Origin of the sequence: Pseudoflavonifractor sp. 524-17, assembly GCF_009935845.1 — a bacterium.
Classification (GTDB): domain Bacteria; phylum Bacillota; class Clostridia; order Oscillospirales; family Oscillospiraceae; genus Pseudoflavonifractor_A.
Map to the genome: position 1 here is coordinate 1 of NZ_QWEK01000004.1, position 55,878 is coordinate 55,878.

A 55,878-nucleotide genomic window follows, 5' to 3' on the forward strand; every position below is an offset into this window, starting at 1 on the left:
GGAGGAGATGGACGCCGCCATCCAGGCCGCCAGGGAGACACAGCGCCAGTTGGATGCCCATGCCGCCAACAGGGCAAACCCCCATGGCGTGACTGCGGAGCAGATTCCATGCGCTACAGGCGGTACAGTGGCGTCTGCGCTCCAGGCAGCGGCATCTCATAGGCATACCACCGCCGATATCTCAAACTTTCCGGGGGCGCTCCCCGCCAGCGATGTCTATCCTTGGGCAAAGGCGGCTGCGAAACCGTCCTATTCCTGGGAGGAAATCTATAACCGTCCCGCCACGCTCCCGGCCAGCGGCGGCAATGCGGACACCGTGGGCGGTTATGATATCAATGGGATTATCAATTCCGCGGTTTCCTTGGGATGCAGAATTGTTACTGGGAGTTACGTCGGGGATGGAGCTGTCTCCAAAACAGTTACCTTCGGCGTAGCTGCCAAGATTGTGGTGATAAGCGCGCCAAATCCGAAACTTGGCTCTACAGGGTCGTCCGGCGATTCAGACATGATGGTTTTTGTGAGAGGAATCTCGTCATTTTCGATTGGCGGAGAAATAAACAAAGATTACGGGGTCGGCGCTTCGGTATCCTGGTCGAGCACTGGGCTGACAATGACGTCATACGGCAGCAGCGCATACGCTTACCTAGAGATTTTAAATATTGCCGGCACAACCTATTACTGGGCCGCGCTTATTTAGACGGGGGGATTTGTCATGCTTATTGTTGAGATCAAAGCGCTGCCCAACGGTGCGCACAGCAACCAGACCATTGACTCGCTGCCGGAGATACCGGAAGGCTGGGCTGTCATCCCGGCCCATTTAGAGGATAGGGCGATAGGGTATCTCCCCTTCATCAACCTTGTTTTCCATGACGGTGAAATCGTTGATGTGGAGCAGGGAGAAGTGCCGGAGGCTGTCCGGGAGGCCCTTCCGCGTTATACCACCGAGCAGCTGATCCGGCAGGAAATAACGAACTTAGAGCTATCAGGCATTGAACAGGGACAGGCCATAACAGACCTGGAGCTGATGATTTTGGAGGGATATGCCAATGTTTGAGAAAATCAGAGAGCGATACCAAAGGGGCTACATAAGGGATGACCAGCTTGCAAGATATGTGAGCCTCGGAGTTATTACCCAAGCTCAGGCTGAGGAAATCAAGGGAACGGCACAGTAACCCAACGGGCGGAGGCCTGAATTAAATAGAAAGAAGGACAACAGCATGAAATTTCTGACCAAAAACCTGTGGACCATTTTTGAGGTAGCCCGGGAGGAGCGCACTGACGGCGACAGCTTTGTGGGCGACATGAGCGTGGCGGACGACCTGTTCCTGGCTGGGCTGGCTGGTAAAAAGGACTGTACCTACCGGTGCCTGGCCGGGCTGGACAAGCCCGCCCTGCTGGCGCAGTGGGAGGGGGAGGACAAGCCTGCCGCCAAGGCGGAGTACCGGGCCCTGGTCATTGGCGACCCGGACCACAGAGAGGCGGACCGGTACAAGGAGCTATGCGCGGCCTTTACCATGGGCGACCGGCGGGGCTTCGAGCTTGCGGTACAGAGCGGTCTGGCCGCGCTGGAGGACCCGAAGGCATAAGAAAAGCCGCCCCCGAGGCGGCGAAATTTGACAAAACGCGGCGTGTAATGGTATGATAGACAGGCCCCCGAAAGAGGGCAGGGCGCTGCACAGACGGCCGGCGGTTAGCACACCTTCCGAGAGGGGGTGAGGCCATGCGGATTACGTTACATATCGGGCGGTTTACCGTCACGATTATCGTAAAAAGCAGAAACCGCCACCCCGGCAGGTGACGGTTTCTCTTTGGCATAAACTGATTACCTAATGGGCTAACCGCTTGCCGCAGCGCCCTTTCTGTCTTTATTATACGTACGCGCCCCCGTTTTGTCAAGCTGACGGAACGGAGGTTTTTTATTTGCTGGAGATCAACAAAAGCCGCCTGTGCCACCCGGAGAACTACACCAGGGGGCGCAGGGAGCCCATTACATATTTGGTAATCCACTATGTAGGGGCGCTGGGCAGTGCGGAGGAAAACGCCCAGTACTACGGCAGCAGGGGCGGTATCGGGGCCAGCGCCCACTATTTTGTGGACCACAGCCCGGGGGCGTCTGTCTGGCAAAGTGTGCCGGAGGGCCACACCGCCTGGCACTGCGGGCGCAGCGACGGGAGATACAAGCACCCCAAATGCCGCAACGCCAACAGCATCGGCATTGAGATGTGCTGCCACAAAGACAAGTCTGGGGCGTGGTATTTTGACCCGGAGACCGTGGACCGCACGGTGGAACTGGCGCTGGATATCATGGAGCGGTATCACATCCCCATTCAGAACGTACTGCGGCACTATGACGTGACCGGTAAAGTCTGCCCCGCGCCCTTTGTGGAGGACGCCCGGGCGTGGCTGAGATTCAAGCAGAGATTGGAGGCAGGTCCGATGACGGAGGAAACGGTGAAAGCCATTGTGGACGAAGAGACAGCCAAGAGGGCCGCGACGGAGCGGAAGGCACCGGCAAGCGCTTGGGCGGCGGAGAGCTGGGCGAAGGCCAAGGAGAAGGGCGTCTTTGACGGCACCGCCCCCCAGGCCCCCCTGACCCGGGAGCAGGCCGCATGTGTGCTGGACCGGCTGGGGCTATTGAACTAGGAGGTGCTATATGAACTGGAAAGTGAGAGCTCATAACCCCCTGTGGTGGGCGCAGATGGTGCTGGCGGTGCTCACCCCTATTTTGGCCTACGCTGGGCTGACGGCGGCGGACCTGACCAGCTGGGGTGCCCTGTGGGGCCTGTTGTTGGGGGCGGTGCGCAATCCCTATGTGCTGGGGCTGGTGGCGGTAAGCGTCTGGAACGCCGTCAATGACCCCACCACAAAGGGCCTGCGGGACAGCGCCAACGCCATGACCTACGAGAAGCCCAGGGGGTGACAAGATGGAACCGGAGGAGCTGGCGGTGAAGCTGGCGGAGGTGGACGCCCGGAGCAAATCCAACACCCACCGCCTGGACGAGATGGGCAAAAAGGTGGATACCCTCCAGCGCCTGACCTCTGCCGTGGAGGTCATGGCCGCGGAGCAGAAGCACCAGAGCGGCACCATGGAGGAGATTAAAACCGACGTGACCAATCTGGGGCGGAAGGTGGACTCCATGGAGAAAAAGCCCGCCAAGCGGTGGGACGGCTTGGTGGAAAAGTTCCTGTACGGCGTGGCCGGCGTTTTGGCAACTGCCATGGGCGCCGGCTTGCTGTACCTCCTGCGGGTGACGCAGTAGCAGGCGGCGTAGACAGAGAAATACAGAAACAGGAAACAGCCCTTTTCGGGAGATATAATATTCTCCCGAAAAGGGCTGTTTTTTGTTTTTGGGCTGGTTTGACGCAGAGAGTCTGCCAGAAGACTTTTTTGTCTTGGGCGGGGCGCGGGACAACCAAACAGTTCCGCTCGGCGGTTCCTGGAATGGGCAAGGCGGCTGTCACGAGAATGGCGTCCTGTTGAGCTGGAACAAAAACCCCGAATGCCTGATGGATGTCCGGTAAGAAAGAAGTAGGGAGGCCGTGCGGGCCTCTCTGCTTCTTTCTGTCCATGTACAAGTCCTTGCGCCCATCCAGGCCCGATGGACAGTGAAACCCTAATCAAGCTGCTCTCCTTATGGCTGGAGTATAGTATAGGCTGCTTGCTGATTCTGTTAAAAAATAGGGAATTTCATGCACCCTCTTATGCACCCCAAAACTCGGTTTTAACGGCTATGCACCCCGGATGCACCCCAATTATTCTGGCCTTTTCTGGCTCCATTTTGTCAAACTTTGCGACATAGAAAAACCCCGGAACCCTTGCGGCTCCGGGGTTTGACTGCAATATCAACGCTTGGAGAACTGAGGCGCGCGGCGGGCGGCCTTGAGGCCATATTTCTTGCGCTCCTTCATGCGGGGATCCCGGGTGAGGAATCCGGCGCTCTTCAGGGCGGGGCGGTACTCGGGGTTCATCTCCAGCAGAGCGCGGGAGACGCCGTGACGGATGGCGCCGGCCTGGCCGGTGACGCCGCCGCCGGTGACGGTGGCCACAATATCCACCTTGCCCTGGGTATCAGTGGTGACCAGGGGCTGGCGGACCAGCAGCTTCAGGGTCTCCAGGCCGAAATACTCGTCAATGTCGCGGCCGTTGATGGTGATGGCGCCAGTGCCGTTGGGGAACAGATGCACCCGGGCCACGGAGGACTTGCGGCGGCCAGTGCCGTAGACATAAGGCTTCTTGCTCTTATACATTACTCAATTACCTCCTGCTTAGTTGAAGGCCCAGGGCTCGGGCTTCTGGGCGGCCTGCTTGTGCTCCGCGCCGCGGTAGATGTGCAGGCGGGTCAGAGAGTCCTTGGTCACGATGTTGCGGGGCATCATGCCGCGGATGGCCAGCTTCATGGCCAGCTCGGGCTTGTCCTGCATCAGCAGGCGGTACTTGGTCTCCTTCAGGCCGCCGGGATAGCCGGAGTGGGTGCGGTAGAACTTCTGCTCCAGCTTCTTGCCGGTGAGCACGGCCTGCCCGGCGTTGATAATGACCACGAAATCGCCGCAGTCGGCGTGGGGGGTGTACTCGGGCTTATGCTTGCCCCGCAGCAGAGTGGCGGCGGCGGCGGCGGTTTTGCCCAGGGGCTTACCGGCCGCGTCGAGGATATACCACTTGCGGACGATGTTTCCCTTGTTGGCCATAAAAGTGGACATGGTGAAACCTCCAATTTTGCTTTTCAAAGTCTATCTTTAATTTTGGCTTTACAGAACAGGCGCCCCGCGTGTAGAATAAAGTCTACGAGCGGAGCATGTTGCATTATATTACAGGGTTTCTCCAGTGTCAAGGGATTTTTCTCATATTTTTATTTATAAAGTAAAAACCTCTTGTTTTCTCCTGTTTACTCGCTCCAGCTCTAAAATGCTCATTTTCATTTTTTGATTTAATCCCGGGGGAAAGTTTCTGCTGCCCCCTGGGAAGGGGGCGCCATGAACAAAATTCTCTCCTATGTCCGCCGCTGTGTGGAGGACTACGATATGATCCAGCCCGGCGACCGGGTAGCGGTGGGGGTGTCCGGGGGAAAGGACTCTCTGATCCTTCTGGCCGCCCTGGCCCGGCTGCGGGAATTCTACCCCAAGCCCTTTACGGTGGAGGCCATCACTCTGGATCTGGGCCTGGAGGGGCTGGACTTTCAGCCTGTGGCCCGCTACTGCCAAACCATCGGCGTCCCCTATACCCTCATTCCCACAGAGATCGCCCACGTGATCTTCGACCTGCGCCGGGAGAAAAATCCCTGCTCCATGTGCGCCAAAATGCGCCGGGGCGCCCTGCACGCCGCCATGCTGGAGCGGGATCTGCGCAAGATCGCCCTGGGGCACCACTTTGACGACGCGGTGGAGACTTTCTTCCTCTCCCTGTTTTACGAGGGACGCCTGTCCTGCTTTCAGCCGGTCACTTGGCTGGACCGCACCGGCATCTCCCAGATCCGCCCTCTGCTCTACTGCTCCGAGGGGCACATCCGCACCGTGGCGGAGCGGGAGCGGCTCCCCGTGGTCCACAACCCCTGCCCCGCCGACGGCTATACCAAGCGGCAGGAGGTGAAGGAACTGGTGTACACCCTGGGCCAGCGCTACCCCAATCTGAAAAGCCGGGTCTTCGGGGCTATGCAGCGCCTCCCCCTTCCGGAGTGGGGCCCGGTGGAGCGCCGCCGTATGCCGCCTTTAGAATAGAAAAGTCCCGTTTATGTCCCTCATCTTATGTTATGGTACTGCTGTCAGACAATTCCCAATGGCGCGGGCTCCGGCCCGGCCTGCAAACCACCCACAGCAAGGAGGCTGGTTTTTTATGATCACCTTTGTCCACGGGGCGGATTTTCATCTGGACGCCCCCTTTACCGCCTTACCTGCCCGGCAGGCGGCCCAGCGCCGGGGGGAGCAGCGCCAGCTCCTGGTCCGGCTGTGCGGCCTGGCCCGGGAGCGCCGGGCGGATCTGCTGCTGCTGTCCGGCGACCTCTTTGACAGCGGCCAGGTCTACGGGGAGACGGTGGACGCCCTGGCCCAGTCCCTGGGAGATCTGGACGCCCAGGTCTTTATCGCCCCCGGCAACCACGACTTCTGGTCCCCCCGCTCCCCCTACACGGGGATTACCTGGCCTCAGAACGTACATATCTTTACCGAGCCCCATGTGGAAACCGTGGTGCTGCCGGAGCTGGGCTGCGCCGTCCACGGCTCCGCCTTCACCGGTCCTTTCCGGGACGACTGCCCCCTGGACCAGTTCCGGGCGGAGGAGGACGGGCTGGTCCACCTTATGGTCCTCCACGCAGACACCGCGCCCAACAGCCGCTACTGCCCCGTCACCCAGGCGGCCATCGCCGGCAGCGGCCTGGACTACCTGGCCCTGGGCCACGTCCACGCCTGCACCGGGCTGCAGCGGGCAGGGGACACCTTTTGGGCCTATCCCGGCTGTCCCGAAGGCCGGGGCTTTGACGAGCTGGGGGACAAGGGCGTTCTCCTGGGTACCGTGGACCGGGGCCGGGCGGAGGTGGAATTCGTCCCCCTGTGCGCCCGGCGCTACCTGATTCAGGAGGTGGACGTCACCGGCCGGGACCCGGAACAGGCGCTGGCCGCCGCCCTCCCTCCACAGGACAGCGGCGATCTGTGCCGCATCCTCCTCACCGGGGAGCGGGAGAGCGACGCCCTCAATCTGGCGCAGCTGGAGGCCATGGCCGCGCCGAAATTCTACGCCCTGTCCCTCCGGGACCGCACCCGCCTGCGCCGCTCCCTGTGGGAGCGGGCGGAGGAGGACACCCTCACCGGCCTCTTTCTGCGGGCCATGCGCCGCCGGCTGGAGGAGGCCTCGGACGACAGCCAAAAAGCCGCCCTGGAGCAGGCCGTCCGCTTCGGACTGGCCGCGCTGGAGCATCGGGAGGACCCCACATGATCATCAAAAAAATGACTGCCACCTTTGGCCGGCTCCAGAATGAGACCTTGGAGCTGGGGCCCGGCCTCACCGTCATCCAGGCCCCCAACGAGGGGGGGAAATCCACCTGGTCCGCCTTCATCCGGGCCATGCTCTACGGCATACCCACCAAGGAGCGGGACCGCCAGAACTTTATTGCGGAGAAAAACCGCTACCAGCCCTGGAGCGGCGCGCCGATGGAGGGAGCCATGGAGATCCGGTGGCAGGGCCAGGAGCTCCTTCTCCGCCGCAGTCAGAACCGCACCGTCCCCTTTGGAAAATGCGAGGTGGCAGACCCGCGCACCGGGGAGGCCGTCCCCGGCTTCACCGGGGAGAACGTGGGGGAGCTGCTCACCGGCGCCCCCCGGGAGGTCTTTGAGCGCTCCGCCTTTGTGGGCCAGGGCGCGGCTGCCGTGGACGGCGCTCCCGCCCTGGAAAAGCGGATCTCCGCGCTGGTCTCCTCCGGGGAGGAGGACGTGTCCTACTCCCAGGTGGAGCGCCGCCTCCGGGACTGGCTCAACCGGCGCAGGCACAACCGCACCGGCCTCATCCCCAAGCTGGAGAGCGCCCTGGACCAGCTCAACGGCACCCTGGCCCGGCAGAGCAGGGCCCACCGCTCCGCCCAGGAGGCGCAGCGGGCCCTGCGGGCGCTGGAGGAGGAGCATGCCCTTCTCACCCAGGAGCTGGCCGCCCACAAATTCGCCGCGGAACAGCAGCGCCGCGCCGCCTGGGAGCAGGCCCAGGGAGAGCTGGCTCAGGCCCGGGCCGAAGAGACCCGCCTCCAAGGCGAGCTGTGCCGGGACGGCGCTCCTCCCAGCCGGGAGGCCCTGCGCACTGTGCAGGAGGGGCTCAACGAGCTGCGGGCCCTGGACCGGGAGCACCGGACGGGGGAGGACAGCCTCTCCGCCGCCCAAGAGGGCCTTTCCGCCGCCCAGGCTGTCCTTGAGGACTCCATCTTCCGCGGCCTCTCCCCGGAGCAGGCCCGCGCCCAGGCTCAGACCGACGCCGACGCCGCCCAGGCGCAGCCCCCCGCCGCCGGGCCCAGTCCCGTCTTGGGGGTTGTTCTGCTGATTGCGGGGCTGCTGTGCGCCGCGGCCGGCGTCCTGGTTGACCCTCTGTTCTTCCTCCCCGGGGCGGCGGCCCTGGTTGGGGGCGGGGCGGCGTTTCTTATCAGCAGCCGGCGGCGCAGCGCCCTCCAGGATTTTCTGGACGGACAGCAGGAAATTCTGGACCGCTACGGGGTGGATTCCCCCAACGCCATCCTGTCTCTGGCCAAAGACTACGCCGGGGACTGGGTCCGCGCCCAGGAGGCGGAGCGCGCTCTGGTCCGCGCCCAGCAGGACCGCCAGCAGCGCAATCAGCGGCGGGAGCAGCTGGCGGGCTCCATCACCCGCTCCCTGGACGGCTTCGGCGCGGGTCTGAAGGACGTGATCACCCTCTCCGCCGCCATCTCCCGCGCCCTGCTCCTCCAGGAAAAGCTGGAGCAGGCCGTCATCCGCCGGGAGGGGGCGGAAAAGCTGGCCCAGCGCCTGCCTGCCCCCCAGGATTTGCCCCGCCCCGGCGATCTCACCCCCCGGTACGACGCCGCCTACACCGCCGCCCGGCTCACCGCCGTGGAGGGGGAGATGTCCCGGCTGCGCAGCGTACTGGCTACCGCCCAGGGGGAGCTGAACACCCTTGGAGACCCGGACGAGACCATAGAGCAGCAGGAACAGCTCCAGGAGGAGCTGGACCGCCGCCGGGGGGAGTACGATTCCCTCTCCCTGGCCCTGGAGGGGCTGGAGGAGGCCCGGCGGGATATGCAGTCCCGGTTCGCCCCCGCCCTCAACGACCGGGCCGGCGCTCTGATGGCCTCTCTCACCGGGGGAAAGTACGATAAGGTGCTCCTCACCCAGGAGTTTGACGCTTTGGCCAGCGAGGCGGACACCGTCCTCCCCCGCCGGGTGCTCACCCTGTCCCGGGGCGCCGCCGACCAGCTCTATCTGGCGGTGCGCCTGGCCATCTGCGAGCTGGCCCTCCCACTGGACGACCCCGCCCCCCTCATTCTGGACGACGCCCTGGCCAATTTTGACGACGCCCGCATGGCCCTGGCTCTGGACGCCCTCCAGGCCCTGGCCCAGACCAGGCAGGTCCTCCTCTTCACCTGCCACAGCCGGGAGGCGGACTACCTGGCGGACACCCCGGCGGTCAAAATCCACTTGGATTCGCAGCCGTAACGTGACATGATGTGAGAAAGAGGAGGTGCCCTCTATGGATGAGCAGACCACCGCCCACCCCAAAAATCTGACCCGGGGACAGGCTTTGCGGCTGGACCTCTACTTTTGGCTTCAGGCCCTCGCCATCGCCCTGGTGACGCTGATTGTCCTCTTTACCACGGTGGGCCGGGTCATCAGCGTGGACGGGAACTCCATGGTCCCCACCCTCCACCACATGGACCTGCTCCTCCTCCAGAGCGCAGGGTACACCCCCCGTCAGAACGACGTGGTGGTCCTCACCAAGCCATTCGGCGGGGTGGACGGCCCCATCGTCAAGCGGGTCATCGCTGTGGGCGGACAGACGGTGGACATCGACTACACCTCCGGCGCCGTCGCCGTGGACGGCCAGGTGCTGGACGAGTACTACCTCAACGAGCCCATGGAGCCTCCCAGCAATCCCTACGCCGCCGTCACCTCCCTCACCGTCCCCGAGGGGTGCATCTTCGTCATGGGGGACAACCGCAACCACTCCTCCGACAGCCGGGACGCCCGCCTGGGGGTGATTGACCAGCGCTGTGTCCTGGGCCGGGCGGTGCTCATCGTCCTCCCCCTCCGGGATTTCGGACCCATCCGCTAGGAAAAAACAAAAAATTTTTCCAAACCCCTTGACAATATATATATATATATATATGATATATTTTACGAAAACTTGTGCAGTATGACGGTTTTCTTACTTTCTGCCTGTGCAAGACTGTAAAAAGGAGTGTTTTGGAATGAAACAGCGTGTTCTCTCCCTGGCACTGGCGCTGGCCCTGTGCCTGTCCTTCGTCCCGGCCGCCTCCGCCGCGGCAGGGCTGGACAATTTCACCAAGTCCAACCCCTACACCCCCGGTCAGTTTACCGACGTCCCCGCCGACGCCTGGTTCGCCGGAGCGGTCCAGGCCGCCTACGAGTACGGCCTGATGCAGGGCCCCAGCGCCACCCTGTTCAACGTAACCGGCAACGTGACCATCGGCGAGACCATTGTCATCGCCAGCCGTCTCCACGCCGCCTATCAGGGGGAGGGCTTCGTCTTTGAGCCCGGCGACCCCTGGTACCAGCCCTATGTGGACTACGCCGCCGCCAACGGCATCGCCGGGGGCTATCCCGACTACTCCCCCGCCATCAGCCGGGCCGCCTTCGCCATGATCCTCACCAACGCCCTCCCCGAGGAGGCCCTGGCCCCCATCAACAGCGTGGAGGAGAACGCCATTCCCGACATCCCCTCCGACGCCAACTATCACGACGCGGTTTACCGCCTGTACCGGGCGGGGGTGATCTCCGGCACCAACGCCGCCGGTTTCTTTGCCCCCAACAACAAGATCACCCGCTCCGAGGTGGCTGTGATCCTGTCCGCCATGGTGGACCCCGCCCTGCGCAAGAGCTTTTCCATGAAGGCGGTGGTCAACCCCACAGGCCTGTCCATCAGCTCCGGCAGCGTTAATCTCACCACCGGGGACACCCAGCAGCTCACCGCCACGGCTTCCCCGGTGAATACCACCCTGCCCATCACCTGGAGCAGCGACAACACCGCCGTGGCCACGGTGTCCGCCAACGGCCTGGTCACCGGCGTCAGCGCCGGCACCGCCACGGTCACCGCCCAGTGCGGCAGCTTTACCGCCAAGGCTGCGGTCACCGTCACCCGCAAGCCGCCCCTGTCCATGGAGCCCACCGGCTTCTATTACAAGCGCAACAGCGTGAACGGCATCACCCTGTCTGTGGATATCCGCAATCACAGCGGCAAGACCGTCAACTACTACACCTTTAACCTGTCCTTCCTGGACCCCATCGGCAACCCCGCTGTGGACGAGATCACCTATAAGAGCACCAAGCGGGTGCGCTATGTGGGCCCCATCGCCCCCAACCGCAGCCTGCTGTGTTACACGCTGGTGGGCTATATCCCTGCCTGCGGCGGCATCCGCATCGACTCCATTGAGCTGGAGTACGCCGACGGCACCAAGGAGACCGTGCCCTACAACAAGACCACCACCCGGCAGATGCGCTGATCCCCTTCTTCCGCCCAAAGGCGGGAAACTTTTGATTGACAAGTACAGAAAAACCTTTTACAATAGGCCGTGCAAGGGAGCTTCCGCGAGGAGGCTGAGAGGAGGGGTCAGTCCCTCGACCTTACCTGATGTGGGTAATGCCAACGTAGGGACGCGGCACAAAGCGGCATATGCGCAGTCTCCCCGTTCCGGGGAGCGCCATTAGGATGTATGCTTGAAGCGGGAGGTCCCCATGGGGACCTCCTGTTTTGTTTTGCGCCCCGGAACACGAGAAAGGACGTGGACCGTGAAAAAAGTACTTACCATCGCAGGCAGCGACTCCAGCGGCGGGGCCGGGATTCAGGCCGACCTGAAGACCATGACCAGCCTGGGGGTGTACGGCATGAGCGCCGTCACCGCCCTCACCGCCCAGAATACCACCGGGGTGTACGGCGTGCTGGAGGCCGCGCCGGAGTTCGTCGCCCTCCAGCTGGACTGTATCTTTCAGGACATCCGCCCCGACGCGGTGAAAATCGGCATGGTGTCCAGCGGGGAGATTATCCGGGTCATCGCCGCCAAGCTGCGGGCGTTCGGCGCGGAGCACATTGTGGTAGACCCGGTCATGGTGGCCACCAGCGGCAGCAGCCTGATGCAGGACTCCGCCCTGGCCGCCCTGACGGGGGAGCTCTTCCCTCTGGCTGAGGTCATCACCCCCAACCTGCCGGAGGCCCAGCGGCTTTGCGGCTTCGCCATCGGGGGGGAGGCGGATATGCTCCGCGCCGCCGCCGCCATTGGGGAACAGGTCCCCGGCGGCGTGCTCCTCAAGGGGGGACACCTGACAGACACCGCCGACGACCTGCTCTGGCTGGAGGGCCAGGCCCACTGGTTCCGCGCCCGCCGGGTGGACAACCCCAACAACCACGGCTCCGGCTGTACCCTCTCCTCCGCCATCGCCTCCTTTTTAGCGCTGGGGTATCCCCTGCCTGAGGCGATGGACAAGGCCAAGACCTATATTACTGCCTGCATAGAGGCCCAGTTGGACTTAGGGGCGGGGAGCGGCCCGCTGAAGCACAACTACGCCATCGCGGAAGGAGGCGCCCTGTGATGAACGCCAGCATTGCCATTCAGGTCCTGCCCCACGTCCAGGAGCAGGAGGCGACCCGCCGCATTGTGGACGCGGCCATTTCCCATCTCCGGGGCTCCGGCCTGCGCTGTGTGGTGGGCCCCTTTGAGACCACCCTGGAAGGGGATCTGGACCAGCTCATGGACCTGGTGAAGGACTGCCAGCGCATCTGTATCCAGGCCGGCGCCCCCAGCGTGATGAGCTACGTAAAGATCAGCTACAGGCCCTCCGGTGTGTGGACCATTGACGACAAAACGGGAAAATACCGGGAAAAGGAGTGATTTTATGCTATCCGCCGCGCAGGGACGGGCCGCCGTCCGGGGTCTGTCCGTCCGCAAAATGGTGCTGACCGCCATGCTGGCCTGTCTGGGCTTTGTGCTGTCCACCTTTGTCTACTTTCCCTCCATGGCCCCCTTTCAGCACTTCTGCAATGTGATGGGGGCGGTGTTTCTGGGGCCTTACTACAATTTCACCGCCGCACTGCTCACCGGCCTGATGCGGATGCTCCACGGCCGCACCATCCAGGCGGTGGTGGGGGCGGTGTTCGGGGCCTTTCTGTCCGGGCTGGCGTATCAGAAGCTGCCGGAGAAGGCCCCCTTCTCCCTCCAGCTGGGCGGGGCCCTGGCCGGGGAGGTCTTCGGCACCGGCTTCCTCAGCGCCATGGCCGCCTATCCCCTGATGCGCCTGTTTTACAGCCTGCCCAGGCACTCCCCCTTCTACTATATCCCCTTCTACGCCCCCTCCTCCCTGCTGGGGGGCCTGATGGCCTGCGCCGTGCTGGTGATCCTCAGGCGCTCCGGCGCCCTGGACCGGATGCTGGTCCAGCTGAGCCGGTAAGGGGGGCGGAGCATGGACTTTGCCTCTTATCTCCAGGCCGTCCGGGATCGGGCGCCCCTGGTCCAGTGCATCACCAATTTTGTCACGGTCAACGACTGCGCCAACATCATCCTCGCCGCCGGCGGCTCCCCCACCATGGCCCACGATATCCGGGAGGCGGAGGAGGCGGTGGCCGGGGCGCAGGCCCTGGTGCTCAACCTGGGGGCCATTGAGGACGTCCCCGCCATGCGCCTGGCGGGAAAGCGGGCCAACGCCCTGGGCATCCCCGTAGTGCTGGACCCGGTGGCCGCCGGGGTCACCGCCCTGCGCCGGTCCGCCAGCGCCCTGCTGCTGGAGGAGATCCGTTTTTCCGTCATCCGGGGCAACGCCTCGGAGATCAAGGCCCTGGCCCAGGGGGGATCCGGGGGCAGCGGGGTGGACGCCGCCGCGGTGGACGCGGTGACAGAGGACGCCCTTCCCCAGGCCGCCGCCATGGCCAAGGAACTGGCCCGCCGGACAGGGGCGGTGATCGCCCTGTCCGGCCCCATAGACCTTATTACTGACGGATCCGCCGTGGTCCTGCTGCGCAACGGCTGTCCCACCATGGCCCGGATCACCGGCAGCGGCTGTATGCTCACCGCCCTGATGGGCGCTTTCTGCGCCGCCGCCCCGGGGAACCCCTTTGGGGCAGCGGTGTCCGCCGCCGCCGCCATGGGAGTTGCGGGAGAGCGGGCCGAGGCGCGCCGCCTGCAAAACGGCACAGGAAACGCCGCCTTCCGGTGCGATCTCATCGACAGTATTTTTAATCTCACCGGAGCACAGCTCACGCAGGAGGTACGCTATGAAATTTACCAGGGATGAACTGAGACGGGCTATGCTGCTCTACGCCGTCACCGACCGGTCCTGGCTGGGGGAGCGCGCCCTGGAACAGGACGCCCAGGCGGTGCTGCGAGGGGGCGCCACCTTTTTGCAGCTCCGGGAGAAGAACCTGGACCGGGATGCCTTCTTGGCGGAGGCAATCCAGCTGCGCGCCCTGGCACAGCGGTATCACGTGCCCTTCGTGGTCAACGACAGCATTGAGATCGCCCAGGCCTGTGGGGCGGACGGGGTCCATGTGGGCCAGTCCGATCTTGTGGGAAAGGATGTCCGCTCCCTCATCGGGCCGGACCGGATTCTGGGCATCTCCGCCAACACGGTGGACACCGCCCTGGCCGCCCAGGCGGCGGGGGCGGACTACATCGGGGTGGGCGCGGTCTTCGGCACCGCCACCAAGCGGGACGCCAAGTCCCTCTCCCTGCCCCAGCTGCGGGCCGTCTGCGCTGCGGTGGACATTCCGGTGGTGGCCATCGGCGGCATTACCGCCGGCAACCTGCCCTCTCTGACCGGCAGCGGGGTGGACGGAGTGGCGGTGGTCTCCGCCCTCTTCGCCCAGCCCGACCCGGAAGAGGCCGCCCGCACCCTGCGGGCCCTGGCCCAAAGGATGGTGTCCGGCCATGGATAAGCGCTACGCCATTTTCGACATGGACGGCACACTGGTGGACTCCATGGGCTGGTGGCACCGGCTGGGCCAGGACTACCTGGAGTCCAGAGGCGTCCGCCCCACCGCCGCCCAGCTCTCCCCACTGGGCCCCATGACCATGCTGGAGGGGGCCAGGTACTGCAAGGAGCTCTTCCGCCTCCCCGGCGACCCAGAGGACATGGCGGCGGAGATGCACGCCATGATGGACGATCACTACCGGCGGGACATCCCTCTGAAGCCAGGCGTCCTGGACTATCTGGCCAGTCTGAAAGACCGGGGGGCGCGCTGCTGCGTGGCCACCGCCACCGCCGCCCCCCTGGCCCGCGCCTGTCTGACCCGGCTGGGCGCGGCGGGATACTTTGACTTTCTCCTCAGCTGCGAGACCACCGGCACAGGCAAGACCCGCCCGGACATCTATCTGGAGGCGGCCCGCCGTTTTGGCGCGGCGCCGGGGGACATCGCCGTCTTTGAGGACGCCTATTACGCCGCCAAGACCGCCGCGGACGCCGGGTTTTACGTGGTGGGCGTCTTTGAGGAGGCCTACGCCCCGGACTGGGAGGCCCTCGCCGCCCTGGCCCGGGAGACTGTTTTCGATTGGAGGACCGCCCTATGACCACCTCTCAGCGCCTCTATCAGGCCGCCCGCCCGGTGTGGGAGGCCTGCTTCCGCCATCCCTTTGTCCAGGGCATCGGGGACGGCACCTTGCCGGTGGAGCGCTTCCGCCACTTTCTCCTCCAGGACTACCTCTACCTCTTTGACTACGCCCGGGTATTCGCCTATGGGGTGGTTAAGGCCCGGGATCCGGCGCTGATGCGCACTTTCTCCGCCAATGTGGACAGCATTCTGGGGGGCGAGATGGAGATCCACCAGGCCTATATGGCCCGCCTGGGCATCACGGAGGAGCAGGTCTTCTCTGTCCGGCCCGCCCTGTCCAACCTGTCCTACACCCACTATATGCTGGCCGCGGCGGCGGCCGGGGGGCCGGCGGAGATCATCGCCGCCATTCTCGCCTGCTCCTGGAGCTACGCGGAGATCGGGCAGCGGCTGGCCGCCCTTCCCGGCGCGGCGGAGCACTCCTTCTACGGCGAGTGGATCCGGGGCTACGTCGGCGCGGAATACCAGGACACAAACCGCGCCCTGGTGGCCCTCATGGACCAGCTGGCCCCCAATCCCGCCCCGGAGCAGTACGCCCGGCTGGAGGAGATTTTTGTCACGTGCAGCCGGTACGAGCTGGGCTTCTGGGAGATGGCCTGGACGCTGGAGACCTGATATGTTGGAATTTGACCATGTCTCCTATCAGTACCCGGGGGAGGATTTTGACATCATCGACCAGCTCTCCTTCCGGGCCGCCCCCGGCTCCTTTCACTGTATCCTCGGCGTCAGCGGCTGCGGCAAAAGCACCATTTTCCGCCTGATCAACGGCCAGCTCGTCCCAAAGAGCGGTGAGATCCGGGTGGGAGGCGCCCCCATCGGGGGGCAGAAGCGGTACTGCGGCTATATGCCCCAAAAGGACCTGCTCTTCCCCTGGCGCACGGTGTGGGAAAACGTGGCCCTGCCCCTGGAGATCGCCGGGTGCCTGTCCAAGGCCCAGCGGCGGGATCGGGCGGAGCAGGCGCTGCGGGACGTGGGTCTGGAGGGCTGCGCCGCCAAGCTGCCCCGGGAGCTGTCCGGCGGAATGCGCCAGCGGGCGGCCTTCGCCCGCACCATGCTGGCCGGGTGCGATCTCCTGCTGCTGGACGAGCCCTTCTCCGCCCTGGACTTTCTCACCCGCATCTCCATGCAGGAGTGGCTGCTGGACCAGTGGCAGCGCCATCACAAGACCATTTTGTTCATCACCCACGACGTGGAGGAGGCGGTTTTCCTCTCCTCCAGCGTGCTGGTGGCGGCCCGCACCCCCATCCGCCGGCTGGAGGAGGCCCACGTCCCCGCCCCCTTCCCCCGTACCCGGGCCTGCCTCGCCCGGCCGGACATGGCCGCCCTGAAAGAGCAGCTCATTGACACCCTGAGAAAGCAGGTGACGCCGTGAAGGCCGCTAAACGCAATCTCCCCGCCCTTGCCTTCCTGCTGGCCCTGGTGATGCTGTGGCAGCTGGGGGCCATGGAGCTGGGCGCCGCCTATATTCTCCCCACGCCCGCGCAGATTGCGGAAAAGCTGTGGCAGCTCCGGGTACCCCTGTTCACCGTCCACCTCCCCGCCACCCTGTCCGTCACCGCCGTCGGTCTGGGCATCTCTTTGGTCCTGGGCCTGCTGCTGGCGGTGTGCATGGACGCCAGCCCCCTGGTGCGCAAAGTGCTCTACCCCCTGGTAGTGGCCTCTCAGACCATTCCCACCACCGCCATTGCCCCCCTCTTTGTCCTGTGGTTCGGCTACGGGCTGTGGAGCAAGGTACTGGTCACCATTCTCATCACCTTTTTCCCCATCGCCATTACCGTGTACGACGGCTTCCGCTCCGCCAGCCAGGAGATGGCCGAGCTGCTGCAAAGCTACGGCGCTGGAGTGGGGGCAGTCTTTTGGAAGGTAAAGATCCCCTGCGCCCTGCCCTATTTCTTCTCCGCCCTGAAAATGGCCATTCCCATGAGCGTCATCGGCGCCGCCATTGGGGAGTGGCTGGGGGCCCAGCGGGGTCTGGGCTACTTCTCCCGCCGGATGATGACCCAGCTGGACGGGGCGGGGGTCTTTGCCCCCATCGTCCTCCTGTCCGCCGCGGCCATGCTCTGCGTGGCCCTGGTGAGCCTGCTGGAGCGGCGGGTGCTGCGCTGGCGGGACGGCGGCTGATTTCCCCCGAGGCAGACCAATCATTTCATCCCAAGGAGACCATTCCGTTATGAACCAGAAACTTGCCGTTTTGCTCTGCGCCCTTGTGCTGCTGTCCGGCTGTGCCGCCGGGGGCGGGGACGCCCAAGGCGATTTGGACACCATTGACGTGGTGCTGGACTGGTACCCCAACGCGGTCCACGCCTTTCTCTACCAGGCCGAGGCCAAGGGCTATTTCGCCCAGGAGGGGCTGAAGGTCAATATTCTCTTTCCCTCCAGCGCCAGCGACCCCCTCACCATGCCGGCGGCGGGGCGGGCGGACATCGGCTTTTACTACCAGGAGGACACCATCATCGCCAAGGCCAACGAGGACGTACCGGTCAAAGTGCTGGGGGCGGTGGTCCAGCGGCCCATCAGCATTGTGGCCGCCCTGAAATCCAAGGGCATCACTGTTCCGGCGGACCTAGTCGGGAAACGGATTGGCACCTCCGGCACCCGGTTTTCCGAGGTGGCGGTGGCCCAGCTGCTCCAGAGCGCCGGGGCCGGGCTGGAGGACGTGGCGCTCATCGACGTGGGCTTTGACCTGATGAGCGCCATGACCACCGGCAACGTGGACGCCACCTTCGGCTGCTTCCTCAACCACGAGATCCCCGCCCTGGAGGAGCAGGGCTTTGAAATGGACTATATGGAGCTTCCCGACTACGGCGTACCCAGCTACTACGCCCTGATGCTGGTCACCGGCGCGGATCAGCTGGAGAAAAACGGGGATAAGTACGCCCGCTTTCTCCGCGCCTGCCGGCGGGGGTTTGAGGAGATGAAAAACGACCCGGAGGGCAGCCTCCAGCTCATGCTGTCCAACCAGAGCGCGGAGCACTTCCCTCTCACCGAGTCGGTGGAGCGCCGGAGCTTTGACGTGCTCCTCCCTCTCATGGAGCAGGAGGGGGCTCCCTTCCTCTCCCAGGACGCCGCCGTGTGGCAGGAAAACATTGACTGGCTGTACGGCACTGGCATGATTGACCGAACCTTTGACCCGGCGGAGGTCATGGCGGATCTGCCGGAGGAAACGCCGTGAGCGGCCCCATGGACGGCCAGGCGCTGGCGGATTTGGCCCGGGCGGGCGCGGCCAGGCACCTGCCCCGAATGCTGCGTTTGCTCCGGTCTCTGTGCGCGGTGGACTGCGGCACAGGCAATGAGGCCGGTATTTACCAGGTGATCGATCTCCTCCGCCCCCTGCTGGATGAGCTGGGGGCCCGGACACAGCTCGTCCCCGCCCCAGGGCTGGGCGCCCACGTGACGGCCCGCCTTACCCCCGAGGGGAATGTGTCCCAGGGGAAACTTCTGCTCTGCGCCCATCTGGACACGGTCTTCGGCCCCGGTCTGGCCCAACGCCACCCCTTTCACATCGAGGGGGAGGGGGAGTGGGCCTGCGGCCTGGGGGCGGGGGACTGCAAGAGCGGCGTACTCATCGCCCTGTTCGGCGCGCTGATCTTAAAAGAGGCGGGGCTGCTGCCCCTCTGGGAATTGGTCTTTCTCTTTTCCTGCGACGAGGAGACCGGTTCCCAGTCCGGCCGGCTGCTCTACCAGCGGGAGGCCCCCGGGGCCCGCTGCGCCCTGGTCTTTGAGGGCGCTCGGGAGCGGCAGGGCCGTCCCTGCTTTGTGACAGCCCGCCGGGGCGTCCTTGTGGGCTCCATTCAGGTGCAGGGGCGGGAGGCCCACGCGGGGAAGGACTATCTGGAGGGCCGCAGCGCCGTGCTGGAGCTGGCTCACCAGATCATCCGCCTGTACTCCTTTAACGACTTGGACCGGGGCATCTACTTCAACGCCGCCCCCATCTCCGGCGGGCGGCCCAACGGCGTGGTGGCCGGGCAGGCCCAGGCGGAGTTCTGCGTGGCCGGGCTGGCCAGCTCCGCCGACTTCGCCCGGGCGGAGGAGCAGCTCAGCAGCCTGGAGCGGCAGATCACCGTAGAGGGCTGTACCGTCCAGGTCCGCCGGCGCACCCTCTTCCCCGCCCTGGAGCGCACCCCCGCCAGCGCCGCCCTCTATGGCCGGGCCGCGGACGCCGCCCGTCTGTTGGGCTGGGAAGCCATGGAGATCGACGATCCCAGCGCCACCGACGCCGCCTGGCTCTCCGCCGCCGGAGTGCCTGCGCTGGACGCCCTGTCCGCCCTGGCGGAGGACATCCACACCACCCATGAGCGCCTTAATCTCCCTTCTCTTCAAGGGCGCACCGCTCTGTGCGCCCTCCTCCTGGCCTCCTTTCGGTCCTGATATTCCCCCTTTGAGCCATAAAACCGCCTGACCGCGTTTGAGAAGCGGCCAGGCGGTTTGTTTCAGGCCGGACGGCTGTCCAGCCGCTTCAGCAGCCGGTCCGCAATCTCCCCCGCCATGGCGTGGACCCGGTCAAAGTCCACATAGGGGTTATACAGCGCCTCCAGATGGTCGTGCATCTCCTTGGCCTGGGCCATGGAGTCCACCGCCTCGTCAATGAGGGCGGCGGCGATCTTTCTGGCAAAGCGCAGGCGGCTTCTGCTGCACTGCATCTGCTCCTGACCGGCCATGGCGTCCAGCCGCAGCCGGCGGAAGGGGCGCTTGCCCCGGTAGGGCTGGGCCGGACTGCTGGACACAAACCCCAGGGACAGACTGGGGATGAGCAGGTGGCGCAGCCGGTCGGGGGCGAGAGGATCCGGACAGAGAATCACGTCGTACCCCGCCCCCATGGCCCCGGCGGCCAGGTGGAGCAGCAGGGTGTGGGCCAGGCCGTAGGTGTCGCACAGCTCATAAATCCGTTTGCACAAAGCGTCCGCCGTCTCAAAGTTGCACAGCGCACCCTGGCAGGAGATTGCGTCCAGAAACCGCTGCCTGGCCTGGCCCGGCTCGCCGCCGGTGCGCCTGCACTCCCGGGAGAGAATGCCCCGGGCCCGCTTGGCCAGCCGCTCCTCCACCGCCGGAGTGAGCAGCAGGGCGCGGCTGTCCTCCTCAATCTGGGCCGCGGCGGTGAGACAGCGGTATGCCCGGCTGTAGCAGCCCTTATAGCCCTTCATGCAGCTTAAAATTTCCTCCCGCGCCGCCTGGAGCCCGCCGCTGTCGTAGCAGTCCCCCAGGTTGACATAGCGCTCCACCACGCCGGGGTACTGGGGCTCCACCACGTGGGGGGCGGTGGCGTCCACAATGGCGCTCCCCAGCGCCGGGGCGGCGATGGCGTCCAGGGAGTCCGGGTCCCCGGAGCACTGTATGTACTCCACCTCCACCCCCCGTGCCTCCAGGGCGGCGCCCACCTGCCGCATCAAAGTGGACTTGCCGCAGCCCGGCCCCCCTTTGAGCAGATAGTAATCCGCCGCCTGGGCGGGGTCAATGAGCTGGTCATAGAGAGAATAGAAGCCCGTGGGGGCATTGGCGCCCAGAAAAAAACGGACCTGTGGTCTGTCAGCCATAAAAAACCCTCCGTTTCGCTGAAAAATCATTCCACATTACCATATGCCGAAGGGCTTTTGCCGGTGCGGGCGCGAACGCCGCGGGGCTGTTCTCTCCATATTCAATTTATACTGTCCACCGCGCCCTTCTGCCGCAGCCGGGCGCCGGCGTAGTGATCCTGGAGGACAGCGTCCACCATTTTGACCAGCTCCTCCGGCGTCTGGGCCAAATATCCCCGCAGCCAGTTCTCCACCAGCCCCGCCAGGGCCGCCACATAGAAATCAGTGGCAAAATTCTTCCGATCTTTGTCGTCCAGATCCTGGGCAAGGTCCTCTATGGTCCGGTAGAGGATGTCGTGGATGTCCCCATAGAAGAACCGGCGCAGGTAGTTGTGCCCCAGAGAGTCCAGGGTACACAGGCACACCTCCCGGTTTTCCTCCAGGTAGCGGAACAGCTGCAGCAGTCCGTCCTGCCACACCAGCATCCCCTCCCGCTTGGCCAGCAGGGAGATGGCCTCCTGCCGGTACATCCACTGCAGCAGATCATAGATATCCTCAAAATGGTAGTAAAAGGTCTGCCGGTTCACCCCGCAGCCCTCGGCAATCTCCCGGATGGAGATTTTATTCAGGGGCTTCTGGGCCATGAGCCCTTTCAGAGAACCTGCCAGCATCCGCTTTGTGGCCTCCCCGCCGGTTGATTCCATCGTCACGTCACCTCACGTCATAAATAAGAGATCAAGGATCCGAAAACAACAGCTTGTTTTCTTTTCTTCCATTATAACACATTTTATACTCGAAAACAGCGATACAATTCCCCCCCTTTTGTCTGGTATTTTTACACATTGCCTCACATTGTCTATAGCAGACCCCTTCTGTTCCGCTTATACTGGCAAAAACGGGAGGTGTCTGCATGAATCAGGAGACCTATCAGATCATTCTCCACAGCCAGCTGGGATCCCGGCCCGGTGTGCTGGTCCTCCCCTCCGGCGGGGCGGATGGGCCAGCCTATTTTTCCGTTCTGGGCTTTGAAAACCAGCTGGACGCCTGGCAGAGCGCGCCGGGCCAGTGGTCTTTGCGGGGCCGGCTGGCCTCTGTTGTGGGCGATATTTCCTTTGAAGCCCAGTTTTCCCCGGAAAACGACCGCTTCGCCTGTACCGTCCACACCAGCAAGGGAACCATCCCCATGACCGGGGAACGCAGCGGAGGGTAACATGGAAACAAAGCAGTCCTTTTGGGTAAAAATCTCCACGCTGATTGTGGATAAGCGCAACATCTTCTTTCTCTTTTTCATTGTGGCGGGTCTGGTGTGCGCCGTGTCCAGAACCTGGGTGCAGACCAACGACGATCTTACCTCCTACCTGCCGCCGGACACCGAGACCCGCCGGGGCCTTTCCATTATGGAGGAGCAGTTCACCACCTACGCCACCGCCGACGTGATGGTGTCCAACCTCTCTTTAGAGAGGGCCCTGGATCTTCAGGACCAGCTGGAACAGGTCCCCGGCGTGTCCGCCGTGGAATTTTACGACCCCGAGGGGGAGGGCCAGGTTCTGGAGGACTACTATAAGGACGTATCCGCCCTCTTCTCTCTCACCTTTGACGGGGAGGCCGACGATCCCATCAGCTATGAAGCGGTAGAGGGTGTCAAAGCCGCCCTGGCCGGCTGCGACTTTTACCTCAATACCGAGGTAGGCACCGGCACCCAGGACACCCTGGACGGGGAAATCCGCATTGTCATGCTGGTGGCGGTGATTATCATCGTGTGCGTGCTCCTCTTCACCTCCAAGACCTACCTGGAGGTGCCGGTGCTCCTTATCACCTTCGCCATGGCCGCCCTGCTGAACATGGGCACCAACTTCCTCATGGGGGAGATCTCCTTTGTCACCAACTCCATCGCGGTGATTTTGCAGCTGGCCCTGGCCATTGATTACGCCATCATCCTATGCCACCGCTTTACCGAGGAGCGGGAGATCCACGAGGCCCGGGAGGCCTGCATCGCCGCCCTGAGCAAGTCCATCCCGGAGATCTCCTCCTCCAGCCTGACCACCATCTCCGGCCTCATCGCCATGACCTTTATGCAGTTTCGCATCGGCTATGACATGGGCGTGGTGCTTATCAAGGCCATTCTCCTCAGCCTGCTCACGGTCTTTACCCTGATGCCTGGCCTGCTGATGCTCTTCTCCCGGGGCATTGACAGAACCCACCACCGCAGCTTCGTGCCCAAGATTACCGCCTGGGGCCGGGTGGCGGTAAAGACCCGGTACGTCATTCCCCCCATCTTCGCCCTGGTGCTGACGGGCGCCTTCCTGTGCGCCAACCGCTGCCCCTACGTCTACGGGTACTCCACCCTGCGCACCTTCAAACAGAACGACACCCAGATCGCCCAGCAGAAGATTGACACCACCTTCGGCAGCACCAACCTCATGGCCCTGCTGGTCCCCGCCGGGGACTACGACAGGGAGCAGGCCCTGCTGCGGGATCTGGAGCAGCTGGACCATGTGGACACCGCCATGGGCCTGGCCAACATCGAGGCGGTGGACGGCTATATGCTCACCGACGCCCTCACCCCCCGGCAGCTTTCCGAGCTGCTGGACATCGACTACGAGCTGGTGAAACTGGTCTACGGGGCCTACGCCGCCAAGGAGGAGAATTACGGACAGCTGGCGGGCAATCTGGATTCCTTCTCCCTCCCTCTCATCGATCTGGTCTGCTTCCTCTACGACCAGAAGGAGGAGGGCTATCTCCCCATCGACGGGGAGCTGGCGGAGGATCTGGACGACATGCACGCCCAGCTGGAGGACGCCAAGGCCCAGCTGGCCGGCACGCAGTACAGCCGCCTGCTCATCACCCTGGACCTGCCGGAGGAGAGCCGGGAGACCTTTGACTACCTGGACGTCATCCACGACACTGCGGCGCGTTACTATGACGGGGCCATTCTGGTGGGGGAGTCCACCAACGATTACGACCTGTCCGCCTCCTTCGAGGGGGACAACATCCTCATCAGCATTCTCTCCGCCCTGTTTGTTATCGCGGTGCTCATCTTTACGTTCCGCTCCGCGGGCCTGCCGGTACTGCTCATCCTCATCATCCAGGGCAGCATCTGGATCAACTTCTCCTTCCCCTATCTCATGGACAGCAACCTGTTTTTCCTCAGCTACCTCATTGTCAGCTCCATTCAGATGGGCGCCAACGTGGACTACGCCATTGTCATTTCCAGCCGCTATGTGGAGCTTAAAGAGCGGATGAGCTGCAAGGACGCCATTATTGAGGCCCTCAACCTGGCCTTCCCCACCGTGGTCACCTCCGGCAGCATCCTGGCCGCGGCAGGCACCTTGATCAGCTTTCTCACCTCCGAGCCCGCCATCGCCGCCATCGGGGAGTGCCTGGGCCGGGGCACGCTGATCTCCATGCTGCTGGTGCTGGGCGTCCTGCCCCAGATTCTGGTGCTGGGGGATACCATCATTGAAAAGACCTCCTTCCAGCTCAAGCGCCCGGTGTCCGCCCGGCAGGTCAGCGGCAATCTCCAGGTCAGCGGCCACGTGCGGGGCTATATCAACGGCGTGGTAGACGCGGACATCTGCGGTACCGTCCGGGGTACTCTGCTGGGACGGATGGACGACAGCACACTCCAGGCCCTGGAGCAAAGCGAGGAGGAATCTCTGTGAAACACCGGATGAGACAGATTTTTGCCGGGGTCCTGTGCCTGCTTGCGGCGGCGAACCCCCTGATCCCGGCCGCCCGGGCGGCGGAAGCGGAAGACACCATATACATCCGCTCTCTGGCCGACTGGACCCAGTTCGCCCGGCAGTGCCGGCTGGACACCTGGTCCCAGGGGAAGACCGTGGTTTTGCAGCGGGATCTCACCCTCACCGGGGACGAGATTGTCCCCACCTTCGGCGGCGTCTTTGAGGGGGACGGACACACCATCTCCAACCTGGCCCTTACCGGGGAGGGCTCCTGCCAGGGCCTGTTCCGCTACGTCCAGCCCGGGGCCCGGATCTCCGATCTCACCGTGGCCGGCCGGGTGTCCCCTGACGGGGACTGCCAGCGGGTGGGGGGCATCGCCGGGGTCAACGCCGGCGCCATCATCCGCTGCCGCTTCCAAGGCGCCGTCTGTGGGACCGGCGGGGTAGGGGGCATTGCCGGGGTCAACGAGGCCGGCGGCGAGATTGCCAACTGCTCCGCCGCCGGCGCCGTCACCGGGGAGCACTATACCGGCGGCATCGCCGGGGAAAACTACGGCGTTATCGACGCCTGCGCCAACGACGCCCGGGTCAACACCCAGGAGGCGGAGGTCTCCCCCGATCTCTCCAGCCTGGACCTTGCGCAGCTCAACACGCCGGAGAACGTCCCCGCCTGCACCGACACCGGCGGCATCGCCGGCTACTCCAAGGGCACCCTCCGGGACTGCACCAACCGGGGCGCCGTCGGCTACTCCCACACCGGCTACAACATCGGCGGCATCGTGGGCCGGCAGAGCGGCTGCGTGGACGGCTGCGTCAACTACGGCGCCGTTCAGGGCCGGAAGGACGTGGGGGGCGTCGTGGGCCAGATGGAACCCTATATCCAGCTGCAATATCAGGAGGACACCCTGCAAAAGCTGGAGCGGGAGCTGGACACTTTGGACACCCTGCTCAACCGCACTCTGGACAGCGCCCAGCGCTCCAGCCACAGCCTGACGGATCAGATTGACGCCGTCACCAGGCTGGCGGACACCGCCCGGATGGACGTGTCCGGTCTGGCGGACTATCTGGAGCAGTGGGGCTCCGGCACGGTGGACACCGCCAACGAGTTCAGCGCCCGGCTGGGGCGCACCCTGGACCAGGCCGTCCCCGCAGCGGAGGAGCTGGAGTTCTCCGTGGAGCAGATCGCCCAGGGCATCCGTGCCCTGGAGGGGGCCCTGGACACCCTGGAGGGGGCGGGGGACAGCGGCGCGCTGGCCTCCGCCCAGGTGCGGCGGGCCCTGACCAACCTGTCCCAGGCCATTGACGCCATGGACGAGGCTCAGAAGGGCCTCTCCCAGGCCCTGCGCCTGATCCCAGACTCCTTTGACAACGACATGGAGCTGGCGGACGCCCTGGAAGAGCTCCCCCGCTCCCTCACCAATCTGAAGACCGCGGTGGCCCAGGCCCGGCAGGCGGTGGCGGATCTCATCGCCGCCCTCCCCGACGGGGAGCTGCGCCAGGCCCTGTCCACCGTTCTGGACCGGTTTGACGCAGTCGGTCTGGCCATCCAGCGGGCGCTGGACGCCATTCCAGCGGTCTGTGACGCCCTGCGCGCCCACAGGGGAGAGCCCCGGCAGGCCCTGGACCTTCTGCTGGACGCCCTGGACGACCTCTCCGGCAGCGGCGACAGTCTGAAACAGTCCATCACACGGATTCAGGACGCCATGCTCTCCCTGGATGAGGTGCGGGACATCGCCCTGGACAGCAGGAAGGAGCTGCAGGCCGCCTTCCACATCCTGGCCGGGGGCGCGGACTCCATGGATTTGGCCTTTGGACAGATGCGCTCCATCCTCTCCCAGCTGGCCCAGGATCCCGCTCTCTCCTTCCCCGGCCTGGACAGCGGGTTTTATGAGCAAGAGGACCATTTAAACCGCACCCTCAGCGATTTGACCGGTGCAGCGGGCGGCATTAACCGCACCGCCCGGCAGACCGGGGACAACCTCAACGCCAATCTTCGGGCGGTCAACGATCAGCTTACCGTCATCTCCAACCTCCTTCAGGACGCCCGGGCGGATCCGGAGGAGGACTACGTCGTGGACACCTCGCAGGAGGAGGCCGGCAGCGAGGCCGGCTGGGGCTGGGTGGCGGCCTGCTCCAACCGGGGCAGCGTGGCCGGCGATGTGAACGTGGGCGGCATCACCGGCGCCATGGCGGTGGAGTACGACTTTGATCCTGAGGACGACGTGACCAGCCAGGGCCGCACCTCCGCCCGTTTCCAGTACCGCACCCGGGCGGTGCTGCGGGACTGTGTCAACTACGGCCCGGTCACCGCCCGGAAGGACTGCGTGGGCGGCGCGGCGGGCCGGATGGACCTGGGGCTCATTCAGCGCTGCGGCAATGCCGGGCCGGTGGAGACCACCGCCGGACAGTACGCCGGCGGCGTGGCGGGGGCCTCTTACGCCGCCATCCAGGCCAGCTGGGCCAAGTGTACCCTCACCGGAGAGCGCCATGTGGGGGGCATCGCCGGTCTGGGCGCCGACATTAGCCAATGCCGCGCCCTGGTGGCGCTGGAGGGTGGGCTTTCCAACCTGGGCGCCATCGCCGGCGAGGTTCAGGAGGAGGGTGAGCTGTGGGACAACTGGTTCGTCAGCGACACCCTGGGCGGCGTGGACGGCATCAGCTACGCCGGAAAGGCCCAGAATCTGGACTATGAGGCATTCATCCAGCTGGACGGCCTGCCGGATCCCTTCCGCACCTTTACCCTCACCTTCCAGGCGGAGGACAAGATCATATCCCAGCGGGAGTTTGACTACGGCGCGGCGCTGGAGGAAAGCTGGCTGCCGGAGGTGCCGGAGAAGGAGGGCTTTTACGGCCAGTGGACGCTCCCCGCCCAGCCCCAGCTCTTCTTTGACACCGTGATCCAGGCCCGCTACACTCCCTGGCGCACCGCTCTCTCCGACGGCAGCGGCGCGGTCCTTGCCGAGGGCTGCTTCGGCCCCGACGCCGCCCTCTCCACCGTCCAGCCCCTCTCCCAGCCCATGGAGGCGGCAGTGGGGCACTGGCGCATCACCTTGTCCGAGGGTGAATTCACCGCCCTGCGGCTGGCCCGGCCGGAGGAGGCCACCCGCCCGGCGGTCTGGGTCCGCACCACCCAGGGGGAGTGGGAGGCGCTTCCCCACACGGTGGACGGCTCCTATCTCAGAGTTTCTCTCTCCGGGCGGGAGGCGGAGCTCTGCCTGACCCAGCTGCCCCCGGATCCCACGCCTTGGATCGCCCTGGCCGCAGGGGGCGCCGCCGTCCTGCTGATACTCCGCTCTGGCCTGCGCCGCCGGAAAAAGAAAAAGACCCTCAAACCGCCTGTCAAGGCGTAGGGACGGCGTCAAACCCGCCCGTTCCTCCCGTCACACAAAAATTCCCCCGATCCGTCAGGACCGGGGGAATTTGTCTTTTGACCGGCGGGGTTAACCCTTGACCGCAATGGCCTCGATCTCAAACAGCGCGTTCTTGGGCAGGTTGGCAACCTGGAAGCAGGAACGGGCGGGGGGCTCGGTGTGGAACACATCGGCGTAAATCGCGTTGATGGCGGCGAAATCGTTGATATCGGCCAGGAACACGGTGGTCTTCACCACGTCGGTGTAGTCCATCCCGGCCGCCTTGAGGATGGTGCCCAGGCTGGCCAGGGCCAGCTTGGCCTGCTCCTCCACAGTCGCGGCCAGCGCGCCGGTGGCGGCGTCAACACCCAGCTGTCCGGAGACGAACAGCATGTTGCCGGCCAGCTTGGCGTGGCAGTAGGGACCGGAGGCGGCGGGAGCGCCCGCGGCGGTAATGGTCTTGTTCATCGGAATTACCTCCTTTTCGTAAAACAGTATTCTGGGGACACAGAGACTTTGGTTTGACATTCGCGACTTTTGCATTTATCTCCCCCGGGGGCGCCGTTGCGTCCAGCGCGCCCGGATCAGATACGAAAAAAGGGCGCTCCGATCAGGCGTGGATGCTGGTGCCCGTCTTGCCGGCGACGCCGTCCTTGGCCTTCTCCAGCAGGGTAATGAGGGCGGTGCGGCCGGGCTTGGACTCGGCGAACTGAAGGGCGGCCTGCACCTTGGGCAGCATGGAGCCGGGGGCGAACTCCCCATCGGCGATATACTTCTGAGCCTCGGCGGGGGTGAGCTCGTCCAGCCACTTCACGTCGGGCTTGCCGAAGTGGATAGCCACCTTTTCCACGGCGGTGAGGATGATCAGGCAGTCGGCGTCCAGCTGCTGGGCCAGCACGCAGGAGGCGAAGTCCTTGTCCACCACGGCGGCGGCGCCGTCCAGACGGTTGCCCTCCCCCTCAAACACGGGGATGCCGCCGCCGCCGCAGGCGATGACCACGTGACCGGCGTTCACCAGGGCCTTGACCGTGTCAATCTCGGCAATGGCCTGGGGCTTGGGGGAGGCGACCACCCGGCGGTAGCCCCGGCCGGCGTCCTCCACCACGGTGTAGCCGTGCTCAGTGGCCATCTTCTCCCCCTCTTCCTTGCTCATGAAGGCGCCGATGGGCTTGGTGGGGTTCTGGAAGGCGGGGTCGTTCTTGTCCACAACCACCTGGGTGAGAACCGTGGCGCAGGGCTTGTTGATGCCCCGGTTGAGCAGCTCCTCCCGCAGGGCGTTCTGCAGATCGTATCCGATGTAGCCCTGGCTCATGGCCACACACACGGACAGGGGGCAGGGGACATATTTCTCTGGATTGGAGCGGGTCAGCTCGGTCATGGCGTTCTGGATCATGCCCACCTGGGGGCCGTTGCCGTGGGCGATGATGACCTCATGCCCCTCCTCAATCAGGTCGGCAATGGCCTTGGAAGTCTGCTGCACAGCCACCATCTGCTCGGGGAGATTATTGCCCAGGGCGTTTCCGCCCAGCGCGATCACGATTTTCTTACCCATTCTTCGCACCTCGTTTTCGTATTATTAAAATACGCAGTATAAATTTTCTATAGCTATGATATAGCCAAACGCACCGGTTGTCAAATGGTATTTCAACCAAATTTTTTCCCCGGTGTTTTTCCCTTCTCCCTTAACCCTACAATAACCCGGAAAGCGGCCCGGCCCGCCCGGTCTCAGCAGTAGAGACCGGGCGGGCCAAGCCTACAGATCAAGGGGCTTTATAGCAGGCGCGCGGCCGGAGGCGAAACCGGATCGCGCCGTACTAACAAGGGTAGGAAAGCGCTCTTACTTCTGGAACCAGCGGGCCATACCCCGCTCCTCCAGGGCCTTCAGGGTGGCCTGGGGATCCTTCACCTTGGCCAGGAAGATCATGGCGGCGATGATATAGGGCTTGAAGCTGGCCTCTTTATACAGGGGGTCGCGGTAGCGGTCAAAGACGCTGGCCTCCACCTCGCCGTCCTTACAGGACACGTCGTTGATGTCCGCAGGCAGACAGTGCATATACAGGGCCTTGCCGTCCTTGGTGGTCTTCATCAGCGCTTCGGTGCAGCACCAGTCCTTGTGCTGGGCGTTCTGGGCCAGCAGCTCCTTCTCCAGGGCCTTGATGCCCTCGCTGTCGCCTTCGCCGTAGAGGTTGGTGCGCTTCTCCATGGCGGCGAAGGGCGCCCAGCTCTTGGGGTAGACGATGTCCGCATCCTGGAAGGCCTCGGCCATGGAGTTCACCCGCTTGAAGCTGCCGCCGCTCTTTTGGGCGTTCTCGGCGGCGATCCGCTCCACCTCGGGCATGACCTCGTACCCCTCTGGGTGGGCCAGCACCACGTCCATGCCGAAGCGGCTCATCAGGCCGATGATGCCCTGGGGCACGGACAGGGGCTTGCCGTAGCTGGGGGAGTAGGCCCAGGTCATGGCGATCTTCTTGCCCTTCAGGTTCTCCACGCCGCCGAATTCATGGATGATGTGCAGCATATCCGCCATGGCCTGGGTGGGGTGGTCAATGTCGCACTGGAGGTTGACCAGGGTGGGCTTCTGCTCCAGAACGCCGTCTTTGTTGCCCTGAGTCACCGCCTCCACCACTTCTTTCTGGTAGGTGTGTCCCTTGCCGATGTACATATCGTCCCGGATGCCGATGACGTCGGCCATGAAGGAGATCATGTTGGCGGTCTCCCGCACGGTCTCGCCGTGGGCGATCTGGCTCTTGCCCTCATCCAGATCCTGGACCTCCAGGCCCAGCAGGTTGCAGGCGGAGGCGAAGGAGAAGCGGGTGCGGGTGGAGTTGTCCCGGAACAGGGAGATGCCCAGTCCGCTTTCAAAGATCTTGGTGGAGATGTTGTTCTCACGCATATAGCGCAGGGCGTCGGCCACGGTGAAGACCGCCTCGATCTCGTCGTCGGTCTTGTCCCAGGTCAGGAAGAAATCCCCCTCGTACATCTCCTTGAAGTTGAGCTTGTTCAGCTTGTCAATATAGGCCTGCAATTTGGCGTCCATAATCATATCTCCTCACTGTTATGTGTTTCTCTTAAAAATAACCTTTTGGACTCTGCCGGAGCCATTCTTATTCTCTCTCAGCGGCCGGAGGCGAATCGGGCCGGTTCAGATGGAACAGCTCGGGCGCTGTGCGCTTATTTGATATCGTTGTTGGTCTTGCCGGCCCGGAACTGGGTGACGTCGGCGGTCTTGTTCTCTTCCTTGTACAGGCCGGGCACACAGGCGTATAGGGCGGCGCAGCGGACCAGGTCGTCCTTCCAGGTGATCTCGTTGGGGGCGTGGGCCTGGGACTCGGCGCCGGGGCCGAAGCCCACGCAGGGGATGCCGTACCGGCCCTGGATGGACACGCCGTTGGTGGAGAAGGTCCACTTGTCGGTGAGGGGGCGGCCCTCTCTCAGGTGCATGGCGTCCCGCTTGGGGTCGGCGTCGGCGTGGCCCATGCGTTTGCCGCCGAAGAGGCCGTGGTGGGCGTCCACCAGGGCCTGGACGTGGGCGGCGGACTCCTTGTTGATCCAGGTGGGGAAGTAGCACTCGGTCTCATAGACCTCCCCGGTCCAAGAGGGGCGGCCGTACATATACATGGACACCTTTACGTCGTCGCCGTACTTCTTCACGCTGGGCAGCTGGCGGATCTCCTCCAGGCAGGAGTCCCAGGTCTCGCCGGCGGTCATGCGGCGGTCGATGGAAATGGCGCAGGAGTCGGCCACGGCGCAGCGGCTGGGGGAGGTGTAGAAGATCTGAGAGGTGGTGCAGGTGCCCCGGCCCAGGAAACGGGCGTCCTCCCAGTGTTCGGGGTTGTAGGCCGGATCCAGCATCTTCACCAGGCCCTTGACGGCCACCGTGTCGTCGGCGGGGTTTTCGTTGAGGGCGCGGACCTCCTGGAGGATGTCGGCCATCTTATAGATGGCGTTGTCCCCCCGCTCGGGGGCGGAGCCGTGGCAGGACACGCCCTTCACATCCACCCGGATCTCCATGCGGCCCCGGTGGCCCCGGTAGATGCCGCCGTCGGTAGGCTCGGTGGACACCACAAATTCCACCTTCTCCCTGGCCTGGGGGAAGCCCTTGTTTACGATGTACTGCCAGCACATACCGTCGCAGTCCTCTTCCTGCACAGAGCCCACCACCATGATCTTGTAGCCGGCGGGGATAAGGCCCAGATCCTTCATGATCTTGGCGCCGTACACGGCGGAGGCCATGCCGCCCTCCTGGTCAGAGCCGCCCCGGCCGTAGATGACCGCGTCGTCCTCATAGCCCTGGTAGGGATCCTGCTCCCAGTTGCTGATGTTGCCGATGCCCACGGTGTCGATGTGGGAGTCGAAGGCGATGATCTTCTCTCCGCCGCCCATCCAGCCGATGATGTTGCCCAGGCCGTCCACCTCTACCTTGTCGTAGCCCAGCTTCTCCATCTCGGCCTTGATGCAGGCCACCACGTCCTTCTCCTCGCAGCTCTCGCTGGGGTGGGAGATCATGTCCCGCAGGAAACGGCTCATTTCAGCCCGGTAGCCCTCGGCGGCAGCTTTGATTTTCTCGAATTCCATGACGCTATCCTCCAAATTACATATATGACTTTTTATTACAAATAAGGTTATAGCTTACGGCGGCCCCGCGGCCCGGGGCCGCCGCAACTGAGAACACTGTCAATGAAACGTACAGGTTTGTTCTGACCGGATATTATCCCCGGTAGCCTTCGTACTCAGCCATCGGCGTGCTGGTGGTGGGATACTCGCCGTCCCAGATGATGCGGCGGAATTTCTGGGGATCGGTGTTGCCCTCGGTGGAGATGAGCAGGACATGGCTGAAGCGGTTCAGCCCCAGGTATTCCTTCAGGTCCCGGTACTCCTCATTGTGCATAATGGCGTCCAGACAGCCCATGCCCACCGCGCCGGACTCGCCGGAGATGACCACCGGGTCGCCGTCACAGGGGACGCCCAGCATCCGCATTCCCTTGGCGGACACCCAGTCGGGGCAGGAGGTAAAGACGCTGGTGTGGTTGCGCAGGATGTCCCAGCCGATGATGTTGGGCTCGCCGCAGGCCAGGCCGGCCATAATAGTCTTCAGGTCGCCGGTGACGGTGCGTGGCTTGCCGTCCCCCACCAGGGCGCCCCGGAACAGGCAGTCCGCCGCGGCGGTCTCCATGACCACAACCTTGGGCGGGTCGCTGGGGAACAGGTTCTGGAAGAAGCCCTGAATGGCCCCCGCCAGAGAGCCCACGCCCGCCTGCACAAAGATGTGGGTGGGCCGGTTGGCGCCGATCTCCCGCAGCTGGTCGGCGGTTTCGCTGGCCAGCGTGCCGTAGCCCTGCATAATCCAGGCGGGGATCTCCTCATAGCCCTCCCAGGCGGTATCCTGGACCACCACGCCGTTTTCGCACTCGGCGGCCTCGGCGGCGGCCATGCGGACGCAGTCGTCGTAGTTGACCTCCTCAATGGTCACCTTGGCGCCCTCTTTGGCGATGTTGTTGAACCGGGCCTGAGAGCTGCCCTTGGGCATATGTACCACCGCCTTCTGGCCCAGCCGGTTGGCCGCCCAGGCCACGCCCCGGCCGTGGTTGCCGTCGGTGGCGGTGAAGAAGGTGGCCTGGCCGAACTCCCGGCGCAGCTTCTCGCTGGTCAGGTAGTCGTAGGTCATCTCGCTGACATCCTTGCCCATCTGCTTGGCGATGTACCGGGCCATGGCAAAGGAGCCGCCCAGCACTTTAAACGCGTTCAGCCCAAACCGGCGGGACTCGTCCTTCACATAGATGCCGCTCAGGCCCATGTACTTGGCCATACGGCTCAGGTTGGCCAGGGGCGTCCACTGGTACTGGGGAAAGCTCTGGTGAAACGCCCGGGCCTTGGCCACGTTTTCCAAAGACATAATCTCCAACCATTTGTCGTCGCTTTTCGGCATCCGGTTGGGCACCCACTTGATCTGTTCCATCTCCATTTTACTTCATTCGCCTCCGTAAAAATTTGAGAGATTTCCTGCGGAGCTCTCTCCGCTTTCTGCAACCATCATATCATATTATACTGATAAGTCAATAGGAAAGCTAAAAATTTTTTATTTTCACTAAAAGTAATTTTGATTTTTGTCTATTTCGCCCACCCTTCTCCTATTGCCATTCTAAAAAATTAGTGTTAAGCTATAAACAAAGCAAAAACCCCTTTTTTATGGCCCTCATTTATTCAAAAGTCCAATATTTATGATACCCTGTGTCTCATTCAAGGAGGTTTCCGCTATGTTCACCCTCACTGTGAACAACACCCCCATATCGGTTCCCCAGGACAAAAAGCTCCTCAGCCTTCTGCGGGAGGACCTGAAGCTCACCTCCGTGAAGGACGGCTGCGACCAGGGCGCCTGCGGCGCCTGCACCGTCCTGATAGACGGCGCGCCCGTCAAGGCCTGCGTCCAGAAGGTGTCCAAGTTCGACGGCGCCCGCATCCTCACGGTGGAGGGCCTGTCCCCCCGGGAGCGGGAGGTGTTCACCTTCGCCTTTGGAGAGGCGGGGGCCGTCCAGTGCGGCTTCTGCATCCCCGGCATGGTCCTGTGCGGCAAGGCCCTCATCGACAAGAACCCGGACCCCACCCGGGAGGAGATCGCCTTTGCCATCCGCAACAACATCTGCCGCTGCACCGGCTACAAGAAGATCATCGACGCCATCTCCCTGGCGGCCCGGCTTCTCCGGGAGGACCGGCAGAATCTGGTCCCCCCGGCCATCACCGGCGTGGGCCAGCGGGCCCATCGGGTGGACGTGCCGGAAAAGGTGCTGGGCTATGGCAAATACGCCGACGACATCCAGATCGAGGGGATGCTGGTGGGTTCCGCCCTGCGGGCCGAATATCCCCGGGCCCGGGTGCTATCCATTGACACCAGCGCCGCCAAGCAGGTCCCCGGCGTTCACGCGGTGCTCACCGCCGACGATATCCCCGGTTCTTTCAAGGTGGGACATCTGAAGCAGGACTGGGACGCCCTGGTCCCAGTGGGCCATCTCACCCACTATCTGGGGGACGCCGTGGCGCTGGTAGCCGCGGAGACCTGGGCGCAGGTCCAGCAGGCCAAGGGCCTCATCCGTGTGGAGTATGAGGTGCTCCCCCCTGTCTTTGACGTCCACGAGGCCCTGAAGGAGGACGCCCCCCTGGTTCACGAGAGCGGCCGGAGCAACATCCTGGCCCACGAGCATTTGGTGCGGGGCAACGCGGACGAGGTGCTGGCCAAGTCCGCCCACGTGGTCAAACGCACCTACTACACGCCTCCCACGGAGCACGCCTTTTTGGAACCGGAGTGCGCTGTGGCCATGGTGGACCGGGACGCCCAGGACGCTTTGCTCTACACCAGCGACCAGGGTACCTACGACACCCAGCATGAGTGCGCCCTGATGATGGGCTGGCCGGCGGAGCGCATCCACGTGGTCAACGCCCTGGTAGGCGGCGGCTTCGGCGGCAAGGAGGACGTGAGCGTCCAGCACCACGCCCTGCTGCTGGCCTACCACACCCGTCGCCCGGTAAAGGTAAAGCTCACCCGGGACGAGAGCATTCTCATCCACCCCAAGCGCCACGCCGCCTGGATGGAGTTCACCACTGGCTGCGATGAAAAGGGGTATCTCACCGCCATGAAGGCCGTGGTCGTCACCGACACCGGGGCCTACGCCAGCCTGGGGGGGCCGGTGCTCCAGCGCCTGTGTACCCACGCCGCCGGACCCTACAACTATCAGGTCATCGACATTGACGGCACCGCCGTCTATACCAACAATCCCCCCGCCGGGGCCTTCCGGGGCTTCGGCGTCACCCAGAGCTGCTTCGCCACCGAGTGCAATCTGAACCTGCTGGCGGAGATGGTTGGGATCTCCCCCTGGGAGATCCGCTACCGCAACGCCATCCGCCCCGGCCAGGTGCTGCCCAACGGCCAGCTCGCCTTTGAGGGCACCGCCCTGGTCCAGACTCTGGAGGCGGTGAAGGAGATTTATGAAAACCACCCCCGGGCGGGCATCGCCTGCGCCATGAAAAACGCCGGCGTGGGGGTGGGCATCCCCGACTGGGGCCGCTGCCGCATTACGGTGCAGGAGGGGAAGCTCTGGCTGCGGGCCGGGGCCTCCTGTATCGGACAGGGCCTGGGCACCGTGCTCACCCAGATCGCCTGCGAGACCTTGGGAATTCACCAGGACCAGGTCCGCTATCCCCAGGCGGAAACCAATCTGGCCCCCGACGCAGGCACCACCTCCGGCTCCCGCCAGACTTTGATCACCGGCGAGGCCTGCCGCCAGGCCTGTCTGGAGGTAAAAAAAGAGCTGGACGGCGGAACATCCCTGGCGGAGCTGGAGGGCCGGGAATTCTATGGTGAGTACCTGGCCGCCACCGACCAGATGGGGTCCGGCAAGCCCAACCCCGTCTCCCACGTGGCCTATGGCTACGCCACCCAGGTAGTCTGCCTCAACGAGGACGGCACCATCGAGAAGGTTGTGGCCGCCCACGACGTAGGCCGGGCCATCAACCCCCTGAGCGTAGAGGGGCAGATTGAGGGCGGCGTGGTGATGAGCCTGGGCTTTGCCCTCACCGAGGACTTCCCCCTGAAGGACGGCCGTCCCACCGCCAAATTCGGTACCCTGGGCCTCTTCCGCGCCAACAAAACTCCCGATGTCCAGTCCATCATTGTAGAGGCCAATCCGGACCCTCTGGGCTTCGGCGCGGTGGGCATTGGCGAGATCACCTCCATCCCCACGCCCCCGGCGGTCCAGGGCGCCTACTATAAATATGACGGCCAGTTCCGCACCACCCTCCCCCTGGAGAACACCCCCTACAGCCGGAAAAAAGCCTGACCCTTTCGTTCCCCGAGGCCAAAAGAGCCTCGGGGAACGGTTATTTTCTGTATCTCTCCTTCGTGATTTTCGCTATTTTTCCGATTACTTTTCCCCGTTTGACCAGCTAATTTTTCACTTTATTCAAGATCTTTTCCGCACTTTTTTGTACAAACCAGTCAGTTTACCCCCTAGGCATATTTGATAGGAACCGGCCCGCTGTCCAATATTTTTTTGGGTTTAATCACAAAATCCGCTTGACTTTTCTCCCGGTATCCTTTAAGATAATGTCAAAATAACCCCAAAGTATTATAATCATCTAATGTGTTTTGGGATTATAGCCAAATTCCGGCCCTGCCTTTCTCCATCCTTTTCGGGGGCCGGCGTTTCAGACGGTATGACCTTGGGATGTGTTTCACCTTACGTCCATCTATGCCGAAGGACGAGTAAGGCTGCCCCAAGCCTGCACCGGCGGTTTTCACAGGCCGCATAAGACAGGAGGCATAGGTTTTGATCCGGCGGCGTCTTTTTAAAAACCGTCCCGGTATACCGTATCCCCACCGGCGCCGTGCCGGTGACAATAAAGGAGGATTACCAAATGAAAAAGCTGCTTCCCTTGCTCCTGTCCGGCGCTATGGTGCTGGGTATGTCCGCCTGCGGCGGTGGCGGCGGCGCCGCCTCTCCCACGCCCTCTTCTGCCGGCGGAGAGGCCGATCCCGCCCCCTCTTCTGCCCAGGCCTCCCAGGCCCCTGAGGGCACCGGCGGCGGTTCCGCCGACTACTCCGATATCAAGATTGCCGTCATGCTCTCCGGCCCCCCGACGGACGGCGGCTACTGCCAGCAGGGCGCCGACGGCGTCCGGGCCATTCAGGCCAAGTACGGCCTGGACGACAGCCAGGTCTCCATCATTGACTCCATCACCACTGCCGACGCCGCCAAGGCCGAGGCGGAGGAAATGGCCGCCGACGGCTACAAGGTCGTCTTCGGCCAGGGCGGCGAGTTTGCCGAGTACTTCAAAGAGGTGGCCCAGGACTATCCTGACACCTGGTTCGTCACCAACGGCGGTTCCGTCACCGCGCCCAACCAGTTCCCCATGTGCATGAGCACCGAGGAGGGCGGCTACGTCTGCGGCGTCATTGCCGGCATGATGACCAAGTCCAACACCATCGGCATTATCCCCGGCGGTGACTGGCCCTCCTTCACCAAGCCCGGCGTGGGCTTCGCCCTGGGCGCCAAGAGCGTCAACGAGAACATCACCGTGAAAAACACCGTTCTCAGCGCCACCAACGCCAACGAGGCCTATGAGACTGCCCTGAACCAGATTCAGAGCGGCGCGGACATCATCTTCCCCAACGCCAACGAGGGCACTGCCGGCGCCATCAAGGCCGTGTCTGAGAGCGAGGGCGTCTACGCCTTCGGCGTGTTTGGCGACTATATCTCCGGCGCCCCCAACCAGGTCTTCGGCAACACCATGCCTGACGCCCCCGGCGCCTACGTGGCCGTCTTTGACGCCATTATGGAAGGCCGCGCCACCGGTGAGATCATGTTCCTGGGCATGGCCGAGGGCATCATCTCCTTCGAGTGGAACGAGGAGCTGAAGGCCACCCTGCCGGAGGACGTGGTCGCCGCCGCCGAGCAGGCCATTGAGGACATCAAGGCCGGCAAGATCGACATCCCCAACGAGTATGAGATCGGTGAGAAGGGCGCGGACAGCTTCTTCTAAGCCCCGCAAAACCTGTCTTCTGACAAATCAAGCAAAGCCGGTACAGGATTTTCCTGTGCCGGCCTTTTTTGCTGCCAGCTATGCCTCGCTGGCCTTGTTTTTCAAAAACAGATACACGGCCGCGCCCAGCAGGGCACAGATCAGATAGGGCGTCAGTACGAAAATCCTCAGCCCGCTGGTTCCTCCTTCGAAGCTGAGATGCGTGATCATCCGCCTGTACTTGACAATGGGCATCAGCAGCCCAACACAGGGAAGGGCCGCAGAGACGGCAAGGATTCGCCGGTCTTTTATGAGGAACGCTAGGCAGACAACCATGCCGGCCAGCGCGCCAAGCCCCAGCGCGCCCAGGAAATAATAGAAACCCCGGTACCACTCAAGGGAATGCGGCCAGAAGATAAGAACCTGAACCAAAACCGCCGCCCCAAGGGCTGCGCCGCTGATGATCCACACTGCCTGATTTAACTTTTTCATGCGCAATCTCCTTTCCGAACGTAAAATTTAAGGCGCAACGGCGCCAGAAGCCAACTATGCCTCGCTGGCCTTGTTTTTCAAAAACAGATACACGACCGCGCCCAGCAGGGCACAGATCAGATAAGGCGTCAGTACGAAGACTTTTAACCAGGGCCCGCGCAGCAGGCCCGCTTCTCCCACTCCATCGGTCGTGATACCCTCAATAAGCCTCCTGAACTTGGCGATAGACATTAGCAGCCCGACACAGGGAAGGGCCGCAGAGGCGGCAAGGATTCTCCGGTTTTTTATGGTGAAACCTGCACAGACAGCAATGCCGGCCAGCGCGGCCAGCCCCAGCGCGCCCAGGAAATAGTAGAACCCCCGGTACCACTCAAGGGAGGAGTGCGGCCAAAAGATGAGCACTTGAATCAGAACCGCCGCCCCAAGGGCCGCGCCGCTGATGATCCACACTGCCTGATTTAACTTTTTCATGCGCAATCTCCTTTCCGAACGTAAATTTAAGGCGCAACGGCACCAGAAGCCAGTAGACCCCTGACACCGCCGCGTCTAAGAGATTAGATCTTGTTGCCGCTCTCGCTTACACGGACCGTTACGCTAAGATCTTGTTCACGGTTCATGAAATTGATAAACTTGAATGTGTAGGTAACATATGCGTAGTTGTTAAAAATCCCAGCGTATTTTCCGGTCCCTTTCGTTACCTTATTCTCTGTAATGTTTCTATCACTGGGGAAATAGTCGTATCCACCGCTTTCCCGTGTTACATTCACATTACCATTGGCCCACGCAAAAAAACCCATGGCATACGTGGTTGTAACCTCGTCAGGGTTCGTCCAGTCAAAACGTTTCTCATTTTTGAACCAGCCGGTACCCTCATTGCTGTTAAGCGGCATGATGCCATCCTGGGTATCTGGAACAAAGTAGAACCTCTCGGTAACGGTTGCTTCGAGTTCCTCATCATAATATGTACTTTCTGTGATAGGAGTTCCAAAGTCTACGGGCGGATCAGACTGACCGGCATCGCTCGTAGCGGCAGAAGCGGGAATTGCCAGGGTAAGGCACGTTGCTATGCCTATGGCAAGAGAAACCAGTCGTTTCATCATATCCTTGCTCCTTTCATGTTGGATATACACTTCCTTCGGGTTAACCCACCTATATAATATCATGGTCTCATTGTTTTGTCAATAACAATTTTCTTGTATTTTAATTCAATTTATTTTGAATATACCGATGATTTATTCAGAAATGCGCGTAGTCAAAACCGCTAAACCCGGCGGTGGTTTTCCCTGAAAAACCATGAGATACTTGAAATCTGAATTTGGCTTCTTGCAATACGTCCGCAGATCGTGTACAATAGTTCTCAAAGTTAGGTATACTGCGCAGTTTAGCGTATTGTCCGCTGCGCCGGTACCTGTAAAAATGATTTTAGGAGGACTCTGACCTATGAAGAAACTGATCCCTCTGCTCCTCTCCGGCGCCATGCTGCTCAGCCTTGCCGCCTGCGGCAGCGGCTCCGGCGACGGCGGCGACCCTCAGCAGTCCGGCGATCCCCAGGGCGGCGGCTCCGGCGGCGGCTCTGACTACAAGATCGCGGTGCTGCTCCCCGGCTCCCCCACCGACGGCGGCTACTGCCAGCAGGGCGCTGACGGCGTGCGGGCCATTCAGGCCAAATACGGCCTGGATGACAGCCAGGTGGCCATTATCGACTCCGTCACCACCGCCGACGCCGCCAAGGCAGAGGCAGAGGAAATGGCCGCCGAGGGCTACACCGTCATCTTTGGCCAGGGCGGCCAGTTCGCCGAGTACTTCAAAGAGGTGGCCCAGGACTATCCTGACACCTGGTTCGTCACCAACGGCGGCGCCATCACCGGCGACAACCAGTTCCCCATGTGCATGAGCACCGAGCAGGGCGGCTATGTCTGCGGCGTCCTGGGGGCCCTTATGAGCCAGACCGGCACTCTGGGCACCGTGGTCAGCGGCGACTATCCCTCCTTCACCAAGCCCAGCGTGGGCTACTCCGTGGGCGCCAAGAGCGTCAACCCCAACGCGGTGGTCAAGTTCGCGGTGCTCAGCGCCTCCAACTCCAACGAGGCCTATGAGACCCTCAAAAACCAGATCCAGTCTGGCGCGGACTTCTTCTTCCCCAACGCGGACGAGGGCAACTCCGGCGCCATCAAGGCCATCGCCGAGAGCGATGCCGCCTACGGCGTGGGCGTCTTCGGCGACTACATCTCCGGCGCCCCGGAGCGGGTGGCCGGCAACATGGTGGTGGACGCTCCCGGCGCCTATGTGGCCGTCTTCGACGCCATTGTCAACGGCGAGGCCAAGGGCGAGATCATGTTCCTGGGCATGGCCGAGGGCGTTATCTCCTTCCAGTGGAACGAGGAACTGAAGGCCACCCTGCCGGAAGATGTGGTCTCCCAGGTGGACCAGGCTGTGGAGGACATCAAGGCCGGCAAGATCGACATCCCCAACGAGTACGACATCGGCGAGACTGGCATCGACCAGTACTTTAACTAACTGCTCGCCCCCTGTCAGCAGCACAAAAAGGGTCCGGAGGACCGCGTTTTGCGGCTCTCCGGACCTTTTTATGGTGATACCTCGGCGGGAGGGTCTATTTTGGGCTGTATCTCCTCCTGGAAGAACCGGGGCAGCTCTTTGAGCAGCATGGCCGCCGCGGGGGAGTGGGGGCGGCTGCGGTGGTGGATCAGGTAGAACTGCCGGGTGAGCAGGGGGCTGTCGAAGTCGAAAGCCAGTACGCCCCCCATACGCACATAGTCCGCCGCGGCCAGGCCGGAGACGATGGAGATGCCCAGACCGTTTTTCACCCCCTGCAAAATGCTCTCCGTGCTCTGGAGCTGGGCGGCCAGGCACAGCTCCCGAGGGTCCACGCCGATGCCCCGCAAAAACTCCTCGCTGTGCTTGCGGGTACCGGAGCCGGGCTCCCGCACCAGAAAGGGGCTGGAGCGCAGCACCTGCTCTGTGATGGTGTCGTTCATCTCCCGGTACTCCTGGGTGTTGGGGGTGACAATCACCATCCGCTCAGAGAAAAAGGGGGTACACACACACCCCGCCTTCTGCACCGGCGAGCCCACAATGCCCAGCTCCGCCCCGTTTTCAAAAATCCGCTGGGCCACCTGGCTGCTGTCCCCCTGAAAGACCTGGAAAAACACCTTGGGATACCGCCGGCGCAGGTGGGGGAGGATCCGGGGCAGCAGGTACTGGGAGGGCACCGTGGACGCCGCGATGGACAGCGCCCCCTGAATATCCGAGGAGGCGGTCTTTACCTCCTGCTCCGCCCGCTCGCATAAGCCCAGGATCTGGGCCGCGTAGCCGAACAGGATGTTGCCCGTACCGGTGAGCTGGATCTCCTTGGTGGATCGGATCACCAGCTTGGTGCCCAGCTCGCTCTCCAGGGCGCTGATGTGGGCGCTGATGGTGGGCTGAGTGAGATACAGCGCGTCGGCAGCCTTGGAAAAACTCTTCAGCCGCGCCACCTGCACAAAGACTTCCAGTTGTTTCAGCTGCATATAAATCCTCTCCCGTTTCTATTGCTATTTCTCAGAACCTGGGTTAAAATAGGGCCGTCAGACAGAATCTGACGTTTTTTAGAATGTTTAGAAAGAAGGTGGCACCATGTCCTCTGCTCAGCAGAACATCAAGCTGACCGAGATGACCTCCGCCGGGGGGTGAGGCGCCAAAATAGGACCGGGTGTCCTTGGAAAACTGCTGGCAGACCTGCCCCGCATCTGCGATCCCAATCTCATGGTAGGATTTGATTCCAGCGACGACGCGGCAGTCTATCGCGTCAACGACAGCACCGCCATGATTGCCACAGTGGACTTCTTCCCCCCCATTGTGGACGACCCCTTCCAATTCGGCCAGGTGGCCGCTGCCAACGCCCTGTCCGACGTGTGGGCCATGGGCGGCGCCCCCCGCATCGCCATGAACCTGCTCACCTTCCCCAGCTGCCTGCCCCTGGACGCGGTCCAGGGCATTCTGGCCGGGGGATACGACAAGGTCATGGAGGCGGGAGCCGTCATTGTAGGCGGCCACAGTATTGAGGACAAAGAGCCGAAATACGGCCTGTGCGTCATGGGCTTCGCCCGGCCGCAGGAGATCCTCACCAACGACGGCGCCCAGGTAGGGGATATTCTGGTCACTACCAAGCCCCTGGGCACCGGTATCCTCTCCACCGCCGCCAAGGCGGGGCTGCTCTCTCAGGGAGAATTTGACGAGATGCTGGCCATTATGACCACCCTGAACAAGAAAGCACAGGAGGCCATGCTCCCCGTCCGGCCCACCGCCTGCACCGATATCACCGGCTTCGGCCTGCTGGGCCATGTGCAGGAGATGGCCAAGGGCTGCGGCCACACTGTCGAGCTGTGGGCCGGCGCCGTTCCCATCGTCCCCAAGGCCCTGGAACTGGCCAGGGACGGCATTATCCCCGGCGGCGCCTACAACAACATGAGTTATCTGGGGGACGACGTGGCCATTGACAGCGGCGTCCCTCTGGAGCGGTCCGACGTGCTCTACGACCCCCAGACCGCCGGCGGCCTGCTCATCGCCGTCCCCGAAGCGCGGGCGCAGACACTGCTTCAGCGGCTGCGCGACCTGGGCGTTCCCGGCGCGGCCATCGGCCGCGTCCTCCCCCGGGACAGCTACATGGTCCGGGTCAAGCCCGGCACGATGTAACCCGATATCCGCCGAAAGACGGGGCTCCGGCCCTGGCGTCTGCTTTCTGGCAGACGCTTGCCGGGGTCCCGTTTTTTCGCCCTTTTCTGTCTGTCTCCAGTATACACACCTTTCTGGAAAAAGGAAAGAGTGTAATCGTAAATAAAATAAAGTTTATTTATTTTCCCTATTCTATTCCCTGCGGCTAAATCGAGTTTATTTATATTTCATGCCGGTTTGGGCGGCAAGAATCAATTTCCAATCTTCAACATAATAAGATATAATAGGACATATACCCCCATGTGTGTTAATGGGAAATCATCCAAAGGGAGAGAAAAGAGGAGGAATTTTAAATGGCTTCAAAACTGAAGCAGCACGGCCTCATTATTGGGGCCGGTCTGATTGTGGGCCTGATTGCCGCCATTCTGTCCTGGCAGGGCAACCCGGCCAACATGGGCTTCTGCATCGCCTGCTTTTTGCGGGACATCGCCGGCGCGGTGGGGCTCCACCGGGCGGCGGTGGTACAGTACATCCGGCCTGAGATCATCGGCCTGGTGCTGGGCGCCATGGGTATGGCCTTTTTTGGAAAGGAGTTCCAGGTCCGGGGCGGCTCGTCCCCGGTGTCCCGGTTTGTGCTGGGCTTCTGCGTGATGGTGGGCGCCCTCATGTTCCTGGGCTGTCCCCTGCGCATGGTGCTGCGCATCGGCGGCGGCGATCTCAACGCCGTGCTGGGCCTTGCCGGCTTTGCCGCCGGCATCTTTGTGGGCACTTTGTTCCTGAAGATGGGCTTTTCCCTGAAAAAATCCACCCCCCAGCCCATGGTAGAGGGCTTTTTGATGCCCGCCATCACCGTGGGCCTGCTGGCTCTGCTGGTGGCCGCTCCCGCGTTTATCTTCTTCTCTGAGGAGGCCCCTGGCTCCCTCCGCGCCCCCATCGCCCTGGCTTTGGCGGCGGGCCTGATTGTGGGCGCCCTGGCCCAGAAGACCCGCCTGTGCATGGTGGGCGGCATCCGGGACGCCATCATGTTCCAGGACTTCCACCTGCTGCTGGGCTTTGTGGCCATTGGCGTGGCCGCCCTGGCGGGCAACCTCGTCCTGGGCAACCCGGTCAGCTTCTCCTTTGACGGCCAGCCTGTGGCGTATAACGACGGACTGTGGAACATGCTGGGCATGGTTCTGGTGGGCTTCGGCTCCGTGCTGCTGGGCGGCTGCCCCCTGCGGCAGCTGATCCTGGCCGGCAGCGGCAACAGCGACTCCTCCGTGGCCGTGCTGGGCATGGTCACCGGCGCCGCTTTCTGCCACAACTTCGGCCTGGCCTCTTCCGGCAAGGGCCCCACCGCCAACGGCCAGATCGCTGTGATCATCGGCCTGGTGGTGGTTGCCGCCATCGGCGCCGCCAACCTGAACAAGAAGAAATAAGGGAAGGAGTACAATCACCATGAATCAAGTTGACGCCAGAGGCTATTCCTGCCCCGAGCCCGTCCTGATGACCAAAAACGCCCTGAAAAGCGGCACCCCCCTGGTTGTACTGGTGGACAATATGACTCCCGTGCAGAACATCACCCGCTTTGCTTCCAACGCCGGCTACAAGGTCAGCCACAAGGCAGTGGGGGATGACTTCGAGATCACCATCGACAAATAATCGGACTATGGAACAGATCGCCACCTTTCATACCCATCTGGGGGCCATGTCCTTTCAAAAGCGGCTGAAGGCCGCGGGGGATCAGCCGGTGATGATGCCGGTCCCCCGGGCGCTGTCCGCATCCTGCGGCACCTGCGTCAAGTTTACCGCCCCCTTTGATGCCCCCTCCATGGCGGACGAGGACCTGGACGCGGTCTACGCCGTCCAGCCCGCCGGAGGGTACCAGATCCTCTTCCAAAACGAGGAGTAGCGTCCAAGTGCAGGCTTCCGTACCGCAGTCCGCCCCCGCTCCTTTTTCGGAGCGGGGGCGGTTCCTATTTCTCGCGCCGGGCCTGGGGCGGAAGGGACTCATCCTCCTCCACCCAATCCCGGTCCACATGGACTACGGCAAATTCCGTCCTTGTCCGGCGGATTACCACCCGGGCGATCCCCGCGTTGATGATCAGCCGCCGGCACATGGAGCAGGAGGTGGCGTCACTGAGCAGCTCCCTCGTCTTGGCGTCCCGGCCCGCCAGATAGAGCGTACCGCCGATGATGGCGCTTCGGGCGGCGGAAATGATCGCGTTGGCCTCCGCGTGGACGCTGCGGCACAGCTCATACCGCTCCCCCGATGGGATGTTCATCTCCTCCCGGGCGCAGTACCCCAGATCACCGCAGTTCTTCCGCCCCCGGGGGGCGCCGTTGTAGCCGGTGGCCACAATCTCATCGTTCTTTACGATAATGGCTCCATAGCACCGCCGCAGGCAGGTGGACCGCTCCAGCACAGTCTCCGCGATATCCAGATAGTAATTCTCCTTGTCAATCCGCCCCATAGCGCTCCTCGCCCCTCTCTTTCTGATCGGCTGATAGGTTCAGTATATCTGCTTTTTGTCTGCCTGGCAAGCACAATTCATAGATTGTTTACGTTTGCTTTCTTGACGGGGCCACACTCTGGCGGTATCATGGTACTGTAACAATTCCGTGGGGCCGCCCGCCAGGACGGCCCTGCCTCGCTTAGAAAAGGAGACGACCGCGCGCATGAATTGGCTCAGAAAATTGATGTACGGGCGATACGGCGTTGACCAGCTCTCCTGGTTTCTTTTGGCTGTCTATATGCTCCTCACCCTGCTTTCGGCGCTGCCCCATCTGGACCTGCTGGCCTGGGCGGCTGTGCTTGCCGCGGTGTGGATGCTCTACCGCGTGTTCTCCCGTCAGTTTATCCCCCGCCGGGCGGAAAACGCCCGGTTTCTCCACTTTGTCGCCCCCTTCATTCACTGGTGCAAGCTCCGCCGCACCGTCCGCCGGGACAAGGACCACTGCTACTTTAAATGTCCCAACTGCGGACAGTACCTCCGGGTGCCCAAGGGCAAGGGACGCATTACGGTCAGCTGCCGCAGCTGCGGCATCAGTTTTGAGGAGAAAAGCTAACCCCAGCCGCCGGCCCACGAATCAGGGCCGGCGGCTCCTTTTTCCTAGCAGAGCCTAAACTTTTCCCCAGTTTCTGCCGACAGATCGGATATATGGGAGATGCGGACGGCGCGCCCCGTCCCGCCCCCGGCAGCAGACAGAGAAAAGGAGGTTTTTATGGAAATTCGCCGTATGCTTCGGGGCACACAGACCAGCTTTGCCCCCGCCGTTCAAAAGGAGCCGCCCGCCCCGGCCAGAAAGTCCGCCCGGCCCTCCGCCGACCGGCTGGAGCTGTCCCGCTGGATGGCCAGTATGGACCAGGAGCGGCTCCAGGCGGAGCAGGCCTTTTACCGGCCCTCCACCGGAGACACCGCAGCCGCCCGCGGAGACGGCGGACTGCTGGGCCTCCTGGACGAGATGGAGACCAAGGAAAAACAGATGGACGCCATGGAAGAGGCCTTAGACGCCATGGACAAGTGCCTCAAAATCGCCGCCCGCATTATGGCGGGGAAGAAGGTCCCCAAGCAGGACGAGGACTACCTCCGCCTCAAGGATCCCAAGGGCTATCAGATGGCCATTCTCCTCCAGAAGAAGGAGACCGGTGAGAAATGCAAGACTGTCCTGGACGAGGACGATCTCCAAGATGAGACGGAAGCGCGCGGCTCCGACAGCGACATGCCTCTCTCCGGCAGCGGAGACGCTCCCGCGGAGTAGCTCCCCCACACCGGCACAGGATATTTATCCGTGCGCAGGCTGTCAAAAAAGGCGCGGCCTTTTCCGACAACGGAGATTCAGCCCGCAAGCACAGGTTCTGTCCGCCTGAAACGGATGAACCCGCGCTTGCGGGCTGAAATGCGTCTTTCCCGAAACCCGCCGGGTTTTCAAACAGACGCTAAGTCAAAGCGTTGACCCCCAAAATAACCGTCCCCAGCAAAACAAGGATGACTCCGGTCGCCCGGTTCAGCGCCGCGGCACTGGCCCGATTGGCCAGCTTGGCTGCAATCCGGGCCCACAGCAGCGTGGACACCACGCACAGGCACAGACACAGCAGGTCCGACATTCCGCCGATGGCAAAGTGGCTGGCCGCGCCGGTGAAGGCGGTGAAGGCCATGATAAAGACGCTGGTGCCTACGGCAGTTTTCAGCTCATACCCCAGCACGCTGGTGAGAACAAGGAGCATCATCATACCGCCCCCGGCCCCTACGAAGCCGCAGATCAACCCCACCATCACGCCGCACATCGCGGACCGGACCAGGCGGCGGCGCTGGCTGACGCCGGCCATGGCCTCTTTGGTGGCCATCACCGGCCGGAGGATAAATTTAATGCCCAGCAGCAGCGTCATAAATACGGAAAAGCTGCCCATGGTCTGATTGGGGACCAGACTGGCCAGCCAGCTCCCCGCCAGGGTGAAGAGAAGGACGGCGGCCATCATCACCAGACCGCCGCGTACATCCAGATTTTTGTTCCGGTGGTAGACCCAGGCGCTGACCGCGCTGGCCAGTACATCGCTGGCCAGCGCAATGCCCACCGCCTCATAGGCGGGGAGGTGGAGAAAGGTGATCAGCATGGGCGAGATGACCGCGGCGGCGCTCATACCGGCAAAGCCGGTGCCCAGTCCGGCTCCCGCCCCCGCCAGAAAGCAGATCAGGAATGTGTACATAAAAAATTCCTCATTTTTCCGTGGATTCGCCTTTGAACGTGTCCGTCCCAGACGACAGGCGGCGGAGATTTTCTCCCACCTGGGCAAAGCACCGCTCCATAATCGCCAGCTGCTCTGGGTGCAGCCCCTGGGTCAGGCCCTGAAAGAAGCGGGCCTGCGCCCGGCGCCCCTCCTCCACTGCGGCGGCGGCCAGGGGGGTGAGGGTCAGGTGGATGCTCTTCCGGTTGCCTCCCCGGAAGTTCCGGGACAACCATCCCCGCGCCTCCAGCGTGTGTACCGAGGTGGACACGTGAGATTTGGCCAGCCCCCGGCGGCAAATAATATCCGCCGCCGTGTCATAGGACGGGTTGTTGGCCAGAAAGAGCAGGATGTCCAGCTCCGCCCGGGTGAGTCCGCAGCGCTGGGCCACCGGCTCCACCGCCTGGCAGTAGAGCCGCCGGGCCAGGGCCAGATGATCCCAAAAGTCAGACGGCATAAGAGATCCCTCCCAAAAGGTTCTAAATAGAACTATATGAGAGTGTAGCAGAATACCGCCTCCCTGTCAAGGGGAGAAAGAGATATTTTCGAGCCGCCCCCCGCCTTCGGCTCCTTGGGGCGAATACGCCTTGCGTTGCGTTTTGGCGCTGTGGTAAGATTTGAGCCGGAAAGGGGAGATCTCATGGAGCTGCGCTTTGACAACCGGAACGGTATCCAGTGGTGCCGCACCGCCACCCATATCTACCTAAAGCCCCACCGGGATCTGCTGCCCTGGGTGGCCCACTACACCCTCCATCTGGGCGGCGGGGGCGCGGGTCCTGTCCGGCCGCTGGTGCTGGTCCCCGATGGGGCGGGCTGTCTGGGCTTTACACTGGAGGACGGGGCGCTGGCCGGGCGGATCCACGGCCCCAGCGCCGCCGCGGTCACGGTGGAGAACGACTTGAAAATCCGGCCCTTTCGCTTTTTTGTGGAGTTTGTCCCCGGGGGGCTGCGGGCCTTCTGCCCCATACCCCAGAGCGAGCTGGCGGGGCGGATCTTCCCCTTGGGTCTGGCGGCGCCGGCGCTGGACGCCGCCTTTCAGGCCGCGTGGCGGGACAGCTCCTGTCTGGACGAATTTATTCAGGGGGTGGACCGGCTTCTGCGCCGGCGGTGTCCGGCGGGGGACGGATTTTCCCACGTGCTGGCCCTGACGGCGGGGCGGCGGGGGGTGGCGGCGGCGGCAGCGGATCTGGCGTACAGCCCCCGGCACCTGGGGCGCCTTTTTCAGACACAGCTGGGCCTGAGTCCCAAGACCTTCTCCCAGGTCATGCGCGTCAACCGGGCGGCCCAGGCCCTGCGGGCCGGACAGGACAGCCTGACCTGGCTGGCCCAGGAGCTGGGCTATTACGACCAGTCCCACTTCATCCGGGCTTTCCGGCAGGTGTGCGGGGTAACTCCCACAGCTTTTCAGGACAACCCGTCCGATTTTTACAATGAAACCCGCAAGCTGGCGGGTATGCTAGGGGCATCCCAGAAGATGAGGTGAGCAACATGAAATTTTCCTGTCCGCTGTACGCTGTGCGCTCTATCGCGGCCGCCCGGACCTTTTATGAGCAGGTGCTGGGCCAGACTGTGGTGATGGACGCGGGGACCAACCTCTCCTTTGCCGGAGGCTTCGCCCTTCAGGAGGACTTTCCCGGTCTGTGCGGCTTTCCGGCGGAAAAGCTGATCCCCAGCGCGCACAACGCAGAGCTCTACTTCGAGACGGAGGATCTGGAGGGGGATATGCGGCGGCTGTCCGCCGCGGGAGTGACCTTCCTCCACGGGCCCAAGGAGTACCCCTGGGGTCAGTGCGTGGCCCGGTTCTATGACCCGGACGGCCACATCGTGGAGGTGGGGGAGTCCATGAGCTCGGTGGTGCTGCGGTTTTTGAGCCAGGGCTTGACCGAGGAGGAGACCGCCCGGCGGACCCAGCACCCCCTGGAATTCGTCCGCGCCTGCCGGCAGGGGCGGATATAGCACCCCGCGCGTCAGAAAATAACCGGGACCCGGCGCTGGAAAGCCTGCGCCGGATCCCGGTATTTTTCAGAAGCGGTACCTTCAGTTGACAAGGGGCAGCACGCCTGCCGGCGGCAAGGCGTGTGCGCGGATGAAAGCAGCGCCCCCTTAAAGCTCTTTTATGAAAAAGTGCTGGCTGTAGCTGTCAAAGCATGGATGAAGTGCAAAGAGCTGGTGATACCCCATTTTCCTGTAAAATCCAGGCGCCTGAAAACTGTACGTATTCAGCAAAACGCGCTTGATCCCGTCTGCCTTCGCCCGGTGCTCCGCCTCTGAGAGCAGCGCCGCGCCCAGATGCCGTCCCCGGACGGCGTCGTCCACAAAGAGAAACTCCACCTCCAGGGTGTCTCCCACAGACCCGGCCACAATTCCCGCCACAACCGCTCCGTCTTCCTCGATATGCAGGGAGTAGTCTTTGAAACCGGTCATGTAATTGGCGTTGTATTGCTGCAATTTTTTGTGGAGGCAGTCCTGTATCTCCGGGGGGCTTGTGTGCAGTTTCATAAAGTTTCCTCCAGCAGCCCGGCGAGATAGCGCCGGATGAGATCGAAGGCGTTGTGGGCGGCGGCGGTGCGCACCCGCTGCCGGCCGGCGCCGCTGTGCAGCTCCCGCACATAGACGCCCTCCGGGGTGGCCAGGGCCACGTAGACCAGCCCCACCGGATTGCCCCGTTCGTCGCTGTCGGGTCCAGCCACCCCTGTGGTGGCCACGGCCAGGTCGCAGCCCAGGGCCGCCCGGGCGCCCTCCGCCATGGCCCGGGCCACCGGCTCGGACACAGCGCCGTACTCCTCCAGCAGGGCGGGGGACACCCCCAGAGCCCGCCTCTTGACGGCGTTGGTGTAGCTCACAATGCCACCGGCAAAGACGGCGGAGGCCCCCGGCAGGTCGGTCATCCGCTTGGCGATGAGTCCGCCGGTGCAGCTCTCCGCGCTGCCTAGGGTGAGTCCCTTCTCCTTCAGCAGGGCCAGCGCCACCTCCTCCAGGCAGGCCACATCCGCGCCGTACACCTTGTCGCCGAACAGGGCGCGGAGCTCCGCCTCCACCGGGGTGATGAGGGCGCGGGCCTCCTCCTGGGTGGGGGCCTTGGCGGTAATGCGCAGCTCGCACTCCCCCTCCTTGGCGTAGGGGGCCAGAGTGGGATTGGTCATGGCGTTCATCCGGTCCCGCAGCAGGATTTCCATAGAGGACTCCCCGATGCCGAAGAGCTTCAGGGTGCGGGAGACAATCACTCCATCAGACAGGGATTGGAGGTAGGGCGCCGCCCGGTACCGGAACATGGCGGTACACTCCCGGGGGGGCCCGGGGAGCATGATCACCCGCACACCATCCGCCTTGAAGGCGCAGCCCGGGGCGGTGCCCCAGTCATTCTGAAAGGGCATACAGCCCTCCGGCAGGTAGAACTGCTGGGCGTTGTTGTCCGTCATGGTCTTGCCGATGGCCTGGAAGAACCCCCGGCAGCGGTCCTCCGCCTCCTGATTGTGGACCAGCTTTTTGCCAAAGCAGTCCGCCAGGACGTTTTTGGTCAGATCGTCGCAGGTGGGGCCCAGACCGCCGGTGGTAATGATAATATCCGCCCGGCGGCGGGCGGTCTCCACCGCGGCCCGCAGCCGCTGGGGATTGTCCCCCACAACGGTGTGATAGTAGACATGGATACCCAGAGCGGACAGGCCCTGGGAGAGCATCTGAGCGTCGGTGTTGGCGATGTTGCCGAGGAGCAGCTCGGTGCCCACGGCGATGAGTTCAGCGGTATGGGACATGGGAACACTTCCTTACTTTTTGTTTGATAACAGGCAGGGAGGCCCTGCGGGGGATTGCCCTGCGCAGGCGGCGTCCGGGGCCCTTTCCCGAAAGGGCCCCGGAACCCCAAAGGGCCCAAGGGGGGCTGGCCCCCCTTGGGGAACCCCCATACGATAGGCCCACCCGGCGCACCGCGCCGGATATCTGCCATGCTGATATGCCAGTCTGGCAGACAACGCGGTCCCAGCTAAGGTCTTGCGCTTACGGTACAATAGAAGAGCCGGGCCTCTCGGGTCGGCCCGGGGGCAAGTACACTGCCAGCCGCTCCCCCGGGCCGGCTGGGGAGGCCCGGCACATAAAACCTGGTCTGGCAGAAGACCTACGCAGGGATCACCTATTTCGAAAGACACTCAGGACGCTGAGGCAGTGATGGCGGCGCGGTGCGCCGCCCGGCCCCCCGCGCAGGGCCCCACGGCGGGGCAGTACACCGGGATGAAAGGCGGAAACCCCCGGCTCATCCTTCTCCTCGTATTTTGAGGAATGGCGCTACAGCCCCTCCAGTACGCCGGCCAAGGCAGCGGCGTAATAGGGCAGGCCGGCCAGGGGGGCCCGCTCATCCACGCAGTGGGCATCCAAAATGTCCGGCCCGGTGCTCACCATCACCATGTCCGGGTTTTTCTCCCCCAGCACCGAGGGCTCCAGCCCCACGTGGACGGCGGTGACCTCCATCTCCTCTCCGGTCGCTTCCCGGTAGGACTGGCAGAGAAGGCGGATGAGGCGGCTGTCCGGACTGCCGGGCCAGCCGTGGTAACAGGAGACCTCCTCCAGCACAAAGCCGTTCTGGGCGGCGGTGCGGTCGTGCTGGGCGAAGAGCGCGCGCTCCTCCTCCCGCCGGGCGCAGCGGAGGAAGGCCAGCACACACAGCCGCTCCCCCTCCCGGTACACCCGGCCGATGTTGGCGGAGGCCCCCACCACTCCGGGGAAAGCGGGGTGCATGGCGTATACGCCGTTGTGCAGGCCGGTGAGCAGGGCCAGGGCGGCGGCCCTGTCCTCCCCACTCCACACAGCGGCAGGGAGGGCGGATGCCTCCAGTACGGCGGTGAGGTTAGGGTCGGCGGTCTGGTACTGACGGCGCAGCTCCTCCTGCCAGCGGCGGACTTCCGCCTGCAGCCGCCCCCCCTGTCCCTGGGGGAGGACTAAGACCGCCTGGGCCTGCATGGGGATGGCGTTGTGGGCGCTGCCCCCGGACAGGTCCCCGATCCAGACGTCCAGCTCCGGGGACAGCCTTGTCAAAAAGTCCGCCAGGGCGCGCACAGCGTTGCACCGGTTTTTGTGGATGTCGTCCCCGGAGTGGCCCCCGATGCCCCCGGAGAGGGTGAGCCGCCAGCCCTCTCCCGCCGGGGCGGGGGAGAGGAGCAGGGGGCGGACGCACCGCTCCCGCCGCCCTCCGGCAGACCCGGCGATGGCCCGGCCCAGGTGGAAGCCGTCGGTATTGAGCAGGCCGTAAGCCCCCTGGAGCCAGCCGGGATCCACCTGGGCCGCCCCCTGAAGGCCCACCTCCTCGCACACGGTGAAGAGCAGGCGCAGGGGACCATGGTTCAGGTCCTGTTCCATCAGCCACAGCACTGTGGCGTTGCCCAGGTTGTTGTCCGCGCCCAGGGTGGAGCTGCCGTCGGTGCGCAGCACCCCATCCTGGATCACCAGCCTGGGGGTGTCCCGCAGGGGGTCGAAGCCGCTGCCCGGCCGGACGGTACACACCATATCCATGTGGCCCTGGAGGATGAGCAGGGGACAGTTTTCCCGCCCCGGGGCGGGGGGGACCTCCGCCAGAACGTTTCCGGCCGGATCCCGCCGGGGGGACAGCCCCATCCGCCTCAGCCGGTCCATGAGGTAATCGCTCTCCTGTTCCTCGTGATAAGAGCCGTGGGGAACCTGGTTCAGACCACGGAACTGCGCTAAAATTCCTTGGGTAATGGCCTGCGCCCCGCCCAGCCGCGCCAGCATTGTCATCGGTATCCGCTCCTTGTGTGGTTTTTCTCTATTGTATCAGAGTCTGTTCCATATCTCAACCTGCACAGATGAGCGCGGGGAGCCAGGGAACAGGCGCTCAGGGGGAGGGCCCGGGCGCAAATCAGCACAGGGCCTCCCATGTACCCAGGGCCACCAGCAGCAGGCCGGACAGGGGGAGGGCCAGCCGGCCCAGCAGCCGGCCCGCCACCCCCGCCCCCAGCCAGCGGCCAAAGGGCAGGCAGAGCAGGGTAAGGAGAAAATTGACCCCGGTAGCCGCCGGGACGGACAGTCCGGCGGCGCCGGCGGCCACCCCTACCCCCGCGTTGTTCACTGCCAGAGCCGCAGCCAGGGCGATCCACCCCGCCAGACCGGGCTGGACGGGACCGTCCTCCCCGCCGCCCTCTTTCCCGCGGAGGAAGTCCAGCAGAAACCAGCACCCGATGCCCACCAGGGCCAGCCCCCCCAGCATATTGGCCGCCTCCGGCGCCGCCGCCGCCACCAGATCCCCCAGAATGAGGGACAGCCAGGTGACAACGGTGGTGATGGCGGCCAGCACCAGGGCGTGCCTTGCCGGGATGCGCACCCCCCGGGCCCCATACCCCGCCGCCAGCAGGACGGTGTCCAGATTACAGGCCAGAGCGAAAAAAAACGCCGTTACCAGCGCAGAAATCAGTGCCATATCGCGCCTCCTTTTCCGCCCATCCTATGAAAAGAGAGGCGGGGAGGTGCCTGCGGGTCAGGGACGCCTTAAACAAGGCAAAAGCCTGTATTCACAGCCGGGAACACTGGACTGCCGGGGGATTTTGTCCCGGCTGGACAGTGTCCAACGGTTCTGAATACAGGCTCTGACCGTCCCGGCCGGAACCAGGCGGGGACGGAGATCAAACAGCCGTAAAGGCTCCGCCGTGATAGCAGAGATATGGGAGCGGCGAGGAACGGGGCGTGGGACAGGGCGTCCTCACCGGCGTCACTCCTCCTGAGACAGCGGGGCGCCGCCCCCCAGCAGCGGCCGGAGCAGGCGCTGGAAGAGCTGGGCCAGTCCTCCGGTAGACACCGCGGCCACCACTGTGCCCGCCCCCGCGCCGGCCAGCCGGCCCAGGCAGAGGAGAGACACCGCGATGGCTGCGGCCACAATGGTCACGTCAAAGGCGGTCTTGGCGGCGCCGAAGGGGACGGCGTATTTCCTGTTCACCGCCCGGCAGAACCCCTCACAGGGGAGGTACATCACGTCCCCCATTACCTCCAGGGCCACCCCCAGGCCCAGCACGGTACACCCCGCAAGGAGCAGCGCCGTCCGGGCGGGGCAGGAGGACAGCGTCCAGCCCCGGAGCAGCCACAGCCAGACGTCCAGCCCCATGGAAAACAGGAAGCTGGCGGGGAGCTGGAAGAGCTGCGCGGGCCGGAACTCCCGCCGGAGCACCGCCGCCTGCCCCGCCAGGGCGGCCGCATTGATGAGGAAGGTAAACGTGCCCAAGGTAACGGCGGGGACAAGCAGATTGAGCACAAAGGGCAGGCTGGCAATGGGGCTGCACCCCAGGCCGGCCTTGACGATCAGGGAGCTGCCAAAGGAGGCGACGACCACGCCCAAAGAAAAGGTACCGTACCGGGACAATGCCCCTGGATAGGCCATGGCACACCCTCCTTTCCCGGTTTTACAAGCTGGATTCACAGCCGCTGAACGCTGTCCGGCCGGACCCTTTGCCGCCCCGCGGCGGCAAAAATCCCCCGGTCATCCAGCATTCCCAGGCTATGAATACAGGTTTTTACAGAAAAATTGTAACACAGCCTGCCGGCGGACACAAGGACGATTTTCGCGGCCCATCCGGCGGCCCGGAGACAGAAAACAGGCGCCCAGGCTGGAGCTGGGGATTTTGTTCACATTTTCCCCTTTTTTATTGGGGTGGGATATGATATACTGTACCATGAATTTCTGTAGACAAATGCT

General features: G+C 63.4%; 58 protein-coding genes and 1 riboswitch. Of the genes, 37 read left to right on the top strand and 21 right to left on the bottom strand.

Translation table 11 applies throughout. The features are described 5' to 3' along the window. The 7 genes from D1159_RS00410 to D1159_RS00440 form a co-directional block, all read left to right on the top strand. Positions 1-697 (top strand): hypothetical protein (locus tag D1159_RS00410; RefSeq protein ID WP_347563610.1); only part of this gene is annotated, 697 nt, incomplete at its 5' end. A gap of 15 nt (positions 698-712) precedes the next feature. Continuing rightward, complete coding sequence (locus tag D1159_RS00415; protein ID WP_161843666.1) at positions 713-1,054, top strand: hypothetical protein; 342 nt, start codon at positions 713-715, stop codon at positions 1,052-1,054. After that, positions 1,047-1,172, top strand: a complete 126-nt coding sequence (locus D1159_RS00420) for an XkdX family protein (RefSeq protein ID WP_161843665.1) — start codon at positions 1,047-1,049, stop codon at positions 1,170-1,172. The genes D1159_RS00415 and D1159_RS00420 overlap by 8 nt, the downstream gene beginning before the upstream one ends. A gap of 45 nt (positions 1,173-1,217) precedes the next feature. Beyond that, positions 1,218-1,586 (top strand): hypothetical protein, encoded by a 369-nt coding sequence (locus D1159_RS00425; protein WP_161843664.1) that lies wholly within the window; start codon positions 1,218-1,220, stop codon positions 1,584-1,586. 334 nt (positions 1,587-1,920) lie between these two features. Further along, positions 1,921-2,643 (top strand): peptidoglycan recognition family protein, encoded by a 723-nt coding sequence (locus D1159_RS00430; protein ID WP_161843730.1) that lies wholly within the window; start codon positions 1,921-1,923, stop codon positions 2,641-2,643. A gap of 10 nt (positions 2,644-2,653) precedes the next feature. Next, positions 2,654-2,920: a phage holin gene (locus D1159_RS00435; protein WP_161843731.1), complete on the top strand. Its 267-nt coding sequence runs from the start codon at positions 2,654-2,656 to the stop codon at positions 2,918-2,920. 4 nt (positions 2,921-2,924) lie between these two features. Continuing rightward, positions 2,925-3,260, top strand: coding sequence for a hypothetical protein (locus tag D1159_RS00440; RefSeq protein WP_161843732.1), 336 nt, complete (start codon positions 2,925-2,927; stop codon positions 3,258-3,260). A 583-nt stretch (positions 3,261-3,843) separates the two neighbouring features. On the opposite strand, the gene rpsI is transcribed toward D1159_RS00440, so the two are convergent. Beyond that, positions 3,844-4,248: a 30S ribosomal protein S9 gene (gene rpsI / locus D1159_RS00445; protein WP_161843733.1), complete on the bottom strand. Its 405-nt coding sequence runs from the start codon at positions 4,246-4,248 to the stop codon at positions 3,844-3,846. 18 nt (positions 4,249-4,266) lie between these two features. After that, positions 4,267-4,698: a 50S ribosomal protein L13 gene (gene rplM, locus D1159_RS00450; RefSeq protein ID WP_161843734.1), complete on the bottom strand. Its 432-nt coding sequence runs from the start codon at positions 4,696-4,698 to the stop codon at positions 4,267-4,269. A 273-nt stretch (positions 4,699-4,971) separates the two neighbouring features. On the opposite strand from rplM, the gene D1159_RS00455 reads away from it, so the two are divergent. From D1159_RS00455 to D1159_RS00530, 16 genes are all read left to right on the top strand, one after another. Continuing rightward, complete coding sequence (locus D1159_RS00455; protein WP_161843735.1) at positions 4,972-5,712, top strand: ATP-binding protein; 741 nt, start codon at positions 4,972-4,974, stop codon at positions 5,710-5,712. A gap of 115 nt (positions 5,713-5,827) precedes the next feature. Next, positions 5,828-6,922, top strand: coding sequence for a metallophosphoesterase (locus D1159_RS00460; protein ID WP_161843736.1), 1,095 nt, complete (start codon positions 5,828-5,830; stop codon positions 6,920-6,922). Then, positions 6,919-9,156, top strand: a complete 2,238-nt coding sequence (locus D1159_RS00465) for an AAA family ATPase (protein ID WP_161843737.1) — start codon at positions 6,919-6,921, stop codon at positions 9,154-9,156. The genes D1159_RS00460 and D1159_RS00465 overlap by 4 nt, the downstream gene beginning before the upstream one ends. Before the next feature lie 34 nt (positions 9,157-9,190). After that, positions 9,191-9,772 (top strand): signal peptidase I, encoded by a 582-nt coding sequence (gene lepB / locus D1159_RS00470; RefSeq protein ID WP_161843738.1) that lies wholly within the window; start codon positions 9,191-9,193, stop codon positions 9,770-9,772. Positions 9,773-9,908: 136 nt separating this feature from the next. After that, complete coding sequence (locus tag D1159_RS00475) at positions 9,909-11,180, top strand: S-layer homology domain-containing protein (RefSeq protein WP_161843739.1); 1,272 nt, start codon at positions 9,909-9,911, stop codon at positions 11,178-11,180. Between the two features lie 61 nt (positions 11,181-11,241). Then, a riboswitch (TPP riboswitch) is annotated at positions 11,242-11,350 on the top strand. 116 nt (positions 11,351-11,466) lie between these two features. Next, positions 11,467-12,264, top strand: coding sequence for a bifunctional hydroxymethylpyrimidine kinase/phosphomethylpyrimidine kinase (gene thiD, locus D1159_RS00480; RefSeq protein ID WP_347563611.1), 798 nt, complete (start codon positions 11,467-11,469; stop codon positions 12,262-12,264). After that, complete coding sequence (locus D1159_RS00485; protein ID WP_161843741.1) at positions 12,264-12,563, top strand: thiamine-binding protein; 300 nt, start codon at positions 12,264-12,266, stop codon at positions 12,561-12,563. The genes thiD and D1159_RS00485 overlap by 1 nt, the downstream gene beginning before the upstream one ends. Before the next feature lie 4 nt (positions 12,564-12,567). Then, entirely contained in the window at positions 12,568-13,119 is a 552-nt protein-coding gene (thiW, locus tag D1159_RS00490) for an energy coupling factor transporter S component ThiW (protein ID WP_161843742.1), read from the top strand. A gap of 12 nt (positions 13,120-13,131) precedes the next feature. Continuing rightward, entirely contained in the window at positions 13,132-13,959 is an 828-nt protein-coding gene (thiM, locus tag D1159_RS00495; protein WP_161843743.1) for a hydroxyethylthiazole kinase, read from the top strand. Then, complete coding sequence (thiE, locus tag D1159_RS00500) at positions 13,940-14,599, top strand: thiamine phosphate synthase (protein ID WP_161843744.1); 660 nt, start codon at positions 13,940-13,942, stop codon at positions 14,597-14,599. Before thiM ends, thiE begins: the two co-directional genes overlap by 20 nt. After that, a complete protein-coding gene (locus tag D1159_RS00505) occupies positions 14,592-15,230 on the top strand; it encodes an HAD family phosphatase (protein WP_161843745.1) in 639 nt (212 codons plus the stop codon). Before thiE ends, D1159_RS00505 begins: the two co-directional genes overlap by 8 nt. Next, entirely contained in the window at positions 15,227-15,886 is a 660-nt protein-coding gene (gene tenA, locus D1159_RS00510) for a thiaminase II (RefSeq protein WP_161843746.1), read from the top strand. Before D1159_RS00505 ends, tenA begins: the two co-directional genes overlap by 4 nt. A 1-nt stretch (position 15,887) precedes the next feature. Next, a complete protein-coding gene (locus D1159_RS00515) occupies positions 15,888-16,643 on the top strand; it encodes an ABC transporter ATP-binding protein (RefSeq protein ID WP_161843747.1) in 756 nt (251 codons plus the stop codon). A gap of 50 nt (positions 16,644-16,693) precedes the next feature. Continuing rightward, complete coding sequence (locus D1159_RS00520) at positions 16,694-17,392, top strand: ABC transporter permease (RefSeq protein ID WP_161843862.1); 699 nt, start codon at positions 16,694-16,696, stop codon at positions 17,390-17,392. A 49-nt stretch (positions 17,393-17,441) separates the two neighbouring features. Next, entirely contained in the window at positions 17,442-18,443 is a 1,002-nt protein-coding gene (locus D1159_RS00525) for an ABC transporter substrate-binding protein (protein WP_161843748.1), read from the top strand. Beyond that, complete coding sequence (locus D1159_RS00530; RefSeq protein ID WP_161843749.1) at positions 18,440-19,639, top strand: M20/M25/M40 family metallo-hydrolase; 1,200 nt, start codon at positions 18,440-18,442, stop codon at positions 19,637-19,639. Before D1159_RS00525 ends, D1159_RS00530 begins: the two co-directional genes overlap by 4 nt. A 62-nt stretch (positions 19,640-19,701) precedes the next feature. Here D1159_RS00530 and D1159_RS00535 read toward each other — a convergent pair whose 3' ends face one another. Continuing rightward, positions 19,702-20,802: a hypothetical protein gene (locus tag D1159_RS00535; RefSeq protein WP_243152036.1), complete on the bottom strand. Its 1,101-nt coding sequence runs from the start codon at positions 20,800-20,802 to the stop codon at positions 19,702-19,704. Positions 20,803-20,903: 101 nt separating this feature from the next. Further along, entirely contained in the window at positions 20,904-21,485 is a 582-nt protein-coding gene (locus tag D1159_RS00540) for a TetR/AcrR family transcriptional regulator C-terminal domain-containing protein (RefSeq protein WP_161843750.1), read from the bottom strand. A 206-nt stretch (positions 21,486-21,691) separates the two neighbouring features. On the opposite strand from D1159_RS00540, the gene D1159_RS00545 reads away from it, so the two are divergent. The 3 genes from D1159_RS00545 to D1159_RS00555 are packed head-to-tail and all read left to right on the top strand — an operon-like array spanning position 21,692 to position 27,814. Continuing rightward, positions 21,692-21,991, top strand: coding sequence for a hypothetical protein (locus D1159_RS00545; RefSeq protein ID WP_161843751.1), 300 nt, complete (start codon positions 21,692-21,694; stop codon positions 21,989-21,991). A gap of 1 nt (position 21,992) precedes the next feature. Next, positions 21,993-24,443 carry an MMPL family transporter gene (locus D1159_RS00550; protein ID WP_161843752.1) on the top strand — a complete coding sequence of 817 codons (2,451 nt, stop codon included), beginning with the start codon at positions 21,993-21,995 and terminating at the stop codon, positions 24,441-24,443. Continuing rightward, positions 24,440-27,814 (top strand): hypothetical protein, encoded by a 3,375-nt coding sequence (locus D1159_RS00555; RefSeq protein ID WP_161843753.1) that lies wholly within the window; start codon positions 24,440-24,442, stop codon positions 27,812-27,814. The genes D1159_RS00550 and D1159_RS00555 overlap by 4 nt, the downstream gene beginning before the upstream one ends. Positions 27,815-27,904: 90 nt before the next feature. Here D1159_RS00555 and D1159_RS00560 read toward each other — a convergent pair whose 3' ends face one another. From D1159_RS00560 to dpaL, 5 genes are all read right to left on the bottom strand, one after another. Further along, on the bottom strand, positions 27,905-28,282 hold the full coding sequence (locus D1159_RS00560; RefSeq protein ID WP_161843754.1) for a Rid family detoxifying hydrolase: 378 nt from the start codon (positions 28,280-28,282) through the stop codon (positions 27,905-27,907). 142 nt (positions 28,283-28,424) lie between these two features. Continuing rightward, the gene (gene arcC / locus D1159_RS00565; protein ID WP_161843755.1) at positions 28,425-29,366 is read right to left on the bottom strand and encodes a carbamate kinase; all 942 of its coding nucleotides are present in this window, start codon (positions 29,364-29,366) and stop codon (positions 28,425-28,427) included. 285 nt (positions 29,367-29,651) lie between these two features. Continuing rightward, positions 29,652-30,851, bottom strand: coding sequence for a knotted carbamoyltransferase YgeW (gene ygeW, locus D1159_RS00570; RefSeq protein WP_161843756.1), 1,200 nt, complete (start codon positions 30,849-30,851; stop codon positions 29,652-29,654). Positions 30,852-30,985: 134 nt separating this feature from the next. Then, positions 30,986-32,389, bottom strand: a complete 1,404-nt coding sequence (locus D1159_RS00575; RefSeq protein ID WP_161843757.1) for a YgeY family selenium metabolism-linked hydrolase — start codon at positions 32,387-32,389, stop codon at positions 30,986-30,988. 133 nt (positions 32,390-32,522) lie between these two features. Next, positions 32,523-33,770 (bottom strand): diaminopropionate ammonia-lyase, encoded by a 1,248-nt coding sequence (dpaL, locus tag D1159_RS00580; RefSeq protein ID WP_161843864.1) that lies wholly within the window; start codon positions 33,768-33,770, stop codon positions 32,523-32,525. Positions 33,771-34,068: 298 nt separating this feature from the next. Here dpaL and xdh point away from each other — a divergent pair, with 298 nt between their 5' ends. Together xdh and D1159_RS00590 are read left to right on the top strand one after the other, a co-directional pair. Next, the gene (gene xdh, locus D1159_RS00585; protein WP_161843758.1) at positions 34,069-36,642 is read left to right on the top strand and encodes a selenium-dependent xanthine dehydrogenase; all 2,574 of its coding nucleotides are present in this window, start codon (positions 34,069-34,071) and stop codon (positions 36,640-36,642) included. Between the two features lie 577 nt (positions 36,643-37,219). Then, on the top strand, positions 37,220-38,344 hold the full coding sequence (locus D1159_RS00590; RefSeq protein WP_161843759.1) for a BMP family protein: 1,125 nt from the start codon (positions 37,220-37,222) through the stop codon (positions 38,342-38,344). A 78-nt stretch (positions 38,345-38,422) separates the two neighbouring features. Here D1159_RS00590 and D1159_RS00595 read toward each other — a convergent pair whose 3' ends face one another. From D1159_RS00595 to D1159_RS00605, 3 genes are all read right to left on the bottom strand, one after another. Further along, positions 38,423-38,815, bottom strand: a complete 393-nt coding sequence (locus D1159_RS00595; RefSeq protein WP_161843760.1) for a hypothetical protein — start codon at positions 38,813-38,815, stop codon at positions 38,423-38,425. Positions 38,816-38,869: 54 nt separating this feature from the next. Further along, positions 38,870-39,286, bottom strand: a complete 417-nt coding sequence (locus D1159_RS00600) for a hypothetical protein (protein ID WP_161843761.1) — start codon at positions 39,284-39,286, stop codon at positions 38,870-38,872. Between the two features lie 83 nt (positions 39,287-39,369). Then, positions 39,370-39,915 (bottom strand): hypothetical protein, encoded by a 546-nt coding sequence (locus D1159_RS00605; RefSeq protein ID WP_161843762.1) that lies wholly within the window; start codon positions 39,913-39,915, stop codon positions 39,370-39,372. A gap of 340 nt (positions 39,916-40,255) precedes the next feature. Between D1159_RS00605 and D1159_RS00610 the strand changes: the two genes are divergently transcribed. Beyond that, positions 40,256-41,332, top strand: a complete 1,077-nt coding sequence (locus D1159_RS00610) for a BMP family ABC transporter substrate-binding protein (protein ID WP_161843763.1) — start codon at positions 40,256-40,258, stop codon at positions 41,330-41,332. Between the two features lie 68 nt (positions 41,333-41,400). Here D1159_RS00610 and D1159_RS00615 read toward each other — a convergent pair whose 3' ends face one another. Beyond that, positions 41,401-42,342 carry a selenium metabolism-associated LysR family transcriptional regulator gene (locus D1159_RS00615; RefSeq protein WP_161843764.1) on the bottom strand — a complete coding sequence of 314 codons (942 nt, stop codon included), beginning with the start codon at positions 42,340-42,342 and terminating at the stop codon, positions 41,401-41,403. A 106-nt stretch (positions 42,343-42,448) separates the two neighbouring features. Between D1159_RS00615 and selD the strand changes: the two genes are divergently transcribed. The 4 genes from selD (at position 42,449) to D1159_RS00635 (ending at position 45,377) form a co-directional block, all read left to right on the top strand. After that, positions 42,449-43,507 carry a selenide, water dikinase SelD gene (selD, locus tag D1159_RS00620; protein ID WP_202620877.1) on the top strand — a complete coding sequence of 353 codons (1,059 nt, stop codon included), beginning with the start codon at positions 42,449-42,451 and terminating at the stop codon, positions 43,505-43,507. Between the two features lie 332 nt (positions 43,508-43,839). Continuing rightward, positions 43,840-44,904, top strand: a complete 1,065-nt coding sequence (gene yedE / locus D1159_RS00625) for a YedE family putative selenium transporter (protein ID WP_161843765.1) — start codon at positions 43,840-43,842, stop codon at positions 44,902-44,904. Between the two features lie 19 nt (positions 44,905-44,923). After that, positions 44,924-45,127 carry a sulfurtransferase TusA family protein gene (locus D1159_RS00630; protein ID WP_161843766.1) on the top strand — a complete coding sequence of 68 codons (204 nt, stop codon included), beginning with the start codon at positions 44,924-44,926 and terminating at the stop codon, positions 45,125-45,127. A 7-nt stretch (positions 45,128-45,134) separates the two neighbouring features. Further along, a complete protein-coding gene (locus tag D1159_RS00635; RefSeq protein WP_161843767.1) occupies positions 45,135-45,377 on the top strand; it encodes a DUF3343 domain-containing protein in 243 nt (80 codons plus the stop codon). 64 nt (positions 45,378-45,441) lie between these two features. Here D1159_RS00635 and D1159_RS00640 read toward each other — a convergent pair whose 3' ends face one another. Further along, a complete protein-coding gene (locus tag D1159_RS00640; protein ID WP_161843768.1) occupies positions 45,442-45,939 on the bottom strand; it encodes a dCMP deaminase family protein in 498 nt (165 codons plus the stop codon). A gap of 205 nt (positions 45,940-46,144) precedes the next feature. Between D1159_RS00640 and D1159_RS00645 the strand changes: the two genes are divergently transcribed. Beyond that, on the top strand, positions 46,145-46,534 hold the full coding sequence (locus D1159_RS00645) for a hypothetical protein (RefSeq protein WP_161843769.1): 390 nt from the start codon (positions 46,145-46,147) through the stop codon (positions 46,532-46,534). Positions 46,535-46,690: 156 nt separating this feature from the next. Next, positions 46,691-47,227: a hypothetical protein gene (locus D1159_RS00650; protein WP_161843770.1), complete on the top strand. Its 537-nt coding sequence runs from the start codon at positions 46,691-46,693 to the stop codon at positions 47,225-47,227. Between the two features lie 178 nt (positions 47,228-47,405). Here D1159_RS00650 and D1159_RS00655 read toward each other — a convergent pair whose 3' ends face one another. Beyond that, complete coding sequence (locus D1159_RS00655; protein WP_161843771.1) at positions 47,406-48,173, bottom strand: sulfite exporter TauE/SafE family protein; 768 nt, start codon at positions 48,171-48,173, stop codon at positions 47,406-47,408. 10 nt (positions 48,174-48,183) lie between these two features. Then, positions 48,184-48,648, bottom strand: coding sequence for a MarR family transcriptional regulator (locus D1159_RS00660; RefSeq protein ID WP_161843772.1), 465 nt, complete (start codon positions 48,646-48,648; stop codon positions 48,184-48,186). Between the two features lie 183 nt (positions 48,649-48,831). Here D1159_RS00660 and D1159_RS00665 point away from each other — a divergent pair, with 183 nt between their 5' ends. Together D1159_RS00665 and D1159_RS00670 are read left to right on the top strand one after the other, a co-directional pair. Next, positions 48,832-49,674: a helix-turn-helix domain-containing protein gene (locus D1159_RS00665; protein WP_161843773.1), complete on the top strand. Its 843-nt coding sequence runs from the start codon at positions 48,832-48,834 to the stop codon at positions 49,672-49,674. Between the two features lie 5 nt (positions 49,675-49,679). After that, positions 49,680-50,147 carry a VOC family protein gene (locus tag D1159_RS00670; RefSeq protein ID WP_161843774.1) on the top strand — a complete coding sequence of 156 codons (468 nt, stop codon included), beginning with the start codon at positions 49,680-49,682 and terminating at the stop codon, positions 50,145-50,147. A 147-nt stretch (positions 50,148-50,294) separates the two neighbouring features. Here D1159_RS00670 and D1159_RS00675 read toward each other — a convergent pair whose 3' ends face one another. From D1159_RS00675 to D1159_RS00695, 5 genes are all read right to left on the bottom strand, one after another. Further along, positions 50,295-50,690: a GNAT family N-acetyltransferase gene (locus D1159_RS00675; protein WP_161843775.1), complete on the bottom strand. Its 396-nt coding sequence runs from the start codon at positions 50,688-50,690 to the stop codon at positions 50,295-50,297. Further along, positions 50,687-51,943, bottom strand: a complete 1,257-nt coding sequence (locus D1159_RS00680; protein WP_161843776.1) for a competence/damage-inducible protein A — start codon at positions 51,941-51,943, stop codon at positions 50,687-50,689. Before D1159_RS00680 ends, D1159_RS00675 begins: the two co-directional genes overlap by 4 nt. Before the next feature lie 526 nt (positions 51,944-52,469). After that, positions 52,470-53,933 carry a M20/M25/M40 family metallo-hydrolase gene (locus D1159_RS00685; RefSeq protein WP_161843777.1) on the bottom strand — a complete coding sequence of 488 codons (1,464 nt, stop codon included), beginning with the start codon at positions 53,931-53,933 and terminating at the stop codon, positions 52,470-52,472. A gap of 121 nt (positions 53,934-54,054) precedes the next feature. Further along, a complete protein-coding gene (locus tag D1159_RS00690; RefSeq protein ID WP_161843778.1) occupies positions 54,055-54,612 on the bottom strand; it encodes a manganese efflux pump in 558 nt (185 codons plus the stop codon). A 288-nt stretch (positions 54,613-54,900) separates the two neighbouring features. Then, positions 54,901-55,563, bottom strand: a complete 663-nt coding sequence (locus tag D1159_RS00695) for a DUF6198 family protein (RefSeq protein ID WP_161843779.1) — start codon at positions 55,561-55,563, stop codon at positions 54,901-54,903. Between the last annotated feature and the right edge of the window lie 315 nt (positions 55,564-55,878).

Coding starts and splice junctions, on each gene's coding strand:
- D1159_RS00690 (WP_161843778.1), bottom strand. CDS start 54,612: ATGGCACTGATTTCTGCGCTGGTAACGGCGTTTTTTTTCGCTCTGGCC.
- lepB (WP_161843738.1), top strand. CDS start 9,191: ATGGATGAGCAGACCACCGCCCACCCCAAAAATCTGACCCGGGGACAG.
- thiW (WP_161843742.1), top strand. CDS start 12,568: ATGCTATCCGCCGCGCAGGGACGGGCCGCCGTCCGGGGTCTGTCCGTC.
- D1159_RS00655 (WP_161843771.1), bottom strand. CDS start 48,173: ATGTACACATTCCTGATCTGCTTTCTGGCGGGGGCGGGAGCCGGACTG.
- D1159_RS00610 (WP_161843763.1), top strand. CDS start 40,256: ATGAAGAAACTGATCCCTCTGCTCCTCTCCGGCGCCATGCTGCTCAGC.
- D1159_RS00650 (WP_161843770.1), top strand. CDS start 46,691: ATGGAAATTCGCCGTATGCTTCGGGGCACACAGACCAGCTTTGCCCCC.
- D1159_RS00605 (WP_161843762.1), bottom strand. CDS start 39,915: ATGATGAAACGACTGGTTTCTCTTGCCATAGGCATAGCAACGTGCCTT.
- thiE (WP_161843744.1), top strand. CDS start 13,940: ATGAAATTTACCAGGGATGAACTGAGACGGGCTATGCTGCTCTACGCC.
- yedE (WP_161843765.1), top strand. CDS start 43,840: ATGGCTTCAAAACTGAAGCAGCACGGCCTCATTATTGGGGCCGGTCTG.
- D1159_RS00465 (WP_161843737.1), top strand. CDS start 6,919: ATGATCATCAAAAAAATGACTGCCACCTTTGGCCGGCTCCAGAATGAG.
- D1159_RS00595 (WP_161843760.1), bottom strand. CDS start 38,815: ATGAAAAAGTTAAATCAGGCAGTGTGGATCATCAGCGGCGCAGCCCTT.
- D1159_RS00685 (WP_161843777.1), bottom strand. CDS start 53,933: ATGACAATGCTGGCGCGGCTGGGCGGGGCGCAGGCCATTACCCAAGGA.
- D1159_RS00645 (WP_161843769.1), top strand. CDS start 46,145: ATGAATTGGCTCAGAAAATTGATGTACGGGCGATACGGCGTTGACCAG.
- D1159_RS00505 (WP_161843745.1), top strand. CDS start 14,592: ATGGATAAGCGCTACGCCATTTTCGACATGGACGGCACACTGGTGGAC.
- D1159_RS00420 (WP_161843665.1), top strand. CDS start 1,047: ATGTTTGAGAAAATCAGAGAGCGATACCAAAGGGGCTACATAAGGGAT.
- D1159_RS00535 (WP_243152036.1), bottom strand. CDS start 20,802: ATGGCTGACAGACCACAGGTCCGTTTTTTTCTGGGCGCCAATGCCCCC.
- D1159_RS00460 (WP_161843736.1), top strand. CDS start 5,828: ATGATCACCTTTGTCCACGGGGCGGATTTTCATCTGGACGCCCCCTTT.
- ygeW (WP_161843756.1), bottom strand. CDS start 30,851: ATGGACGCCAAATTGCAGGCCTATATTGACAAGCTGAACAAGCTCAAC.
- D1159_RS00425 (WP_161843664.1), top strand. CDS start 1,218: ATGAAATTTCTGACCAAAAACCTGTGGACCATTTTTGAGGTAGCCCGG.
- D1159_RS00630 (WP_161843766.1), top strand. CDS start 44,924: ATGAATCAAGTTGACGCCAGAGGCTATTCCTGCCCCGAGCCCGTCCTG.
- D1159_RS00485 (WP_161843741.1), top strand. CDS start 12,264: ATGAACGCCAGCATTGCCATTCAGGTCCTGCCCCACGTCCAGGAGCAG.
- thiM (WP_161843743.1), top strand. CDS start 13,132: ATGGACTTTGCCTCTTATCTCCAGGCCGTCCGGGATCGGGCGCCCCTG.
- D1159_RS00455 (WP_161843735.1), top strand. CDS start 4,972: ATGAACAAAATTCTCTCCTATGTCCGCCGCTGTGTGGAGGACTACGAT.
- D1159_RS00560 (WP_161843754.1), bottom strand. CDS start 28,282: ATGAACAAGACCATTACCGCCGCGGGCGCTCCCGCCGCCTCCGGTCCC.
- D1159_RS00660 (WP_161843772.1), bottom strand. CDS start 48,648: ATGCCGTCTGACTTTTGGGATCATCTGGCCCTGGCCCGGCGGCTCTAC.
- arcC (WP_161843755.1), bottom strand. CDS start 29,366: ATGGGTAAGAAAATCGTGATCGCGCTGGGCGGAAACGCCCTGGGCAAT.
- D1159_RS00590 (WP_161843759.1), top strand. CDS start 37,220: ATGAAAAAGCTGCTTCCCTTGCTCCTGTCCGGCGCTATGGTGCTGGGT.
- D1159_RS00575 (WP_161843757.1), bottom strand. CDS start 32,389: ATGGAATTCGAGAAAATCAAAGCTGCCGCCGAGGGCTACCGGGCTGAA.
- rplM (WP_161843734.1), bottom strand. CDS start 4,698: ATGTCCACTTTTATGGCCAACAAGGGAAACATCGTCCGCAAGTGGTAT.
- D1159_RS00435 (WP_161843731.1), top strand. CDS start 2,654: ATGAACTGGAAAGTGAGAGCTCATAACCCCCTGTGGTGGGCGCAGATG.
- D1159_RS00635 (WP_161843767.1), top strand. CDS start 45,135: ATGGAACAGATCGCCACCTTTCATACCCATCTGGGGGCCATGTCCTTT.
- D1159_RS00550 (WP_161843752.1), top strand. CDS start 21,993: ATGGAAACAAAGCAGTCCTTTTGGGTAAAAATCTCCACGCTGATTGTG.
- xdh (WP_161843758.1), top strand. CDS start 34,069: ATGTTCACCCTCACTGTGAACAACACCCCCATATCGGTTCCCCAGGAC.
- D1159_RS00675 (WP_161843775.1), bottom strand. CDS start 50,690: ATGAAACTGCACACAAGCCCCCCGGAGATACAGGACTGCCTCCACAAA.
- D1159_RS00415 (WP_161843666.1), top strand. CDS start 713: ATGCTTATTGTTGAGATCAAAGCGCTGCCCAACGGTGCGCACAGCAAC.
- D1159_RS00615 (WP_161843764.1), bottom strand. CDS start 42,342: ATGCAGCTGAAACAACTGGAAGTCTTTGTGCAGGTGGCGCGGCTGAAG.
- D1159_RS00540 (WP_161843750.1), bottom strand. CDS start 21,485: ATGGAATCAACCGGCGGGGAGGCCACAAAGCGGATGCTGGCAGGTTCT.
- D1159_RS00545 (WP_161843751.1), top strand. CDS start 21,692: ATGAATCAGGAGACCTATCAGATCATTCTCCACAGCCAGCTGGGATCC.
- D1159_RS00680 (WP_161843776.1), bottom strand. CDS start 51,943: ATGTCCCATACCGCTGAACTCATCGCCGTGGGCACCGAGCTGCTCCTC.
- D1159_RS00515 (WP_161843747.1), top strand. CDS start 15,888: ATGTTGGAATTTGACCATGTCTCCTATCAGTACCCGGGGGAGGATTTT.
- D1159_RS00475 (WP_161843739.1), top strand. CDS start 9,909: ATGAAACAGCGTGTTCTCTCCCTGGCACTGGCGCTGGCCCTGTGCCTG.
- D1159_RS00600 (WP_161843761.1), bottom strand. CDS start 39,286: ATGAAAAAGTTAAATCAGGCAGTGTGGATCATCAGCGGCGCGGCCCTT.
- tenA (WP_161843746.1), top strand. CDS start 15,227: ATGACCACCTCTCAGCGCCTCTATCAGGCCGCCCGCCCGGTGTGGGAG.
- D1159_RS00525 (WP_161843748.1), top strand. CDS start 17,442: ATGAACCAGAAACTTGCCGTTTTGCTCTGCGCCCTTGTGCTGCTGTCC.
- dpaL (WP_161843864.1), bottom strand. CDS start 33,770: ATGGAACAGATCAAGTGGGTGCCCAACCGGATGCCGAAAAGCGACGAC.
- D1159_RS00640 (WP_161843768.1), bottom strand. CDS start 45,939: ATGGGGCGGATTGACAAGGAGAATTACTATCTGGATATCGCGGAGACT.
- D1159_RS00440 (WP_161843732.1), top strand. CDS start 2,925: ATGGAACCGGAGGAGCTGGCGGTGAAGCTGGCGGAGGTGGACGCCCGG.
- rpsI (WP_161843733.1), bottom strand. CDS start 4,248: ATGTATAAGAGCAAGAAGCCTTATGTCTACGGCACTGGCCGCCGCAAG.
- D1159_RS00520 (WP_161843862.1), top strand. CDS start 16,694: ATGCTGTGGCAGCTGGGGGCCATGGAGCTGGGCGCCGCCTATATTCTC.
- D1159_RS00695 (WP_161843779.1), bottom strand. CDS start 55,563: ATGGCCTATCCAGGGGCATTGTCCCGGTACGGTACCTTTTCTTTGGGC.
- D1159_RS00670 (WP_161843774.1), top strand. CDS start 49,680: ATGAAATTTTCCTGTCCGCTGTACGCTGTGCGCTCTATCGCGGCCGCC.
- D1159_RS00665 (WP_161843773.1), top strand. CDS start 48,832: ATGGAGCTGCGCTTTGACAACCGGAACGGTATCCAGTGGTGCCGCACC.